The following is a 46,816-nucleotide window of genomic DNA, read 5'->3' as shown; positions in this document are numbered from 1 at the left end:
GCGGCACCCCCACTCGTGTGAGGCGAAAGGGAAGCGCACCACCCACATCCCGCGTCAGGCGAAGGCGGCACCCCCACTCGTGTGAGGCGAAACGGAAGCGCACCACCCCACTCAGTGTGAGGCGAAGCGAAAACGCGTTACCCCCACCCGGCGTGAGGCGCGGAGAAGCACCGCCCCACCCGGTGTGAGGCGAAGCCAAAACGCATACCCCCACCCGGCCCCAAGCGCAGACGCGACCTACGCCGCCAGCCAGTCGTCCACCCCCGCCAGCAGCTTCGTCTTCACATCCTCCGGCGCCGCCGACCCCCGCACCGACTGCCGGGCCACCTCCGCCAGCTCCGCATCCGTGAACCCGTTATACCGCCGCGCGATCTCGTACTGCGCGGCGAGACGTGACCCGAACAGCAGGGGATCGTCCGCGCCCAGCGCCAACGGCACGCCCGCCTCGAACAGGGTCCGCAGCGGCACGTCCTCCGGCTTCTCGTACACCCCCAGCGCCACGTTCGACGCCGGACACACCTCGCACGTCACCTGCCGGTCCGCCAACCGCTTCAGCAGCCGCGGATCCTCCGCCGCCCGCACCCCGTGCCCCACCCGGTTCGCCCCCAGGTCGTCCAGACAGTCCCGCACCGAGGACGGACCCGCCAGCTCGCCCCCGTGCGGCGCCGACAGCAGTCCGGCCTCCCGCGCGATCGCGAACGCCCGGTCGAAGTCCCGTGCCATCCCCCGCCGCTCGTCGTTCGACAGCCCGAAGCCGACCACACCCCGGTCGGCGTACCGCGTCGCCAGCCGCGCCAGCGTCCGCGCGTCCAGCGGGTGCCTCATCCGGTTCGCCGCGACCAGCACCCGCATCCCGAGCCCGGTCTCCCGCGACGTCGTCTCCACCGCGTCCAGGATGATCTCCAGCGCCGGGATCAGCCCGCCCAGCCGCGGCGCGTACGACGTCGGGTCGACCTGGATCTCCAGCCAGCCCGACCCGTCCCGCACGTCCTCCTCCGCGGCCTCCCGCACCAGCCGCTGGATGTCCTCCGGCGCCCGCAGACACGAGCGGGCCGCGTCGTACAGCCGCTGAAAGCGGAACCAGCCCCGTTCGTCCGTCGCGCGCAGGCTCGGGGGTTCCCCGCTGGTCAGCGCCTCACTCAGCGCGTCGGGCAGCCGGACGCCGTGCTTGTCGGCCAGTTCCAGCACCGTCGAGGGCCGCATCGACCCGGTGAAGTGCAGGTGCAGATGGGCTTTCGGCAGCTCAGAGACATCACGTACACGCTCCATCCCAGGATCCTGCCGTACGTCCCGGCCGTCCCGGTAGCCGTTTCCCCTTTCGTGGTCTTGCTCGCACAAACAAATGGGGCACATACCGAAAACGGCATGTGCCCCGAGCCGGAGGACCGGCGAAGCGGACGTCAGTCCCGCGCCTCCGCCAGCAGCTTCTGGATCCGCGAGACACCCTCGACCAGATCCTCGTCACCCAGCGCGTACGACAGCCGCAGGTAGCCCGGCGTGCCGAAGGCCTCACCCGGTACGACCGCGACCTCGGACTCCTCCAGGATCAGCGCGGCCAGCTCGACGGTGTCCTTGGGCCGCCTGCCCCGGATCTCCTTGCCGACCAGCTCCTTCACCGACGGGTACGCGTAGAAGGCGCCCTCCGGCTCCGGGCACACCACGCCGTCGATCTCGTTCAGCATCCGCACGATGGTCTTGCGGCGCCGGTCGAACGCCTCGCGCATCGTCGCGACCGCGTCCAGGTCACCGGAGACGGCGGCCAGCGCGGCGGCCTGGGCGACGTTGGACACGTTCGACGTGGCGTGCGACTGCAGGTTCGTCGCGGCCTTGACGACGTCCTTCGGGCCGATGATCCACCCCACGCGCCAGCCGGTCATCGCGTACGTCTTCGCGACACCGTTGACCACGACGCACTTGTCGCGCAGCTCGGGCAGCACCGCCGGCAGCGACACGGCGGAGGCGTCGCCGTAGACGAGGTGCTCGTAGATCTCGTCGGTCAGCACCCACAGGCCGTGCTCGACGGCCCAGTGGCCGATGGCCTCGGTCTCGTGCTCGCTGTAGACCGCGCCGGTCGGGTTCGACGGCGAGACGAAGAGGACGACCTTCGTCTTCTCGGTGCGGGCCGCCTCCAGCTGCTCGACGGTCACCCGGTACCCGGTCGTCTCGTCGGCGACGACCTCCACCGGGACACCCCCGGCCAGCCGGATCGACTCCGGGTAGGTCGTCCAGTACGGCGCGGGCACGATGACCTCGTCGCCCGGGTCGAGGATCGCGGCGAAGGCCTCGTAGATGGCCTGCTTGCCGCCGTTGGTGACCAGGATCTGGGAGACGTCCGGCTCGTAGCCGGAGTCGCGCAGCGTCTTCGCGGCGATCGCGGCCCTCAGCTCGGGCAGGCCGCCGGCCGGCGTGTAGCGGTGGAACTTCGGGTTCTTGCAGGCCTCGATCGCGGCCGCGACGATGTAGTCCGGAGTCGGGAAGTCGGGTTCACCGGCGCCGAAGCCGATCACCGGCCGCCCTGCGGCCTTGAGGGCCTTGGCCTTGGCGTCCACGGCGAGGGTGGCGGACTCGGAGATCGCGCCGACTCGGGCGGAGACCCGGCGCTCGGTGGGAGGGGTTGCAGCGCTCATGGGTCCCATCGTTTCAGACCGGAAACGTGCGCGGCACGGGGGTTTCACAGACTGAACAACGTCGGGCAAACCCCTGAACAACAGTGCGGATCGCCCGCACTGCCTGGGCGATCTTCGCAGGATTCCCGTCAGTCCGGCCCTCGCTCCCCGGGCGATCTTCCGCCAACGTGCCCTGCGCCGCGCCCATTCTGTTCGACGACCGGCCGCCGAGCACGTACACTCTCACCTCGTTGGCCTTCAGCGGGCTGCGCCCGTCCGGTGCACACCAAGCATCCGGATGGATGCGGTACGTTGGGGGACACACAAAGGGTCGTAGCTCAATTGGTAGAGCACTGGTCTCCAAAACCAGCGGTTGGGGGTTCAAGTCCCTCCGGCCCTGCTACACACTCCATCGCCAGGATGTGTGCGCATGTACGTACAGCAATGCACCGCCGTGCGGCTCAGACCGGGCGCGGCACGGCCACGACCCGGAATCAGGTGAGGACGAGTGACGGACGCCGTGGGCTCCATCGACATGCCTGATGCCCAGGACGAGGCGCCGGAGTCCAGGAAGGGCCGCAAGGGCGGTAAGCGCGGAAAGAAGGGCCCGCTGAAGCGGCTCGCCCTCTTCTACCGCCAGATCGTCGCGGAGCTGCGCAAGGTCGTCTGGCCGACCCGCAACCAGCTGACGACCTACACGACCGTGGTGATCATCTTCGTCGTCATCATGATCGGCCTGATCACCGTGATTGACTATGGGCTCAGCAACGCCGCGAAGTACGTGTTCGGCTGAGCAGTCCGCGAAGAGCGCCGAGGTACCCGGCGCTCCTTTCGCATGTTCCACCCCTATGTATCCAGGAAGAAGCAGCCACCGTGTCTGACCCGAACGTGAACGACGCCATCGAGCCTGTCGAGTCCGTCGAGGACGAGCTCGACACCGTCGAGGGCGCGGACAGCGAGGACACCGAGGCCTCCGCCGAGGTCGAGGCTGCCGACGCCGTCGCGGACGACGCCGCCGAGGCGGAGACCGAGGACGACGAAGAGGCCGCGGAAGAACTCGAGGAAGAGCCCGAGGACGACCGCGACCCGATCGAGAAGCTCCGCGAGGAACTGCGGGTCCTGCCCGGCGAGTGGTACGTCATCCACACCTACGCCGGCTACGAGAACCGCGTGAAGACCAACCTGGAGCAGCGCGCCGTCTCGCTGAACGTCGAGGACTACATCTTCCAGGCCGAGGTGCCGCAGGAAGAGGTCGTCCAGATCAAGAACGGCGACCGCAAGACGATCAAGCAGAACAAGCTTCCGGGCTACGTCCTCGTCCGCATGGACCTGACGAACGAGTCCTGGGGCGTGGTCCGCAACACCCCCGGCGTCACCGGCTTCGTGGGCAACGCCTACGACCCGTACCCGCTGACCCTGGACGAGATCGTCAAGATGCTCGCCCCCGAGGCCGAGGAGAAGGCCGCCCGCGAGGCCGCCGAGGCCGAGGGCAAGCCGGCTCCGCAGCGCAAGGTCGAGGTCCAGGTGCTGGACTTCGAGGTGGGCGACTCGGTCACCGTCACCGACGGCCCGTTCGCCACGCTGCAGGCGACCATCAACGAGATCAACCCGGACTCGAAGAAGGTCAAGGGTCTCGTGGAGATCTTCGGCCGCGAGACGCCGGTCGAGCTCTCCTTCGACCAGATCCAGAAGAACTGACCGCTTCTGGACGCACCGCTTCCGAACAGGTCAGACGGGCCTCACAGCCTGTCTGACCTGCTCGGTTTTTGGCCGCACATGGATACCCGTTATCGTTGTGCGGTATGCCTCCATCCGGATGATCCGGTTCGGAGGCTGAAAAACTCTCACTAGGACCCGGAGAGAGCACATGCCTCCCAAGAAGAAGAAGGTCACGGGGCTCATCAAGCTCCAGATCCAGGCCGGTGCCGCCAACCCGGCTCCGCCGGTCGGCCCCGCGCTGGGTCAGCACGGCGTGAACATCATGGAGTTCTGCAAGGCCTACAACGCCGCGACCGAGTCGCAGCGTGGCTGGGTGATCCCGGTGGAGATCACGGTCTACGAAGACCGTTCCTTCACCTTCATCACCAAGACGCCGCCGGCCGCGAAGATGATCCTGAAGGCCGCCGGTATCGAGAAGGGCTCGGGCGAGCCGCACAAGACCAAGGTCGCGAAGATCACGCGTGACCAGGTCCGCGAGATCGCCACGACCAAGATGCCCGACCTGAACGCCAACGACCTGGACGCCGCCGAGAAGATCATCGCCGGCACCGCCCGTTCCATGGGCGTCACGGTCGAGGGCTGAGCCCCAACCCCATCAGCAGAAGTGGCAGGGCCTGCTCGGCCCGGACCACGACTCCTAAGAATCCACAGGAGCAGTAGTGAGCAAGCGCAGCAAGTCCCTTCGCGCTGCGGACGCCAAGGTCGACCGGGAGAAGCTCTACGCCCCGCTCGAGGCCGTCCGTCTCGCCAAGGAGACCTCCACGACCAAGTTCGACGGCACCGTCGAGGTCGCCTTCCGCCTGGGTGTCGACCCGCGCAAGGCCGACCAGATGGTCCGTGGCACCGTGAACCTCCCGCACGGCACCGGTAAGACCGCCCGGGTCCTGGTCTTCGCGACCGGTGACCGTGCCGAGGCCGCTCGTGCCGCGGGCGCCGACATCGTCGGCGCCGACGAGCTCATCGACGAGGTGTCGAAGGGCCGTCTGGACTTCGACGCCGTCGTCGCCACCCCGGACCTCATGGGCAAGGTCGGCCGCCTCGGCCGTGTGCTCGGTCCGCGTGGTCTGATGCCGAACCCGAAGACCGGCACCGTCACCCCCGACGTCACCAAGGCCGTGACCGAGATCAAGGGTGGCAAGATCGAGTTCCGCGTCGACAAGCACTCGAACCTGCACTTCATCATCGGCAAGACGTCGTTCGACGACACCAAGCTGGTGGAGAACTACGGCGCGGCGCTGGAGGAGATCCTCCGTCTGAAGCCGTCCGCAGCCAAGGGTCGCTACATCAAGAAGGCCGCCATCAGCACCACGATGGGCCCCGGCATTCCGGTCGACTCCAACCGCACCCGCAACCTCCTCGTCGAGGAGGACCCGGCCTCGGTCTGAGCCTGACGGCTCACCCAACCGGTCACGGGCCCCGCACCTCTCACAGGTGCGGGGCCCGTTCCCTTTTCCGGTACGTACGCCGGTGGCCTGGGTTAACGTGCGGGAACCGGATGCGAACGGGGGGACGTATGCAGGGCATGACCGTGCGCCGTGTGGGCCTGGTGCTCGCGGCGACCGCGCTGACGGGGGTGGCCGCCTGCACCTCACAGGACTCCTCCGACGGCCCCGGCCACGACGACCGTGCCGGGCGCGGCCGGTCCCCGGCGGCCCTGCGCGCGGCCGAACGCGCCACCGAGCAGGCCGAGTCCGCCCGGGTCGAGTCCACGACGACCATGGGCTCCCTGATGTCCATGACCGCCGCCGGCACCCTCGGCTGGAGCGACGGCATCACCGGCACCCTCACCATCACCTACACCGGCGGCACCATGGCCGACACCATGCGCCGGCTGGGCAGCACCTCGATGGAGGCCCGGTACCTGCCCGACGCGTACTACGCGCGGATGGGCGAGAACTTCGCCGAGAAGGCCGGCGGCAAGCACTGGATCCGGTACGCGTACGAGGACCTCGAAGCCCTCACCGGCGGCTCCGGCGCCCGGCTCGGCGACCAGATGCGCAGGACGACGCCCAATCAGTCCGTGAAGCTCCTGCTGTCCTCCGGCGACGTCAGGAAGGTCGGTGAGGAGACCGTCCGCGGCCGGACCGCCACGCACTGGTCCGGCACCGTGGCGGCGGCCGACGTCGCCGACGCCGGCCTGAGGAAGCAGCTCGCCGAGGCCGGTGTCACCACCGAGACCGTCGACATCTGGATCGACCAGCGGAACCTGCTGGTCAAGAAGGTGGAGAAAGCGCGGACGGCCACGGGCCCGATGACCCAGACCGCGCACTACACCGACTACGGCGTGACCGTCCGGGCCGAGCGGCCGCCGCAGTCCGACACCGGGGACTTCGAGGACCTCATGCGCACGCAGTCCGCTGCGCCTTGACCCGTTCTTATTCGGATAGATCACTTGTGCGCCTCTGGGATAGGCTCGCGGCCTTGCTGTGAAGCAAGCATGTATTCCTTGGGGGGAATCCGATGAAGAAGTCCATACCTGCCGCCGGCCTGGGCGCGCTGCTTCTGGCCGCCGGTGCCGTCGGCTGCGGTGCCGGGGAGTCGCCGGAGATGACGCCCGCGGCGGCCGTCGCCAAGGCGGCGAAGAACACGGAGGACATCACGTCCCTCCAGTACCGCATGAAGGGCTCGGTTCCCGAGTCCGGCCGCGTCGAGGGCGAGGCGTCCATGCGCCTGAAGCCCACGATCGCGATGAGCATGAAGATGAAGGCGCCCGACCAGGGCGCGGAGAGCGTGGAGATCCGTCTCGTCGACAAGGCCATGTACCTCGGTGGGGGAGCCGAGATGGCCAAGGAGATGGACGGCAAGCGCTGGCTGAAGTTCGACCTGTCCGGCTCCGACGCCGCCAAGGACCTCGACAGGATGGGGTCCACGAGCCAGGCCGAGCAGAACCCGGCGGCGCAGTCGACCTTCCTCACCGGCGCCAAGGACGTGAAGAAGGTCGGCAGCGAGGAGGTCGACGGCGTCGAGACCACCCGCTACTCGGGCACGGTCACCCTCGACGACCTGCGCGCCTCGCTGAAGGACGACAAGGCGGAGACGCGCGAGCAGCGCGAGAAGAGCATCGAGCAGTACGAAAAGCTCGGTGTCGACACGTTCACGATGGACATGTGGGTCGACGGCGAGGACCACACCAAGCAGTTCCGCATGAAGGGCCAGGCCGACAAGGGCCCGCTCGACATGACGATCACCTTCCTCGACTACAACAAGCCGGTCACCGTGACGGCCCCGCCGGCCAAGGACGTCGCGGACCTGGGTGAGATGTTCAAGGAGCTGGAGCAGGGCTGAACCGCCCCGCGCTGATCAGCCGTACGGGCGGATTTGCTTGACGGCGATCCGTTCCCGTACTCTCCTACAGAAGCCAAAGACCGCTGGTCGTTACCGCGCGCTCATCAGAGGGCGCGGTGGCCGAAGGATCCGCTGAACGGCGGACGACCCGCGCAGGTGACACTGGAGAAGCTCCCGGAATCCGCCGCCCCGTGCGTGCGTGAAGCCGGTCGAGCTACGCCCCGTGCGCTTGCGCCGGGGCGTTTCGTTTTCCCCAGTCCTCCTTCGGGTCCGCGCGGTCCGAATCACCCGGAAGGAGGCCGAGGCTCATGGCGAGGCCAGACAAGGTCGATGCCGTCGAGGAGATGCGGGAGAAGTTCCGCAACTCCAACGCCGCCGTCGTTACCGCGTACACCGGTCTCACCGTCGCGCAGCTCCAGCAGCTGCGTCGTTCACTCGGTGAGAACGCTCAGTACCGTGTGGCGAAGAACACGCTGACCAAGATTGCGGCCAACGAGGCCGGGATCACGACGCTGGACGACCTCTTTGCGGGTTCGTCGGCCGTCGCCTTCGTGACCGGTGACCCGGTCGAGGCGGCGAAGGGTCTCCGTGACTTCGCCAAGGACAACCCCAGTCTCGTCATCAAGGGCGGCGTCCTTGACGGCAAGGCGATGTCCGCCGATGAGATCAAGAAGCTTGCGGACCTCGAGTCCCGCGAGGTTCTGCTCTCCAAGCTGGCGGGTGCCTTCAAGGGCAAGCAGTCCCAGACTGCTCAGCTCTTCCAGGCGCTTCCCTCGAAGCTCGTCCGCACCGTGGACGCGCTCCGTGCCAAGCAGGACGAGCAGGGCGGTGCCGAGTAACTCGGCTCGCATCCCGGCCGCCGCTGCCTGAACGCGGCGACCGTCGCGGGCCACACGTACGCCCGCCTCACATGTACATCCGGCACCTGCCGAATTAGTGGAAGGACCGCCATCATGGCGAAGCTCAGCCAGGAAGACCTGCTCGCGCAGTTCGAGGAGATGACCCTCATCGAGCTCTCCGAGTTCGTGAAGGCGTTCGAGGAGAAGTTCGACGTCACCGCCGCCGCGGCCGTCGCCGTCGCCGGTCCGGCCGGTCCGGCCGCCCCGGCCGAGGCCGAGGCCGAGCAGGACGAGTTCGACGTCATCCTCACCGGTGCCGGCGACAAGAAGATCCAGGTGATCAAGGTCGTGCGTGAGCTGACCTCCCTGGGTCTGAAGGAGGCCAAGGACCTCGTGGACGGCGCCCCGAAGCCCGTTCTCGAGAAGGTCGCCAAGGACGCCGCCGAGAAGGCCGCCGAGTCCCTCAAGGGCGCCGGCGCCTCCGTCGAGGTCAAGTAAGACCCTCGGATCCGTCCGGATCCACAACACGTCCGGCCGGACGTGTAACGCGTAAGCGCGGAAGAGCGATCATCCATCCGGGTGGTCGCTCTTCGGCGTTCTCGGGGGCCGGCCGCGGTTGCCTTGAACCCTTTGTGACGGGGGGTATGGTGATCTTCGTCGTGTCTCCGGGCGGCTCCGGATCGGGCAGGGGGGCCTTGACGAACCGCACGCAGCGCGCAATTCTCAGGACGCGTCGTCACAGGATCCGAATCCGAGGCATGGATCGGCGACGAAGAGGGCAGTATCAACGTGCGTTGAGGGCAGCGCCGTGTCGCAGGAGTGGAACAACGAGGGTGAACACGGGTTTCACGACCCGCACTGGACATCAGTGGGCCAAGTGGCTACACTGACCCTTTGCGCTGCCTGTTAGCTGTCCCCTGCCCGTCACTAGGGGTCTGCCCTCGCTCGAGCATCGACGACAAGACTTGTTGACCTGGCCTTTCGGCCGGATCCACGCGGCTTGTCTCCGTGTACGGGAGAGGGGCCGGTACGCGCGTAGTGAGTCCGAGCCCTCGGAAGGACCCCCTCTTGGCCGCCTCGCGCAACGCCTCGACCGCGAATACGAACAACGCCGCCAGCACTGCCCCGCTGCGCATCTCTTTTGCAAAGATCAAGGAGCCTCTCGAGGTTCCGAACCTGCTCGCGCTGCAGACCGAGAGCTTCGACTGGCTCCTCGGCAACACCGCCTGGCAGAGTCGGGTCGAGGAGGCTCTCGAGAACGGTCAGGACGTCCCCACCAAGTCCGGGCTCGAGGAGATCTTCGAGGAGATCTCCCCGATCGAGGACTTCAGCGGGTCGATGTCGCTGACCTTCCGCGACCACCGCTTCGAGCCGCCGAAGAACTCCATCGACGAGTGCAAGGACCGTGACTTCACGTACGCGGCCCCGCTCTTCGTCACCGCCGAGTTCACGAACAACGAGACCGGCGAGATCAAGTCCCAGACGGTCTTCATGGGCGACTTCCCGCTCATGACGAACAAGGGCACCTTCGTCATCAACGGCACCGAGCGTGTCGTGGTGTCGCAGCTCGTCCGTTCGCCCGGTGTCTACTTCGACTCCTCCATCGACAAGACGTCCGACAAGGACATCTTCTCCGCCAAGATCATCCCGTCCCGGGGTGCCTGGCTGGAGATGGAGATCGACAAGCGCGACATGGTCGGTGTCCGCATCGACCGCAAGCGCAAGCAGTCCGTCACCGTCCTGCTCAAGGCGCTCGGCTGGACCACCGAGCAGATCCTCGAGGAGTTCGGCGAGTACGAGTCGATGCGCGCCACCCTGGAGAAGGACCACACCCAGGGCCAGGACGACGCGCTGCTCGACATCTACCGCAAGCTGCGTCCGGGCGAGCCCCCCACGCGTGAGGCCGCGCAGACGCTGCTGGAGAACCTGTACTTCAACCCCAAGCGCTACGACCTGGCCAAGGTCGGCCGCTACAAGGTCAACAAGAAGCTGGGTGCGGACGCTCCGCTGGACGCGGGCATCCTGACCGTCGAGGACATCATCTCGACGATCAAGTACCTGGTGAAGCTGCACGCGGGCGAGACCGAGACGGTCGGCGACAGTGGTACGAACATCGTCGTCGAGACCGACGACATCGACCACTTCGGCAACCGCCGCCTGCGCAGCGTCGGCGAGCTCATCCAGAACCAGGTCCGCACGGGTCTGGCGCGTATGGAGCGTGTCGTCCGCGAGCGGATGACGACCCAGGACGTCGAGGCGATCACGCCGCAGACCCTGATCAACATCCGGCCGGTCGTCGCCTCCATCAAGGAGTTCTTCGGCACCAGCCAGCTGTCGCAGTTCATGGACCAGAACAACCCGCTGTCGGGTCTCACCCACAAGCGCCGTCTGTCGGCTCTCGGCCCGGGTGGTCTGTCCCGTGAGCGGGCCGGTTTCGAGGTCCGTGACGTGCACCCCTCGCACTACGGCCGCATGTGCCCGATCGAGACGCCCGAAGGCCCGAACATCGGTCTGATCGGCTCGCTCGCCTCCTACGGCCGGGTCAACGCGTTCGGTTTCGTGGAGACCCCGTACCGCAAGGTGTTCGAGGGCCAGGTCACCGACGAGGTCGACTACCTGACCGCCGACGAGGAGGACCGCTTCGTCATCGCGCAGGCCAACGCGCAGCTGACGGACGACCTCCGCTTCGCCGAGGCCCGGGTGCTGGTCCGCCGCAAGGGCGGCGAGGTCGACTACGTCACCGGCGAGGACGTGGACTACATGGACGTCTCGCCGCGCCAGATGGTGTCGGTCGCGACCGCCATGATCCCGTTCCTCGAGCACGACGACGCCAACCGTGCCCTCATGGGCGCGAACATGATGCGTCAGGCCGTGCCGCTGATCAAGTCCGAGGCCCCGCTCGTCGGCACCGGCATGGAGTACCGCTCCGCCGTCGACGCCGGCGACGTGGTCAAGGCCGAGAAGCCCGGTGTGGTCCAGGAGGTCTCCGCGGACTACATCACCACCGCCAACGACGACGGCACGTACATCACGTACCGCCTGGCCAAGTTCGCCCGCTCCAACCAGGGCACCTCGGTCAACCAGAAGGTCATCGTCAACGAGGGCGACCGGATCATCGAGGGCCAGGTCCTGGCCGACGGTCCGGCCACCCAGAACGGCGAGATGGCGCTGGGCAAGAACCTGCTCGTGGCGTTCATGCCGTGGGAGGGTCACAACTACGAGGACGCGATCATCCTGTCGCAGCGCCTCGTGCAGGACGACGTCCTCTCCTCGATCCACATCGAGGAGCACGAGGTCGACGCCCGTGACACCAAGCTCGGCCCCGAGGAGATCACCCGGGACATCCCGAACGTCTCCGAGGAGGTCCTCGCCGACCTCGACGAGCGCGGCATCATCCGCATCGGTGCCGAGGTCGTCGCCGGCGACATCCTCGTCGGCAAGGTCACGCCCAAGGGTGAGACCGAGCTGACGCCGGAGGAGCGCCTGCTGCGCGCCATCTTCGGTGAGAAGGCCCGTGAGGTCCGTGACACCTCGCTGAAGGTGCCGCACGGCGAGATCGGCAAGGTCATCGGCGTCCGCGTCTTCGACCGCGAGGAGGGCGACGAGCTTCCCCCCGGTGTGAACCAGCTGGTGCGCGTGTACGTCGCGCAGAAGCGCAAGATCACCGACGGTGACAAGCTCGCCGGCCGTCACGGCAACAAGGGCGTCATCTCGAAGATCCTGCCGATCGAGGACATGCCGTTCCTGGAGGACGGCACCCCGGTCGACATCATCCTCAACCCGCTCGGTGTCCCGTCCCGAATGAACCCGGGACAGGTCCTGGAGATCCACCTCGGCTGGCTCGCCAGCCGCGGCTGGGACGTCTCCGGGCTCGCGGACGACTGGGCCCAGCGCCTGCAGGCCATCGAGGCCGACCAGGTCGCGCCGGGCACGAACGTCGCCACCCCCGTCTTCGACGGTGCGCGTGAGGACGAGCTGGCCGGTCTGCTGAACCACACCATCCCGAACCGCGACGGCGAGCGCATGGTGCTCCCGACCGGTAAGGCGCCGCTGTTCGACGGCCGCTCCGGCGAGCCGTTCCCCGAGCCGATCTCGGTCGGCTACATGTACATCCTCAAGCTGCACCACCTGGTCGACGACAAGCTGCACGCCCGGTCGACCGGTCCGTACTCGATGATCACCCAGCAGCCGCTGGGTGGTAAGGCCCAGTTCGGTGGCCAGCGCTTCGGTGAGATGGAGGTGTGGGCGCTGGAGGCTTACGGCGCCGCGTACGCCCTCCAGGAGCTGCTGACCATCAAGTCCGACGACGTCACCGGCCGCGTGAAGGTCTACGAGGCCATCGTCAAGGGCGAGAACATTCCCGAGCCCGGCATCCCCGAGTCCTTCAAGGTGCTCATCAAGGAGATGCAGTCCCTGTGCCTCAACGTGGAGGTGCTGTCCTCGGACGGCATGTCCATCGAGATGCGCGACACCGACGAGGACGTCTTCCGCGCTGCGGAGGAGCTTGGCATCGACCTGTCCCGGCGTGAGCCGAGCAGCGTCGAAGAGGTCTGACGGGAGTCCGGAGGCCTTCGTCATGAAGGCCTCCGGCCCCAGGACCCCCGTATCAGACCCCATGACTTACAACCCTGAGAGGGATTGACGCATAGTGCTCGACGTCAACTTCTTCGACGAGCTCCGGATCGGTCTGGCCACCGCTGACGACATCCGTCAGTGGAGCCACGGCGAGGTCAAGAAGCCCGAGACGATCAACTACCGCACGCTCAAGCCCGAAAAGGACGGACTCTTCTGCGAGAAGATCTTCGGTCCGACCCGGGACTGGGAGTGCTACTGCGGCAAGTACAAGCGTGTCCGCTTCAAGGGCATCATCTGTGAGCGGTGTGGCGTCGAGGTCACCCGTGCCAAGGTGCGCCGTGAGCGGATGGGCCACATCGAGCTCGCCGCCCCGGTCACCCACATCTGGTACTTCAAGGGCGTCCCGTCACGCCTGGGCTACCTGCTCGACCTGGCCCCCAAGGACCTCGAGAAGGTCATCTACTTCGCGGCGTACATGATCACGTACGTCGACGAGGAGCGCCGTACGCGCGACCTGCCCTCGCTGGAGGCCCACGTCTCCGTCGAGCGCCAGCAGATCGAGCAGCGCCGTGACGCCGACCTGGAGGCCCGCGCCAAGAAGCTCGAGACCGACCTGGCCGAGCTGGAGGCCGAGGGTGCCAAGGCCGACGTGCGCCGCAAGGTGCGCGAGGGTGCCGAGCGCGAGATGAAGCAGCTGCGCGACCGTGCGCAGCGCGAGATCGACCGCCTCGACGAGGTGTGGAACCGCTTCAAGAACCTCAAGGTCCAGGACCTGGAGGGCGACGAGCTGCTCTACCGCGAGCTGCGTGACCGCTTCGGCACGTACTTCGACGGCTCGATGGGTGCCGCGGCGCTGCAGAAGCGCCTGGAGTCCTTCGACCTCGACGAGGAGGCCGAGCGCCTCCGCGAGATCATCCGTACCGGCAAGGGCCAGAAGAAGACCCGTGCGCTCAAGCGCCTGAAGGTCGTCTCCGCGTTCCTGCAGACCAGCAACAGCCCCAAGGGCATGGTGCTCGACTGCGTGCCGGTCATCCCGCCGGACCTCCGCCCGATGGTGCAGCTGGACGGTGGCCGCTTCGCGACCTCCGACCTGAACGACCTGTACCGCCGTGTGATCAACCGGAACAACCGCCTGAAGCGCCTTCTCGACCTCGGTGCGCCCGAGATCATCGTGAACAACGAGAAGCGCATGCTCCAGGAGGCCGTCGACGCGCTGTTCGACAACGGCCGCCGCGGTCGCCCCGTCACCGGTCCCGGTAACCGCCCGCTGAAGTCCCTCAGCGACATGCTGAAGGGCAAGCAGGGTCGCTTCCGTCAGAACCTGCTCGGTAAGCGTGTGGACTACTCCGCGCGTTCCGTGATCGTCGTCGGTCCGCAGCTGAAGCTGCACCAGTGCGGTCTGCCGAAGGCGATGGCGCTGGAGCTCTTCAAGCCGTTCGTGATGAAGCGCCTGGTCGACCTGAACCACGCGCAGAACATCAAGAGCGCCAAGCGCATGGTCGAGCGCGGCCGCACGGTCGTGTACGACGTGCTGGAAGAGGTCATCGCGGAGCACCCGGTTCTGCTGAACCGTGCGCCCACGCTGCACCGCCTCGGCATCCAGGCCTTCGAGCCGCAGCTGGTCGAGGGCAAGGCCATCCAGATCCACCCGCTCGTCTGCACCGCGTTCAACGCGGACTTCGACGGTGACCAGATGGCCGTGCACCTGCCGCTGTCCGCGGAGGCGCAGGCCGAGGCCCGCATCCTGATGCTGTCCTCGAACAACATCCTCAAGCCGGCCGACGGCCGCCCGGTGACGATGCCGACCCAGGACATGGTCCTCGGTCTGTTCTTCCTCACCACCGACGGCGAGATGCGCGACCTCAAGGGCGAGGGCCGTTCCTTCGCCTCGGTCGCCGAGGCGATCATGGCCTTCGACGCGGGCGAGCTCTCGCTCCAGTCGAGGATCGACGTCCGCTTCCCGGTCGGCACCATCCCGCCGCGTGGCTGGACCCCGCCGGCGCCCGAGCAGGGCGCCGAGTCCGACACCGCCGCGGGCGAGTGGCAGCAGGGTGACCCCTTCCGGCTGAACACCACCCTGGGCCGCGCGCTCTTCAACGAGCTGCTGCCCGAGGACTACCCGTTCGTCGACTACGAGGTCGGCAAGAAGCAGCTCTCCGAGATCGTCAACGACCTCGCCGAGCGCTACCCCAAGGTCATCGTGGCGGCGACGCTCGACAACCTGAAGGCGGCCGGCTTCTTCTGGGCGACCCGCTCCGGCGTCACCGTGGCCATCTCCGACGTCGTCGTTCCCGAGGCGAAGAAGGAGATCGTCAAGGGCTACGAGGCGCAGGACGAGAAGGTCCAGAAGCAGTACGAGCGCGGTCTGATCACCAAGGACGAGCGCACGCAGGAGCTCATCGCGATCTGGACCAAGGCGACCAACGAGGTCGCCGAGGCGATGAACGACAACTTCCCGAAGACCAACCCGATCTTCATGATGGTGAACTCGGGTGCACGAGGCAACATGATGCAGATGCGTCAGATCGCCGGTATGCGTGGTCTGGTGTCGAACGCGAAGAACGAGACGATCCCGCGTCCCATCAAGGCCTCCTTCCGTGAGGGCCTGTCCGTGCTGGAGTACTTCATCTCCACGCACGGTGCCCGTAAGGGTCTGGCGGACACCGCTCTGCGTACCGCCGACTCGGGTTACCTCACGCGTCGTCTGGTCGACGTCTCCCAGGACGTCATCATTCGCGAGGAGGACTGCGGCACCGAGCGCGGTCTGCGTCTGAAGATCGCCGACCGGAACGCCGAGGGCACGCTGGTCAAGACGGAGGACGTCGAGACCTCCGTGTACGCGCGCTGCCTCGCCGAGGACATCGTGGTCGACGGGCAGGTGCTGGCCCCGGCCGGCACCGACCTGGGCGACGTCCTCATCGAGGAGCTCGTGCGGCGCGGTGTCGAGGAGGTCAAGACCCGCTCGGTCCTGACCTGCGAGTCCGCCGTCGGCACCTGCGCGATGTGCTACGGCCGTTCGCTCGCCACCGGCAAGCTGGTCGACATCGGTGAGGCGGTCGGCATCATCGCCGCCCAGTCCATCGGTGAGCCCGGTACCCAGCTGACGATGCGTACCTTCCACACCGGTGGTGTGGCCGGTGACGACATCACCCAGGGTCTGCCGCGTGTCGTCGAGCTCTTCGAGGCCCGTACCCCGAAGGGTGTCGCCCCGATCTCCGAGGCCCAGGGCCGCGTGCGGATCGAGGAGACCGAGAAGACCAAGAAGCTCGTCGTCACCCCGGACGACGGCAGCGACGAGACGGCGTTCCCGATCTCGAAGCGTGCCCGTCTCCTGGTCAGCGAGGGCGAGCACGTCGAGGTGGGCCAGAAGCTCACCGTGGGTGCCACCAACCCGCACGACGTGCTGCGCATCCTGGGCCAGCGTGCCGTCCAGGTCCACCTGGTCGGCGAGGTCCAGAAGGTCTACAACTCGCAGGGTGTGTCGATCCACGACAAGCACATCGAGATCATCATCCGGCAGATGCTCCGCCGTGTGACGATCATCGAGTCCGGCGACGCCGAGCTGCTGCCCGGCGAGCTGGTCGAGCGCTCGAAGTTCGAGACCGAGAACCGTCGTGTGGTCCAGGAGGGTGGTCACCCGGCCTCGGGTCGTCCGCAGCTCATGGGTATCACCAAGGCCTCGCTGGCGACGGAATCCTGGCTGTCGGCCGCCTCCTTCCAGGAGACGACCCGAGTCCTGACGGACGCGGCGATCAACGCCAAGTCCGACAGCCTCATCGGCCTCAAGGAGAACGTCATCATCGGTAAGCTCATCCCGGCCGGTACGGGTCTGTCCCGCTACCGCAACATCCGGGTCGAGCCGACCGAGGAGGCCAAGGCCGCGATGTACTCGGCCGTCGGCTACGACGACATCGACTACTCGCCGTTCGGCACGGGCTCCGGCCAGGCCGTCCCGCTGGAGGACTACGACTACGGTCCGTACAACCAGTAAGCGAGTCGCTTGAGTCGAAGGGCGGTCACCCTGCGGGGTGGCCGCCCTTCGGCGTTTTTGCGGGCCGGCGTCCCGGGCGGGGCGGGCCCGTACGCGGTCCCGGGGGGCCTGTGGCGCGTCCCGGGGAGTGCGGCGAGACCGTGGCGCGTTCCGTGCGGGGAGCGCGTCTGCCGGCTGTGTGGCCGACCTGTCGTGCTTCCCTCGTCACGCGCCGGTGCCGGATGCCGCGCCTGGGCGCATCATGGAAGGAGTCCGGACCCCGGGGAGGTGCTCCGTGCCGCAGCCGCACTATCCGTCCTGGCAGCCCTGGCAGCCCTGGCAGGGTGCCGGTGCTTCGTCGATGCTCGCGTCGCACGCCGATCGGGAGCGGGCCGTGGACGTGCTCAGAGCCGGGTACGGCGAAGGCCGGATGGAGCGGGACGAGTTCGAGAAGCGGGTGGGGCGGGCCTACGCGGCGCGGACCGTGGGGGAGCTGGCGCTGCTCGTCGCGGATCTGCCGCAGGGGCCGCTGCCGCAGCCGTCCTCCGCCGGGTCCGTGCCGCCGGCGTTCCTGCCCGTGCCGCGCCCGCGGACCAACGGGAAGGCCGTCGCGGCGGGCGTCTGCGGGCTGCTGTGCGTGCCGACCATGGGGCTGACCGGCATCCCGGCCGTCGTGCTGGGGCATGCGGCCCGGGCGGAGATCCGCAGCCGGGGAGAGCTGGGGGACGGGCTGGCGCTGACCGGGCTGGTGCTCGGGTGGTTGTCCACGGCGGGTTGGGCACTCGTTCTGGTGTTGCTGACGGTCGTGTCCGTCGTAGCATCGTGAAGGTGTGTGCATAACGGACACACGCCACCGAATTGAAGATCGTCAAGGGCCGGGGGGCTTGACATGTCCGGCGTGGCGATGCGGGCGGTGCCCATTTGTTTTGACCGCAGCGAATGCGGTAGGTACGCTCAGACCTTGTGCCTGGGGTGTGCCCTGGCTCGCGTGTGTGCCATGAACCGCACGGCGAGCTGACACCGGCCACCGCAATCTGCGCTTATTTCTGCCTGGCGGCGGGAGTCCGCGGGATTCGACACACCCGACCGCGTGGGTCGGAGATGTTCCAGGTTAGCTTCACCATTCGGCACACAGAAACCGGAGAAGTAGTGCCTACGATCCAGCAGCTGGTCCGGAAGGGCCGGCAGGACAAGGTCGAGAAGAACAAGACGCCCGCACTCGAGGGTTCCCCTCAGCGTCGGGGCGTCTGCACGCGTGTGTTCACGACCACCCCGAAGAAGCCGAACTCGGCCCTGCGTAAGGTCGCGCGTGTGCGTCTGACCAGCGGGATCGAGGTCACCGCTTACATTCCGGGTGAGGGACACAACCTGCAGGAGCACTCGATCGTGCTCGTGCGCGGCGGCCGTGTGAAGGACCTGCCGGGTGTTCGCTACAAGATCATCCGTGGCTCCCTCGACACCCAGGGTGTCAAGAACCGCAAGCAGGCCCGTTCCCGCTACGGCGCCAAGAAGGAGAAGTAAGAATGCCTCGTAAGGGCCCCGCCCCGAAGCGCCCGGTCATCATCGACCCGGTCTACGGTTCTCCTCTGGTGACCTCCCTCATCAACAAGGTGCTGCTGAACGGCAAGCGCTCCACCGCCGAGCGCATCGTCTACGGCGCCATGGAGGGTCTGCGTGAGAAGACGGGCAACGACCCGATCATCACGCTGAAGCGCGCGCTGGAGAACATCAAGCCGACCCTCGAGGTCAAGTCCCGCCGTGTCGGCGGTGCGACGTACCAGGTTCCGATCGAGGTCAAGCCCGGTCGCGCCAACACGCTCGCGCTGCGCTGGCTGGTCGGTTACTCCCGCGCCCGTCGCGAGAAGACCATGACCGAGCGTCTGCTCAACGAGCTTCTCGACGCCTCCAACGGCCTCGGTGCCGCTGTGAAGAAGCGCGAGGACACCCACAAGATGGCCGAGTCCAACAAGGCCTTCGCGCACTACCGCTGGTAGTCGCTACCCACATCGAGACCGAGAGAAGACTGAAGCCTTATGGCTACCACTTCACTTGACCTGGCCAAGGTCCGCAACATCGGGATCATGGCCCACATCGACGCGGGCAAGACGACCACCACCGAGCGGATCCTGTTCTACACGGGCGTGTCGTACAAGATCGGTGAGGTCCACGACGGCGCTGCCACCATGGACTGGATGGAGCAGGAGCAGGAGCGTGGCATCACGATCACGTCTGCTGCGACCACCTGTCACTGGCCGCTCGAGGACAACGACTACACCATCAACATCATCGACACCCCTGGTCACGTCGACTTCACCGTCGAGGTGGAGCGCTCCCTGCGCGTGCTCGACGGTGCCGTGACGGTGTTCGACGGTGTCGCCGGTGTCGAGCCGCAGTCCGAGACGGTGTGGCGTCAGGCCGACCGTTACGGTGTGCCGCGTATCTGCTTCGTCAACAAGCTGGACCGTACCGGCGCCGAGTTCCACCGCTGCGTGGACATGATCTCGGACCGCCTGGGCGCGCAGCCGCTGGTCATGCAGCTGCCGATCGGTGCGGAGGCGGACTTCAAGGGCGTCATCGACCTCGTGACGATGAAGGCCCTGGTCTGGTCGGCCGAGGCGACCAAGGGCGAGATGTACGACACCGTCGACATCCCGGACACCCACGCCGAGGCTGCCGAGGAGTACCGCGGCAAGCTGCTCGAGGCCGTCGCCGAGAACGACGAAGAGCTGATGGAGCTGTACCTGGAGGGCACCGAGCCCACCGTGGAGCAGCTCTACGCCGCGATCCGCCGTATCACGATCGCGTCCGGCAAGGGCGGCGGCACCACCGTCACCCCCGTCTTCTGCGGCACCGCGTTCAAGAACAAGGGCGTTCAGCCCCTGCTCGACGCCGTCGTGCGCTACCTGCCCACTCCGCTCGACGTCGAGGCCATCGAGGGCCACGACGTCAAGGACCCGGAGCAGGTCGTCGTGCGCAAGCCGTCGGAGGACGAGCCCCTCGCCGCGCTCGCGTTCAAGATCATGAGCGACCCGCACCTCGGCAAGCTCACCTTCGTCCGGGTTTACTCGGGCCGCCTGGAGTCCGGCACCGCGGTGCTGAACTCCGTCAAGGGCAAGAAGGAGCGCATCGGCAAGATCTACCGCATGCACGCGAACAAGCGTGAGGAGATCGACTCGGTGGGCGCCGGCGACATCGTCGCCGTGATGGGCCTGAAGCAGACCACCACCGGTGAGACGCTGTCCGACGACAAGAACCCGGTCATCCTGGAGTCCATGGACTTCCCGGCGCCGGTCATCCAGGTCGCCATCGAGCCCAAGTCGAAGGGTGACCAGGAGAAGCTGGGCGTCGCGATCCAGCGCCTGGCCGAGGAGGACCCGTCCTTCCAGGTTCACTCGGACGAGGAGACCGGCCAGACCATCATCGGTGGTATGGGCGAACTGCACCTCGAGGTGCTGGTCGACCGTATGCGCCGTGAGTTCAAGGTCGAGGCCAACGTCGGCAAGCCGCAGGTCGCGTACCGCGAGACCATCCGCAAGGCGGTCGAGCGGGTCGACTACACGCACAAGAAGCAGACTGGTGGTACCGGCCAGTTCGCCAAGGTGCAGATCGCGATCGAGCCGATCGAGGGCGGCGACGCCTCGTACGAGTTCGTGAACAAGGTGACCGGTGGGCGTATCCCGAAGGAGTACATTCCTTCGGTGGACGCCGGTGCGCAGGAGGCCATGCAGTTCGGCATCCTCGCCGGCTACGAGATGACCGGCGTGCGTGTCACCCTGATCGACGGTGGCTACCACGAGGTCGACTCCTCCGAGCTCGCGTTCAAGATCGCCGGTTCGCAGGCCTTCAAGGAGGCCGCGCGCAAGGCCAGCCCCGTGCTGCTCGAGCCGATGATGGCCGTCGAGGTCACCACGCCCGAGGACTACATGGGCGAGGTCATCGGTGACATCAACTCCCGCCGTGGCCAGATCCAGGCCATGGAGGAGCGGGCGGGTGCCCGCGTCGTGAAGGGCCTCGTGCCCCTCTCGGAGATGTTCGGCTACGTCGGCGACCTGCGCAGCAAGACGTCCGGCCGTGCGAGCTACTCCATGCAGTTCGACTCCTACGCCGAGGTTCCGCGGAACGTCGCCGAGGAGATCATCGCGAAGGCCAAGGGCGAGTAACGCACCGCGTCTACACGCCGTAGGCTTGACTCCGGAGCCTTGAGGGGCATTCCGCCGCAATCGCGGTGAGAGTGCCCCGGGGCCCGGGCTTTCCAGCAAAGATCACCTGGCGCCGATGAGTAAGGCGTACCAGAACCACTCCCCAGGAGGACCCCCGTGGCGAAGGCGAAGTTCGAGCGGACTAAGCCGCACGTCAACATCGGCACCATCGGTCACATCGACCACGGTAAGACGACCCTCACGGCCGCCATTACCAAGGTGCTGCACGACGCGTACCCGGACCTGAACGAGGCCTCGGCCTTCGACCAGATCGACAAGGCTCCTGAAGAGCGCCAGCGCGGTATCACCATCTCCATCGCGCACGTCGAGTACCAGACCGAGACGCGTCACTACGCCCACGTCGACTGCCCCGGTCACGCGGACTACATCAAGAACATGATCACGGGTGCGGCGCAGATGGACGGCGCCATCCTCGTGGTCGCCGCCACCGACGGCCCGATGCCGCAGACCAAGGAGCACGTGCTCCTGGCCCGCCAGGTCGGCGTTCCGTACATCGTCGTCGCGCTGAACAAGGCCGACATGGTGGACGACGAGGAGATCCTGGAGCTCGTCGAGCTCGAGGTCCGTGAGCTCCTCTCCGAGTACGAGTTCCCGGGCGACGACCTGCCGGTCGTCAAGGTCTCGGCGCTCAAGGCTCTCGAGGGCGACAAGGAGTGGGGCAACTCCGTCCTCGAGCTGATGAAGGCCGTCGACGAGAACATCCCGCAGCCCGAGCGTGACGTCGACAAGCCGTTCCTGATGCCGATCGAGGACGTCTTCACGATCACCGGTCGTGGCACCGTCGTCACCGGTCGTATCGAGCGTGGTGTCCTCAAGGTCAACGAGACCGTTGACATCGTGGGCATCAAGCAGGAGAAGACCACCACCACGGTCACCGGCATCGAGATGTTCCGCAAGCTGCTCGACGAGGGCCAGGCCGGTGAGAACGTCGGTCTGCTCCTCCGTGGCATCAAGCGCGAGGACGTCGAGCGCGGCCAGGTCATCATCAAGCCGGGCTCGGTCACGCCGCACACCGAGTTCGAGGCGCAGGCCTACATCCTGTCCAAGGACGAGGGTGGCCGCCACACGCCGTTCTTCAACAACTACCGTCCGCAGTTCTACTTCCGCACGACGGACGTGACCGGCGTGGTGACCCTCCCCGAGGGCACCGAGATGGTCATGCCGGGTGACAACACCGAGATGAAGGTGGAGCTCATCCAGCCCGTCGCCATGGAAGAGGGCCTGAAGTTCGCCATCCGTGAGGGTGGCCGGACCGTGGGCGCCGGCCAGGTCACCAAGATCAACAAGTGAGTCTTCGGACTGGCTTGAGGGTCTGCTGACCTGAGTGGCTCGAAGGGGCCCGTACGACTTCGGTCGTGCGGGTCCCTTTGCCGTGCCCGGGGTGGTCACGGCAACAGGTCGGCGCGTGGGCGCGCCCACGCCTGGGGGTGTTTGCTGTGGTCAGTCAGAAGCCCAGGTACGTGATCTGGACGACGTAGATCCGCTCGCTGCGGACGACGACCTGATACGTGAACATGCCGCCGGGGACGATGACGTCGCCGCCCTTCGGGTCGGCGCTGTCATGCGTCTGTCCGTGGATGTGCAGGGCTTCGGCGGCCCTGACCAGCTCATCCGACGTGCGTTCCACCTCCGCGAGGAAGCCGGTGGGAGCGGTTCGGGCCGCTTCCTGCGCGCCGAAGGCGTACTCCCACTTCCAGCTCACTCGCGGACCGCGTTCATGGCTTCGTCCAGGACAGCGCTCAGTTCACGCAGGGCCTCTCGCGCGATGGCGGGGTCCTCGTGCTCCAGGTTGTCCTTCGCGCGTGCGTAACGGGTGGACAGGTCGGGACGCCGGGCGATCTCGATGTCGCGGGCCCAGGTCAGCACCCAGCTCTGCACAGGGCTGAGGGACTGCCACTCGACCGCCTTGGCGAAGGCGTCGTCCTTCGTGGCCTGCATCTCTTCCAGACGGGCCGGATCCACAGCGGCGAGGGCCGCACGCAGGGCGTCAGGAGTGTGCTGAGGACGGGGGGCCAGCTCATGTCCGTGGTCAGCCTGAGTGCTCATCGCGTCCACCTCCAGGGAGTGCCCCGGCCAGGCTAACCCGCTCGGTCGGCGGGGGAGCGAGGCGACATGTGCGGCCGCTGCTCGTCTCATGCGGCTTCCAGGAGTTCGGTTCGGTTGGATCGGCAGTCGCGGCAGTGGCCGGGCGCCGGCGCGCGGAACGCGCGGTCGCGGCCGTCGCAGGTCTGGAGGGGATGCCGGGTGGGCGCGGGTGGCGGTTGCGATGCCCCGAGGGGCGGTGGGGGTGGCAGTTGCGATGCCCCGAGGGGCGGTGGGGCCGGCAGCTGGGCTGTGAGGCGGTGGGCGAGGAGGGCGGCCGGGCGGTGGAGGGGCTCCGGTGGGAGGTCCGTCGTCAGGGCGTGGCGTACGGCGGCCGGGGTGACGTCCCGTTCGAGCCAGGCGGCGACCCCCGGGGCGAGGTGGGCCGTGTCGCACCCGGACAGGAGAAGGCGGGGGTCGTCCCGGCGCAGGCCGGCGAGGAGGTCGGTGGCCCGTTGGAGGAGGGCGGGGGCGGGGCAGGCCGGGCGCGGTACCGCGGGGAGGGGTTTGCCGCCGGGCTGCCTCGTCCGCCTCCTCGGGGCCGGGCGCGGGGTGTTCGCACCGCTGTGACCCGGCTGGTTGCAGGAGGTCGTGCGGGTGATGATCCGGCCGTCCGGGACGCGTTCGCGCGTGCGGCGCAGGTAGCCGTGGGCTTCCAGCTCCCGCAGGCCGGCGGCGATACGGGTCGTGCCCTCCGGGAAACGGGCGGCCAGGGACTTGATGTCGATGCGGGAGCCCGCCGGGAGCGACTGGATGTGCACCGCGAGCCCGATCGCGAGCAGTGACAGCTCCGGGTGCTGGGCCAGATGGTTGCCGATCACCGTGAAGCGGGTGGTGTGGCGGGTGTTGTCGTGCACCAGGCCGACGTGGGGATGCCGCCGGTTCGGGTGCTTCTTTCCGGCAACCCGGGTGTGGGCGTGCGCGGGCACGTTAGGGTTCTGCGTATCCATCGGGAAGGCCTTTTCTTCCTCGGTGGTCAGGCCCTCGCACTGGGATTGCCGTCCCGGCGGGGGCCGTCGCATGTCTGCGGTTGTGTTGCGCTGAGCGTAGGGCAGGCAAGGGCCCCGGAATCCAGCTGAGTTGGCGATGTTCACTCGTGAGGGTGAGGCGGCCCTGAGGCTGGGAGGAGGGGTGGGGTTTGGTCAGGTCCTTTCACCCTTGTGGTTTTTTGAGGAGGGCGCCTGTGCCGCCGGAGTGCGGGTTTTCAGGCTCCGGCGCGAGGTCGATCTCGGCCCAGACGGTCTTGCGGGGCGGCAGCCCCCGGGTGACGCCCCAGCGATCGGCGAGCGCGTCGACCAGGAGGAGACCCAGGCCGGGTCGTGCCGGCGGCAGCCGGTCGGCGCGGGTGTCCGTCACCTCGACGCGGAGGGTGCCGGCGACGACGTAGAGGAGCAGGCGGAAGTCACGGCCGGGGGCGCGGCCGTGCGTCGCGGCGTTGTTCGACAACTCGGCGATGACCTGCCGCGCCGGGTCCAGCGGCAGTCCCCAGGAGCGCAGTTGTTCCGTGGCGAGGAGACGCGCCAGGCGGGCCCCGCGCGGGGTGGGGGACAGCTGGAGGCTGAAGTTGCGGACAGGAGTGCGGAGTTCGGGGGAGTTCTGCTTCACGTCACTCAGCGTGACCGTCCGCGCTTACCGTGAACAGTTACTCGGCGAGTGCGTACGGTGACTGTCCGGAGCTTGTCCGGTGCTGTCCGGGCTGTCGGGGGCGGGTGTACGAGTAGGGCGCCGGGCACGGTCGTACGACGGAGGAAGGGTGCGGGATGACGGTCGAGGCGGACGCGGGGCGGCTCAAGGGCGAGGCGGACGAGCCGGGTTGGGAGGTGGACCCGGACGACGAGTGGGGCGTCGCGGTCATCGCCACGGTCGGGCGGCAGCTGAAGTTGCGGCGTGAGGCGGTGGGGATGCGGGCCGCCGAGTTCGGGACGGCCGTGGGGTACGGCGAGGACATGGTCTACAAGATCGAGGGCGGGAAGCGGATTCCCCGGCAGGACTATCTCGTCAGGGCTGATGAGGTGCTGGGGGCGGGTGGGCTGGTTGCGGCGGCCTGGGAGGACGTGAAGAAGGTCCGGTATCCCAAGAAGGTGCGGGAGCTTGCCAAGCTGGAGGGGCAAGCGGTGGAGATCGGGGTGTATGAGTGCAACAGCGTCCATGGCTTGTTGCAGACCCCGGAGCATGCGCGGGCCTTGTTCGAGGCAGCGCAGCCGCCGTACGCGCCGGACGACGTGGAACGGATGGTTGCTGCCCGCATGGCCCGGCAGTCGGTCTTCCAACGAGACCCTGCCCCGTCGGTGCACTACGTCCTGGAGGAGGCGGTGCTGCGTCGACGGGTCGGGGGCACAATGGTGTGGCGACAACAGCTCGAACGGCTGTTGGAGGTGGGCCGCTTGCGCAACGTGATCTTTCAGATCATGCCGACCGAGACGGATGCTCACCCCGGGGTGGACGGCAAGATCGAGCTGCTGAAGTTCCCGGACGGTACGGCGGTGGGTCGCTCCGACGGAGCGTTCAGTGGACGGCCGACCAGTGATCCCAAGCAACTCCGCATCCTTGAGCTGCGGTATGGCACCATCCGTGCGCAGGCTCTCTCCCCTCGGGAGTCGCTGGCCTTCATCGAGCAAGTGCTGGGAGAAACATGATCCGCAACGCTTCTGCCGGGGATACCTCCGAACTGGCCTGGTTCAAGAGCAGCTACAGCAGTGGCACGGACGGCAACTCCTGCGTCGAGATCGCCATAGCCCCCCACACCATCCACGTCCGCGACTCAAAGCACGCCACCCAGGGCCCCCGGCTCGCGCTCACACCGGAGGCCTGGTCGGACTTCGTGGCCTTCGTCTAGTCCTCGTTCCTCAGGACCCTCACCGCGCGGTCGAACGCCGAGTCTCGCTTCTTGGCGAACTCCTCCTTCGTGAAGACCGGTTCGGTCAGGTGGGGCGGGATGCCCGTGCCGTCGTAGGTCCGGCCCGACCGGTTCAGGAACTCCTCGTTCGGGAGGATCGCCGTCATGCCGTTGGGCAGGGTGCGCTGCATGACGTCGGAGAAGACACCCTGGGTCGGCTGCCCGACGCGAACGGTGCCGCCCGGACGGTCGATCAGGGCCTGCGTGAAGGTCTCACCCGCGCTGACGGTCGTGCCCGAGGTCAGTACGGCGATGGGCCCGGTGTAGCGGGGCCCGTCGGCCGGCAGGCCCCGGATGGGCTCGGGGCGGGTGTGCCGGTCCGGGTCGGTGGGGTGGTTGCGGGCGCGCTTGGCGTAGGCGACGTAGGGCTTGTCCGTGAGGCGTTCGGCGAGGTGGATGCCGAGGGCGTCGGAGCCGCCGCCGTTGATGCGCAGGTCGATGATCAGGCCCTTGAGCAGCTGAGTGCGCTCGGGGGTGAGGATCGTGTCCAGGGCCTTGTCGAATTCGGCGAGGTGGACGGGACAGGGGGCGCCGTCCTGGGCGTACCCGCCGAAGCCGGAGATGCGGAGGTAGCCCTGGCCGGCGGCGCGGCCGGGCAGGTCGGCGTAGGTGATGCGGCCGTTGGCGAAGTCCTGGCGATAGGAGGCGTTCTTGAGGTCGCGTTCGGTGATGAACTTCTTGACCTTGGTGTCCAGTTCCTCGCTGGGCGGTTGGGTGCCCGGGCGAACCTGGGCGAAGACCTGGTCCCCGTCCCGGACGGCGACATGGGCGTCGTACAGAGGCCGCACCATGTCGCTGAAGATGCCGAAGAGCTCCTTGCGGGTGGTGTCCGCGTGCACCTCGGGCCGGTAACGGCCCCTCAGGGCCTGCCAGTCGACGCCCTTCGCGGCGAAGAAGGGGTAGTTCTCGGCGAACGAGTGCCAGAAGACGTCGAAGGCAGCGCGGGGGTCCTCGGGGGTGGGGCGGGTGCAGTCGGCCGGCAGTTCCTGGATCCGCCGCAGCGAGCGGTGTCCGACCGAGGTGTCGAAGCCCAGGGTGGCGTGGTTCCCGCCGGGGCCGGGCCGGATGGTCAAGGTGGTGCCGTCGGCGGTCGCGTACGTGCCGGGGCCGGTCCGCCGAGCACCGTCACCCTTGAGGCAGCTGACGGATGTCGTCTGGAACTCCTGGAGGGTGTCGCCGTCGAGGGAGAGGACGGTGCCGTAGCCGTCCATGCGCCAGAGGCCGTCGGTGCCCAGCCTGCCGGGGGTGGAGGCGGCCGTGGCGGGCACTGCGGCTGCTGCGGCGAGGGCCAGGGTGAGGGCGGTGGCGGTGGTGGTGCGCACGATGGGTCCCCCTGCTGTGTGGTCGGTGCCCTTACGGTGCCTGGGGGAGCGGGGGCGAGCCATCCGGTGGGCTGGAGGGCGGGGGTGGGGACAGCCCCCGCCCGGTTCGCCACTGCCAGGCAACTGATCGCGGTCACCCTCGTCCAGCAACCTCGCCACATCGACCGCGCCGACGGACTCTGGGACCAGAACGCCGCGTTCATCACCATGGCCAGACGGCCTGATGGGCCACGAGCTCCCGGAGTTGACAGCACCGCTGACGGCGGCGCCACCACACTGCTGCGCTACGCGTACTCACCCGACAGGAACCTCACCGAGATCTACAACTCCTCCGGGCTGCCGTTCCGGCTCGAGTACGACGACCGCGCGCATCGTCTCCTGGACCGACCGCAACGGCAGTTGGTACCGCTTCACATACGACAGCGAGGACCGCTGCGTGGCGGGACAGGGCGCCGACGGGTTCCTGAACTGCCTCATCGCCTACGACACCGGGCAGCGCCGCACGACGTACACCAACTCGCTGGGCAACACTCTTCGGTACGAGTACAACGAATACCTGCAGCTCGTCCGCGTGACCGACCCCCTCGGGCGGCAGGAGACGCTCGAATGGGACCGTCACGGACGGCTCCTCAAGCAGGTCGACCCGGTGGGTCGCGAGACGGCGTACACCTACGACGAAGCCGGCAACGTCACCTCAATCACGGGTCCCGACGGCCGCCGGGCCAGTGCCGAGTACAACCAGTGGCACCTCCCCGTCCTGACCATCGGTGGCGACGGAGCGGTGCGCACCTACACCTACGACGAGCGGGGGAACCGTACGTCCGTGGTAGAGCCGCAGGGCGCGGAGACCCGTTTCAGTTACGGTCCCGGCGGAGCCCTCACGGCCATCACCGACCCTTTGGGTTCGACCGTGTCCTTGGTCACCGACGCCGCCGGTCTTCCGCTGAGGGTCACGAGGGCCACCGGTGCGGTCGTCGCATACTCCCGGGACGCGTTCGGCCGCATCGAGACCGTGACGGAGCCGCTGGCGGGCGTCACCCGCATCTCCTGGACCCCGGAGGGCAGGAGGCGGCAGAGAATCGCGGCCGACGGGAGCGTGGAGTCCTGGACTTGGGATGCGGAGGGGAACCTCCTCGCGCACACCGACGGCGCGGGCGCGACCACCCGTTCGACGTACACGCACTTCGACCTCCTGGTGAGCAGAACCGATCCCGCGGGTGCGACTCTCCGCTTCGACCACGACACCGAACTTCGGCTCACCGCAGTCACCAACCCCCTTGGCCTGACCTGGAGCTATGCATATGACGCGGCGGGACAGCTCGTCGCCGAGCGGGACTTCGACGGGCGTTCGCTCACTTATGTCCACGACGAGGTGGGCCGTCTGGTCCGGCAGGTCAACGGTGCCGGGGAAACGGTCGACTACGCCCGTGACGCGGTCGGCAACATCGTCGAGAAGCGAGTCGGGGACTCGACCACCGTGTTCCGCTACGACGATGCCGGGCTGCTGAAGGAAGCGCTGTCGTCCGGAGCCCGCCTCGCCTACAAGCATGACGAGTACGGCCGTGTCACGGAGGAAACCGTCAACGGGCGGACCACCACGTTCCGCTATGACCTTGCCGGTCGGCGTACCACGCGTCTCACTCCGTCCGGAGCATTGAGCAGCTGGTCCTACGCCCCGGATGGGCTGCCACAGGAGCTGGCAGCCTTCGACCATTCCCTGCGCTTCGCACACGATGCCGCGGGCAGGGAGACCGGAATCCGGTTGGACAAGGCGCTGTCGGTGCGACAGGAGTGGGACGAGATGCACCGGATGCGCAAGCAGATGGTCCTCTCGGCCGGCACTGCGCACCAAGCCGCTCCGGGGACGACATCCGTGGACCACGACTACGTCCACTCCGCGGCCGGTCCTGTCGAGACGATCGACGCCCAGGAGGGCAGGAAACGCTACGGGCTGGACGCGAAGGGCCGGGCCACCAGTGTCCGCGCGCAGTCGTGGAGCGAGACCTATGCGTACGACTCTTGCGGACGGCTGGTCTCCTCCCATCGCGAGCAGGGAGAAGGCCCCGGAGGACATGAGTCCGCACGGCGATACGAGTACTCCGGAAACCGGCTGACGAGGGCCGGCCGCACCAGCTACGCATACGACGCCCAGGGCCGGGTGGTCCGACGGACGCGGAGGACCCTCTCAGGCCTCCGGAAGAGCTGGACCTACGCCTGGAACTCCGAAGACCGGCTGACCGGCCTCGTCACCCCGGACGGTACGACCTGGCGCTACACCTACGACCCTCTGGGGCGCCGCATATCCAAAGAGCGCCTGGGCCCGTCTGGAGAGGTCACCGAGGCCGTGTTCTTCGTCTGGGACGGCACCCGGCTGGCAGAGGAGATCCGCGACTCCGGTTCCGGTAACCGCACCACCATATCCTGGGAATACTCGCCTGACAGTCACCGGGCAATAGCCCAGAGTCGCAACGAGGGGCTTGGCGATGCCCCGCAGGACGAAATCGACCGGAGATTCCGGCTCATTGTGAGCGATCTCGCGGGAAGTCCGCTGGAAATGCTCTCGCCGGACGGTGCGACGACCTGGAAGAACAGATCGCAACTGTGGGGCGTGCAAGAAAGTACGTATACGCCGGAGGAGGACTGCCGTCTTCGGTTCCCCGGCCAGTACTTCGATGTCGAGAGCGAACTCCACTACAACTGTTTCCGCTATTACGACCCGCATACGGCCCGCTACATATCGCCTGACCCGCTGGGACTCGCGGCCGGCCCCGACCACTACGCGTACGTGGTCAACCCGCTGGTCTGGTCCGACCCTCTGGGGCTCCAGTCCTGCCCCACCTTCAAGGGGCTCGCCTGGCTGACCGACAAGATGCTGAAGCGTCCTTCGTTCAGGTATCAGCGTGTCGTGTCCGGCGTGGACTACGAACAGATCTGGAAGCTCTCCGACGGCCGGGCGGTGCACATGGACGGCGGTCCTACGAACGGCTGGATCATGGAAGCCAAGTTCACCGGAGGGCGGGAGAGCGAGTGGGCCAAGTCCGCCTACAATCCTGAAAGCTCTTTCTACAACGAAAAAAAGATCACTGATCAGGCCGCCAAGCTCCTGCAGATGAATGAGGAACTGGCCGGAAAGGGTGTGTGTTACGCCATTTCAAATGAGGCGGGCGCTGCTCATTTCCGGGAAGTGCTCGGCACGCATTTCCCGGAAGCGATGGCAAATGGTACGCTGTCGGTCTTTCATGTGCCCGGCAATGGTATGAGCGGAATGAGTAAATGGTTGACGTAAGCGCGGAACTGGGTCAGCTGTCCGAACTCGACGAACTCACCGGCCCGGCGGCGGCCGCCGTTCTCGAAGCCTCGGGGTGGGAAGGCGAGCGCAGGAATGAGGCGAAGCAGTGGGCGACGACTTGGCGGCGCGGCGACGCGCACGCCTGGATTCAGGGCGACGGTCCGGTGGAGGTGGAGTTCACGCTCTGGTACCGGGAGGTCGAAGACGAACGGCCTGATCCGGACACCTACATCGACGACCTGTACGACGCCGCGTCCGCCGAGCTTCCTCGTGTGGTCGCCCAGCTGGAATCGGGTTCGCTCGGAGCGCGACTCGAGACCGTGGACGAGGACCTCACGGACGGCGCGGACTACATCGACCACACCGCTTGGCGGATCTCGGACAAGGTCCTCCTGGCCGGCGTCAAGCATGACGACACCGAAGCGCCCGTTCAGCTGGTGGTCGTGATGCGCGGGTACGGCACGGGCGAGCAGGACGACGAGGGGGAGTGGCTCTGACGCCAACGTGGGCATCAGATCCGCAACATCCGGTGTGCGAGCGACTCGCCGAGAGGGCCTGGTCCGCGGCGCAGCCGCGACGCTGAACGACACGGCCCGTCCGGCCGGGCGTTTGACCTACGTCACCCCCGGGGTATTCTCCTCGGCTCGATTGGCGTCGGCCCTGCCCCATATGGCAGACTGTCCGAGTTGCTCGGTCGAGTGTTGATGCTGCGCGCCTCCCGCCGGGGGGACCGGAAGCGAGTCCCACAGTACTCGTCGCCCTAACTGCCACCACGGCAGCGCTGGGGCGGACGTACGGGAATCTTCCGGGAAGTGTCAGTGCGGCACCGACCAGGCACCCGGTGGCCTTCTAGGTCCCGGTCTGCGGTTCCGGAAGGGCCGTGCGCAATCCCTGGAGGGATGTTCGAACAAGGGACATCTGTGTCAGCGGAAGAGCGACACGCCCGACCGCGTGGGTCGGAGAGAACGAAGTGAACACCGGGTTCCAGAGCGTTACGAGAGACAGGACTACTAGTAGCCATGGCGGGACAGAAGATCCGCATCCGGCTCAAGGCCTACGACCACGAGGTCATCGACTCTTCGGCGAAGAAGATCGTCGAGACGGTGACTCGCACTGGTGCGTCGGTCGCGGGCCCGGTGCCGCTGCCCACTGAGAAGAACGTGTACTGCGTCATCAAGTCGCCGCACAAGTACAAGGACTCGCGCGAGCACTTCGAGATGCGCACGCACAAGCGCCTGATCGACATCCTCGACCCGACCCCCAAGACCGTTGACTCTCTGATGCGACTCGACCTCCCGGCCGGTGTCGACATCGAGATCAAGCTCTGAGGCCGGTGATCTGAACGATGGCTAAGCAGATCAAGGGCATCCTGGGCGAGAAGCTCGGCATGACGCAGGTGTGGGACGCGAACAACCGTGTCGTCCCGGTCACCGTCGTCAAGGCCGGCCCCAACGTCGTCACCCAGGTCCGCACGAACGACAGCGACGGCTACGAGTCCGTCCAGATCGCGTTCGGCGAGATCGACCCGCGCAAGGTGAACAAGCCCCTCAAGGGCCACTTCGCCAAGGCCGACGTCACTCCCCGCCGCCACCTCGTCGAGATCCGTACCGCTGACGCCAGCGAGTACACCCTCGGCCAGGAGATCACCGCTGAGGTGTTCGAGGCCGGCATCAAGGTCGACGTGACCGGCAAGAGCAAGGGCAAGGGCTTCGCCGGTGTCATGAAGCGTCACAACTTCAAGGGCCTCGGCGCCGGACACGGCACCCAGCGCAAGCACCGCTCCCCCGGTTCCATCGGTGGCTGCGCCACCCCGGGCCGTGTGTTCAAGGGGCTCCGCATGGCGGGTCGCATGGGCAACGAGCGGGTCACCACCCAGAACCTGACCGTCCACGCCGTTGACGCGGAGAAGGGTCTGCTGCTCATCAAGGGCGCGGTTCCCGGTCCGAACGGCGGCCTCGTCCTGGTCCGCACCGCGGCCAAGGGGGCCTGAGGTAATGAGCACTGTTGACATCCTTTCGCCGGCGGGCGACAAGGCCGGTTCCGTCGAGCTCCCCGCGGAGATCTTCGACGTCGAGAAGGTCAGCATCCCGCTGATCCACCAGGTCGTCGTCGCGCAGCTGGCCGCGGCCCGTCAGGGCACGCACAAGACCAAGACCCGTGGCGAGGTCCGCGGCGGTGGCAGGAAGCCGTACCGCCAGAAGGGCACCGGTCGCGCCCGTCAGGGTTCGACCCGCGCGCCGCAGTTCGCCGGTGGTGGCGTCGTGCACGGTCCCGTGCCGCGTGACTACTCGCAGCGGACGCCCAAGAAGATGAAGGCTGCCGCGCTGCGTCACGCCCTCACCGACCGGGCCCGCCACAACCGCATCCACGTCGTCTCCGGCGTCGTCGAGGGTGAGAACCCGTCGACGAAGGCCGCTCGGACGCTGTTCGGCAAGATCTCGGAGCGCAAGAACCTGCTCCTGGTCATCGACCGCGCCGACGAGGCCGCGTGGCTGTCCGCCCGCAACCTGCCCCAGGTCCACATCCTGGAGCCGGGCCAGCTGAACACGTACGACGTTCTCGTCTCGGACGACGTGGTCTTCACCAAGGCCGCCTTCGAGTCCTTCGTGTCCGGCCCGAAGGCCAATGACACCGAAGGGAGCGAGGTCTGATGGCTATCCGTCACCCCGCTATCGCCTCCAAGGCGGCGAAGAAGGCCAAGGCCGCGCGCGTCGCCAAGGCGCGCCGCCACGCCGCCGAGGGCAAGAACACCGTCGAGACCCCGCTGAGCAAGTCCTTCACGGACCCCCGTGACGTGCTGCTCAAGCCGGTCGTCTCAGAGAAGAGCTACGCGCTCCTCGACGAGGGCAAGTACACGTTCATCGTCGCCCCGAACGCCAACAAGACCCAGATCAAGCAGGCCGTGCAGTCGGTCTTCTCGGTCAAGGTCACCGGGGTCAACACGATCAACCGCCAGGGCAAGCGCAAGCGGACCCGCACGGGCTTCGGCCAGCGCGCGTCCACCAAGCGCGCGATCGTGACCCTCGCAGAGGGCGACCGTATCGACATCTTCGGCGGTCCGACCGCCTGAGGGCGGTCCGGATCGTCCGATATCGGACGAGGACTGAGAAATGGGAATCCGCAAGTACAAGCCGACTACGCCGGGCCGTCGTGGCTCGAGCGTCGCCGACTTCGTCGAGGTCACGCGGTCCACGCCGGAGAAGTCGTTGGTCCGCCCCCTGCACAGCAAGGGTGGCCGTAACAACTCCGGTCGTGTGACCGTCCGCCACCAGGGTGGTGGCCACAAGCGCGCCTACCGCGTGATCGACTTCCGTCGTCACGACAAGGACGGCGTGCCGGCGAAGGTCGCGCACATCGAGTACGACCCCAACCGCACCGCGCGCATCGCGCTGCTGCACTACGCCGACGGCGAGAAGCGCTACATCCTCGCCCCGCGCAACCTGCAGCAGGGTGACCGTGTCGAGAACGGTCCCGGGGCCGACATCAAGCCGGGCAACAACCTTGCCCTGCGCAACATCCCGGTCGGTACCACGCTGCACGCCATCGAGCTGCGTCCGGGCGGCGGCGCGAAGTTCGCCCGCTCCGCCGGCGCCTCCGTGCAGCTGCTCGCGAAGGAGGGCTCCATGGCCCACCTGCGCATGCCGTCCGGTGAGATCCGCCTGGTCGACGTGCGCTGCCGCGCCACCGTCGGTGAGGTGGGCAACGCCGAACAGAGCAACATCAACTGGGGTAAGGCGGGCCGTAAGCGTTGGCTGGGCGTTCGCCCGACCGTGCGTGGTGTGGTCATGAACCCGGTGGACCACCCGCACGGTGGTGGCGAGGGCCGTACCTCGGGTGGTCGTCACCCGGTGTCCCCCTGGGGCAAGAAGGAAGGCCGTACTCGTTCGCCCAAGAAGGCGTCGAACAAGTACATCGTCCGCCGCCGCAAGACGAACAAGAAGCGCTAAGGACGGGTTGAGATGCCTCGTAGCTTGAAGAAGGGGCCCTTCGTCGACGACCACCTGATCAAGAAGGTGGACGCCCAGAACGAAGCCGGCACCAAGAACGTCATCAAGACCTGGTCCCGTCGCTCGATGATCGTGCCGGCCATGCTCGGCCACACGCTCGCGGTGCACAACGGCAAGACCCACATTCCGGTGTTCGTCACCGAGTCGATGGTCGGCCACAAGCTCGGCGAGTTCTCGCCGACCCGCACCTTCCGGGGTCACGTCAAGGACGACCGGAAGTCGAAGCGCCGCTAAGCGCGGGGTGGAATGACCATGACAGACACTGGAAGGACAACCATGGAAGCCAGGGCCCAGGCGCGGTACATCCGCGTCACGCCCATGAAGGCCCGCCGTGTGGTGGACCTCATCCGTGGCCTCAACGCCACGGAGGCTCAGGCGGTCCTGCGTTTCGCCCCGCAGGCCGCGAGCGTGCCGGTCGGCAAGGTGCTGGACAGCGCCATCGCCAACGCCGCGCACAACTACGACCACACCGATGTCGACAGCCTCTACATCTCCGAGGCGTACGTCGACGAGGGCCCGACCCTGAAGCGGTTCCGTCCGCGCGCCCAGGGCCGTGCCTACCGGATCCGCAAGCGGACCAGCCACATCACCGTGGTCGTCAGCAGCAAGGAAGGAACCCGGTAATGGGCCAGAAGGTAAACCCGCACGGGTTCCGGCTCGGTGTCACGACCGACTTCAAGTCGCGTTGGTACGCCGACAAGCTGTACAAGGACTACGTCAAGGAAGACGTCGCCATCCGCCGGATGATGACGTCCGGCATGGAGCGCGCCGGCATCTCCAAGGTCGAGATCGAGCGCACCCGTGACCGCGTGCGGGTGGACATCCACACCGCGCGTCCGGGCATCGTCATCGGCCGCCGCGGCGCCGAGGCCGACCGCATCCGCGGTGACCTCGAGAAGCTCACGGGCAAGCAGGTCCAGCTGAACATCCTCGAGGTCAAGAGCCCCGAGACCGACGCTCAGCTGGTTGCCCAGGCCGTCGCCGAGCAGCTCTCCTCCCGCGTCTCCTTCCGTCGCGCCATGCGTAAGAGCATGCAGGGCACGATGAAGGCCGGCGCCAAGGGCATCAAGATCCAGTGCGGTGGCCGCCTCGGTGGCGCCGAGATGTCCCGCTCGGAGTTCTACCGCGAGGGCCGTGTGCCCCTGCACACGCTCCGCGCGAACGTGGACTACGGCTTCTTCGAGGCCAAGACGACCTTCGGCCGCATCGGTGTGAAGGTCTGGATCTACAAGGGCGACGTCAAGAACATCGCCGAGGTCCGCGCCGAGAACGCCGCCGCCCGTGCGGGTAACCGCCCGGCCCGTGGTGGCGCTGACCGCCCGGCCCGTGGTGGCCGTGGTGGCGAGCGTGGCGGGCGCGGTCGTAAGCCGCAGCAGGCTCCGGCTGCCGAGGCCCCCAAGGCCGACGCTCCCGCTGCCGCTCCGGCTGAGAGCACCGGAACGGAGGCCTGACCGACATGCTGATCCCCCGTAGGGTCAAGCACCGCAAGCAGCACCACCCCAAGCGCAGTGGTATGGCCAAGGGTGGTACTGAGGTCGCGTTCGGCGAGTACGGCATCCAGGCGCTGACCCCGGCGTATGTGACGAACCGTCAGATCGAGGCCGCTCGTATCGCCATGACCCGCCACATCAAGCGTGGCGGCAAGGTCTGGATCAATATCTATCCGGACCGCCCCCTCACCAAGAAGCCCGCCGAGACCCGCATGGGTTCCGGTAAGGGTTCTCCTGAGTGGTGGATCGCCAACGTCAAGCCCGGACGCGTGATGTTCGAGCTGTCGTACCCCAACGAGAAGATCGCGCGCGAGGCCCTGACCCGTGCGGCTCACAAGCTGCCGATGAAGTGCAAGATCGTCAAGCGCGAGGCAGGTGAAGCGTGATGTCGGCCGGTACCAAGGCGTCCGAGCTGCGCGAGCTGGGCAACGAGGAGCTCCTTGCCAAGCTCCGCGAGGCCAAGGAAGAGCTGTTCAACCTCCGCTTCCAGGCGGCGACGGGTCAGCTCGAGAACCACGGTCGGCTCAAGGCCGTCCGCAAGGACATCGCGCGGATCTACACCCTGATGCGTGAGCGCGAGCTGGGCATCGAGACGGTGGAGAGCGCCTGATGAGCGAGAGCAACGTGACTGAAGAGACCAAGACGGACCGCGGTTTCCGCAAGACCCGCGAGGGTCTGGTCGTCAGCGACAAGATGGACAAGACCGTCGTCGTCGCCGTCGAGGACCGCGTCAAGCACGCGCTGTACGGCAAGGTCATCCGCCGTACGAGCAAGCTCAAGGCCCACGACGAGCAGAACGCCGCGGGTGTCGGCGACCGTGTCCTCCTCATGGAGACCCGGCCGCTGTCCGCGACCAAGCGCTGGCGCGTCGTCGAGATCCTCGAGAAGGCCAAGTAATTCCCGCCAGGGAATTCCAACGGCAAGCACATCCCTCCTAGGGGGACCCCCTAGGCATCGTTCCGCCAGGCTCGGGGCGAAGCGTGAGTCCTTCGCGCTCCGCCCCGGGAACCGGCAGACAATCAGGAGATAGACGTGATCCAGCAGGAGTCGCGACTGCGTGTCGCCGACAACACTGGTGCGAAGGAGATCCTTTGCATCCGTGTGCTCGGTGGCTCCGGTCGCCGCTACGCGGGTATCGGTGACGTCATCGTCGCCACCGTCAAGGACGCGATCCCCGGTGGCAACGTGAAGAAGGGTGACGTCATCAAGGCGGTCATCGTTCGCACCGTCAAGGAGCGCCGCCGTCCGGACGGCTCGTACATCCGCTTCGACGAGAACGCCGCCGTCATCCTCAAGAACGACGGCGACCCTCGTGGCACCCGTATCTTCGGCCCGGTCGGCCGGGAGCTGCGCGAGAAGAAGTTCATGAAGATCATCTCGCTCGCGCCGGAGGTGCTGTAAGCATGAAGATCAAGAAGGGCGACCTGGTCCAGGTCATCACCGGTAAGGACAAGGGCAAGCAGGGCAAGGTCATCGCGGCCTTCCCCCGTGAGGACCGCGTCCTGGTCGAGGGTGTCAACCGGGTCAAGAAGCACACCAAGGCCGGTCCGACGGCTCGCGGTTCGCAGGCCGGCGGCATCGTCACCACCGAGGCGCCGATCCACGTCTCCAACGTCCAGCTGGTCGTGGAGAAGGACGGCAACAAGGTCGTGACCCGCGTCGGTTACCGCTTCGACGACGAAGGCAACAAGATCCGCGTTGCCAAGCGGACGGGTGAGGACATCTGATGGCTACCACCACCACTCCGCGTCTGAAGCAGAAGTACCGCGACGAGATCACGGGCAAGCTGCGCGACGAGTTCAAGTACGAGAACGTCATGCAGATCCCCGGTCTCGTCAAGATCGTGGTCAACATGGGTGTGGGCGACGCCGCCCGCGACTCCAAGCTGATCGAGGGCGCCATCCGCGACCTCACCACGATCACCGGTCAGAAGCCGGCCGTCACCAAGGCTCGCAAGTCCATCGCGCAGTTCAAGCTGCGTGAGGGCCAGCCGATCGGTGCCCACGTCACGCTCCGTGGCGACCGCATGTGGGAGTTCCTGGACCGCACCCTGTCGCTCGCGCTGCCGCGCATCCGCGACTTCCGCGGCCTGTCCCCCAAGCAGTTCGACGGCCGTGGCAACTACACCTTCGGTCTCACGGAGCAGGTCATGTTCCACGAGATCGACCAGGACAAGATCGACCGCACCCGGGGTATGGACATCACCGTGGTGACCACGGCGACCAACGACGCTGAGGGCCGCGCGCTCCTTCGTCACCTCGGCTTCCCCTTCAAGGAGGCGTGAGCGAGATGGCGAAGAAGGCTCTGATCGCTAAGGCTGCTCGCAAGCCCAAGTTCGGTGTGCGTGGCTACACCCGCTGCCAGCGCTGCGGCCGCCCGCACTCCGTGTACCGCAAGTTCGGCCTGTGCCGTGTGTGCCTTCGTGAGATGGCTCACCGCGGCGAGCTGCCGGGCGTGACCAAGAGCTCCTGGTAATCCCCCTTTTAAGGGATTTGCAGGACTCTCGGTAAGCATCCGGGGCGGCAGGACGTCCAGCCCACATGCCTTAGGCTTGTGGGGTTGGGCGTCTGCCGCCGCCCTTACGACTTACTACGCCGTAGGTCCACCGCGCCGCACCCGTCCCGTCTCGGATCGGGGAGAGGGATGGCGCACCAGGAAACCCCGGCGAGAGAGGCCACAGGCCAATTCATGACCATGACTGATCCGATCGCAGACATGCTGACGCGTCTGCGGAACGCGAACTCGGCGTACCACGACTCCGTGACGATGCCGGCGTCCAAGATCAAGTCGCACATCGCGGAGATCCTCCAGCAGGAGGGCTTCATCACGGGCTGGAAGGTCGAGGACGCCGAGGTCGGCAAGAACCTCGTCCTGGAGCTGAAGTTCGGCCCCAACCGTGAGCGCTCCATCGCGGGCATCAAGCGGATCTCGAAGCCCGGTCTCCGGGTGTACGCGAAGTCCACCAATCTGCCGAAGGTTCTGGGCGGCCTGGGCGTGGCGATCATCTCCACGTCCCACGGGCTCCTGACCGACAAGCAGGCGCAGAAGAAGGGCGTGGGTGGGGAAGTCCTCGCCTACGTCTGGTAATTCGGGAACGGAGGAGAGACAGCAATGTCGCGTATCGGCAAGCTCCCCATCCCGGTTCCCGCCGGCGTGGACGTCACCATCGACGGCCGTACGGTCGCGGTCAAGGGCCCCAAGGGCGAACTGACCCACACCGTCATCGCGCCGATCGACATCGCGAAGGCCGAGGACGGCACCCTTCAGGTGCTGCGGCCCAACGACGAGCGGCAGAGCAAGGCCCTGCACGGCCTGTCCCGCACGCTGGTGGCGAACATGATCACCGGTGTGACCCAGGGATACGTCAAGAAGCTCGAAATCAGCGGTGTCGGTTACCGTGTCGTGGCCAAGGGCTCCAACCTGGAGTTCTCCCTCGGCTACAGCCACCCGATCCTGGTCGAGGCCCCCGAGGGCATCACCTTCAAGGTGGAGTCCCCGACCCGTTTCTCGGTCGAGGGCATCGACAAGCAGAAGGTCGGTGAGGTCGCGGCCAACATCCGCAAGCTGCGCAAGCCCGACCCGTACAAGGCCAAGGGCGTCAAGTACGAGGGCGAAGTCATCCGCCGCAAGGTCGGAAAGGCGGGTAAGTAAGCCATGGCATACGGACAGAAGATCCTCAAGGGCGACGCCTACAAGCGCGCCGCGATCAAGCGCCGCCACATCCGGATCCGTAAGCACATCAACGGTACGGCGGAGCGTCCGCGTCTGGTCGTTACCCGCTCGAACCGCCACATCGTGGCCCAGGTGATCGACGACATCAAGGGTCACACCCTGGCGTCGGCGTCCACCCTGGACACCTCGATCCGCGGTGGCGAGGGCGACAAGTCCGCGCAGGCCAAGCAGGTCGGCGCCCTGGTCGCCGAGCGCGCCAAGGCCGCCGGTGTCGAGGCCGTCGTGTTCGACCGTGGTGGTAACCAGTACGCGGGGCGCATCGCCGCCCTGGCGGACGCCGCCCGCGAGGCCGGACTCAAGTTCTGAGTCGCCCGTCGCGTCAGCGACAAAACGTTGGCGCGTAGCTAGCGGAAACAGAGAGAGGTAATTCCAATGGCTGGACCCCAGCGCCGCGGTGGCGGTGCCGGTGGCGGCGAGCGGCGGGACCGGAAGGGCCGTGACGGCGGCGCAGCTGCCGCCGAGAAGACCGCTTACGTTGAGCGCGTCGTCGCGATCAACCGCGTCGCCAAGGTTGTGAAGGGTGGTCGTCGCTTCAGCTTCACCGCGCTGGTCGTGGTGGGCGACGGTGACGGCACCGTGGGTGTCGGATACGGCAAGGCCAAGGAGGTGCCGGCCGCCATCGCCAAGGGTGTTGAGGAGGCCAAGAAGCACTTCTTCAAGGTCCCCCGCATCCAGGGCACCATCCCGCACCCGATCACGGGCGAGAAGGCCGCGGGCGTCGTCCTGCTCAAGCCTGCTTCCCCCGGTACCGGCGTTATCGCCGGTGGTCCGGTGCGTGCCGTGCTCGAGTGCGCCGGTGTGCACGACATCCTGTCGAAGTCGCTCGGCTCGTCGAACGCGATCAACATCGTGCACGCGACCGTGGAGGCCCTGAAGGGTCTGCAGCGTCCCGAGGAGATCGCGGCCCGCCGTGGTCTGCCGCTCGAGGACGTCGCTCCCGCGGCTCTGCTGCGTGCGCGTGCCGGGGCTGGTGCTGCGTAATGGCTCAGCTCAAGATCACGCAGACGAAGTCGTACATCGGCAGCAAGCAGAACCACCGTGACACCCTGCGTTCCCTTGGTCTCAAGGGCATCAACACGCAGGTCGTCAAGGAGGACCGCCCCGAGTTCCGCGGCATGGTGCACACCGTCCGCCACCTCGTGACGGTCGAGGAGGTCGACTGATCATGGCGGAGAACAACCCGCTCAAGATCCACAACCTCCGTCCCGCCCCGGGCGCCAAGACCGCCAAGACCCGTGTGGGTCGTGGTGAGGCGTCGAAGGGTAAGACGGCCGGTCGTGGTACCAAGGGCACGAAGGCCCGTTACCAGGTTCCGGAGCGCTTCGAGGGTGGCCAGATGCCCCTCCACATGCGTCTCCCGAAGCTGAAGGGCTTCAAGAACCCGTTCAAGACCGAGTTCCAGGTCGTGAACCTCGACAAGCTGGCCGCGCTCTACCCCGAGGGTGGCGAGGTCACCGTCGAGGGTCTGGTGGCCAAGGGTGCCGTTCGCAAGAACAGCCTCGTCAAGGTCCTCGGCCAGGGCGAGATCTCCGTGGCGCTGCAGGTGACGGTCGACGCCGTCTCCGGCTCCGCCAAGGAGAAGATCACCGCCGCCGGCGGTTCCGTCACCGAGCTCGTCTGAACACCACAGGCATCTCGATGACCTGAGCGATCCCGGCCGGGGATACTCCACATATGGGGTATCCCCGGTTGGTCGTTCCTAGGGCGGCAGTCTCGCCGGTAAGGTGGCCTGCACTGCCCTCTTTTCACAGGGTGCTTCACTTCGGGCACTCTGAGCGGCAGTTGACCGTTACCTATTCGTCGAACCTCAAGACCGTCACCCTTGACGCAGTTGCGCGGGGGTCGCAGGAGGCACCGTGCTCACCGCGTTCGCCCGGGCGTTCAAGACGCCCGACCTGCGCAAGAAGCTGCTCTTCACGCTCGGCATCATCGTGGTCTACCGGGTCGGTACACACGTCCCGATCCCAGGCGTCGACTACCGGAACGTCCAGACCTGTATCGACCAGGCCGAGGCCAACCAGGGTCTCTTCGGCCTGGTCAACATGTTCAGCGGCGGCGCGCTGCTGCAGATCACGATCTTCGCCCTGGGCATCATGCCGTACATCACGGCGAGCATCATCCTGCAGTTGCTGACCGTGGTGATCCCGCGTCTGGAAGCCCTCAAGAAAGAGGGCCAGGCCGGTACGGCGAAGATCACGCAGTACACGCGTTACCTGACGATCGCCCTCGCCATCCTCCAGGGCACCGGCCTCGTCGCCACCGCCCGCAGCGGCGCCCTGTTTCAGAACTGCTCGGTTGCCAGCCAGGTCGTCCCCGACCAGTCGGTCTTCGTCACCATCACCATGGTCATCACGATGACCGCGGGCACGGCGACGGTGATGTGGCTCGGTGAGCTCATCACCGACCGCGGCATCGGCAACGGCATGTCGATCCTGATGTTCATCTCGATCGCCGCCACCTTCCCGTCCGCCCTGTGGGCGATCAAGGAGCAGGGCTCGCTGGCCGGCGGCTGGATCGAGTTCGGCACGGTGGTCCTGGTCGGCCTCGTCGTGATCGGCCTGGTGGTCTTCGTCGAGCAGGCTCAGCGCCGGATTCCCGTCCAGTACGCGAAGCGCATGATCGGCCGTCGGTCCTACGGGGGTACCTCGACGTACATCCCGCTCAAGGTCAACCAGGCCGGCATCATCCCGGTGATCTTCGCGTCGTCGCTGCTCTACATCCCGGCGCTGATCGCACAGTTCGCCGGAGGCAACTCCGGCTGGAAGATCTGGATCGAGAAGAACCTCGCGCTGCCGGACGCCCCGCTGCACATGGTCCTCTACTTCCTCCTGATCATCTTCTTCGCCTTCTTCTACGTGGCCATCTCGTTCAACCCCGAGGAAGTCGCGGACAACATGAAGAAGTATGGTGGCTTCATCCCGGGCATCCGGGCTGGCCGACCGACCGCTGAGTACCTGTCGTACGTGCTCAACCGGATCACCTGGCCGGGTTCGCTGTACTTGGGGCTGATCGCTCTTGTGCCAACGATGGCGTTGGCCGGTTTCGGGGCAAACCAGAACTTCCCCTTCGGCGGGACGAGCATCCTGATCATCGTGGGTGTCGGTCTCGAGACGGTGAAGCAGATCGAGAGCCAGCTCCAGCAGCGCAATTACGAAGGGTTCCTCCGCTGATGCGTATCGTCCTCGTCGGGCCGCCGGGCGCCGGTAAGGGAACGCAGGCCGCGTTCCTGGCTCAGAACCTGTCGATCCCGCACATCTCCACGGGCGACCTGTTCCGGGCCAACATCAGTCGGCAGACGGAACTCGGCAAACTGGCGAAGTCCTACATGGACGCGGGCAACCTGGTGCCCGACGAGGTCACCATCGCCATGGCGAAGGACCGCATGGAGCAGCCGGACGCCGAGAACGGTTTCCTGCTGGACGGCTTCCCCCGCAACGTGTCGCAGGCCGAGGCGCTCGACGAGCTGCTCGAGACCGAGAGCATGCAGCTCGACGCGGTGCTGGACCTGGAGGTCCCCGAGGACGAGGTCGTCAAGCGGATCGCCGGCCGCCGCATCTGCCGCAACGACTCCTCGCACGTCTTCCACGTGACGTACAAGCAGCCGGCCAAGGACGGCGTCTGCGACGTCTGCGGCGGCGAGCTGTACCAGCGGGACGACGACTCCGAGGAGACCGTGCGGACGCGGCTGGAGGTCTACCACACCCAGACCGAGCCGATCATCGACTACTACAAGGCCCAGGGCCTGGTGGTCACGATCTCGGCGCTCGGCAAGGTGGAGGACGTCACGACGCGTGCCATGGAGGCGCTCAAGCGTGGCGAGGGCGACAAGTAGTCGTCCGTACGCAGCTACGGCCGCGGTTCCCCTCGGGGGCCGCGGCTGCTGTGTGGGCGGGGTCGGGTGCACGGCCCCGTATCGTTGAAGGCGTCCGCAGTCGCCGAAGGTCCAGAAAGGCCGTAGCTCCCATGGTGCAGATCAAGACCCCCGAGCAGATCGCCAGGATGCGTGAGGCGGGGCTGGTGGTCGCAGCCATTCACGCGGCGACCCGTGAGGCCGCCGTGCCCGGGGCCACGACGAAGGATCTGGACCAGGTCGCGCGCAAGGTGCTCGCCGAGCACAACGCCAAGCCGAACTTCCTCGGCTACGGCGGGTTCCCCGCGACCATCTGCACCTCGGTCAACGAGGTCGTCGTCCACGGCATCCCCTCCGACGACGTCGTCCTCAAGGACGGGGACGTCATCTCCATCGACTGCGGCGCGATCATCGACGGCTGGCACGGCGACGCGGCCTACACGGCCTTCGTGGGCTCCGGTCACGCTCCGGAGCTCGTCGAGCTCTCCCGGGTGACCGAGGAGTCGATGTGGGCCGGCATCGCCGCCATGAAGCAGGGCAACCGCCTGGTCGACGTCTCCCGGGCCATCGAGACCTACATCCGCCGCCAGCCCAAGCCCGGCGGCGGCAAGTACGGGATCATCGAGGACTACGGCGGCCACGGCATCGGCACCGAGATGCACATGGACCCGCACCTGCTGAACTACGTCGACCGGCGGCGCGGCAAGGGCCCGAAGCTGGTGCCCGGCTTCTGCCTCGCGATCGAGCCGATGGTGTCCCTGGGGACGCCGAAGACGGAGGTCCTCCAGGACGACTGGACCGTCGTCACGACGGACGGCACCTGGTCCTCCCACTGGGAGCACTCCGTCGCGCTGACGGAGGAGGGCCCGCTGGTGCTGACGTGTCCCGACGGGGGCAAGGCGAAGCTCGCCGAGCTGGGAATCGTGGCCGCGCCCGATCCGCTGGGCTGAGCGCCGTCTGCTGCTGCGGGCGCGTAGGGGGTTGTCCGCGCCCACGCGGCGGAGCCGCGTGTCGAACAGCCTCGCGCCCCTTCGGGGTGCGCTTAAGGATCTGTCCCGCGGGGCAGGATCTCTCGATTCGTGTTTCCGAGGGCCCTGTCGTAGACTGACTCGTCGGCTCTTGTGTACCCGCATGCCTGCATGCGCCAGCACAGAGTCGATCAAGGTAGTCGATTCGAAGGGCGAAGCGTGGCCAAGAAGCAAGGTGCCATCGAGATCGAGGGCACTGTCGTCGAGTCTCTTCCGAACGCCATGTTCAAGGTCGAGCTCCAGAACGGCCACCAGGTCCTGGCACACATCAGCGGCAAGATGCGCATGCACTACATCCGCATCCTCCCTGACGACCGGGTCGTGGTGGAGCTGTCTCCGTACGACCTGACGCGTGGCCGGATCGTCTACCGCTACAAGTAGATCTTGCCTGTGCCCCACCGCCGCGTGCGGTGGGACCGCCGGCACTGACCCGGAGAACCTCACCATGAAGGTCAAGCCGAGCGTCAAGAAGATCTGCGACAAGTGCAGGGTGATCCGCCGTCACGGCCGGGTCATGGTCATCTGCGACAACCCGCGCCACAAGCAGCGCCAGGGCTGACGCACGACCGATCCCTCTGCATTCATCGCAGGGTTTCGCGCGACGCAAGCTGAATTTGTTCATACGCAGGACCCAGGGGAACGAGCGTTCGCCTGACACCCCCGGTTCGGAGGCTGGGGACCCAGTTCGTACCTGGTACGGCGGCTGGGAGTCGGTTCTGCGGAAGACCTCCGACAAGTAACTGGAGCCATTGAATGGCACGCGTTTCCGGTGTTGACATCCCGCGCGAAAAGCGCGTGGAGATCGCCCTCACCTACGTGTTCGGCATCGGCCGGACCCTCTCCCAGCAGACGCTGGCCGCCACCGGCGTGGACCCGAACACCCGTGTTCGTGACCTCTCCGAGGAGCAGCTGGTCGCGATCCGCGAGTACGTCGACAACAACATCAAGACCGAGGGTGACCTCCGTCGCGAGATCCAGGCCGACATCCGCCGCAAGGTCGAGATCGGCACCTACCAGGGTCTGCGTCACCGTCGTGGCCTGCCCGTCCGCGGTCAGCGCACCAGCACCAACGCTCGTACCCGCAAGGGACCGCGTCGCGCCATCGCCGGCAAGAAGAAGCCGGGCAAGAAGTAGTCCACAGCGGACGCCTGTCCACGGTCTTCGCTGTAGGACCGACCACCTCCCGTAGGAGTTATAGATGCCCCCCAAGGGTCGTCAGGGCGCTGCCAAGAAGGTGCGCCGCAAGGAAAAGAAGAACGTCGCTCACGGCCACGCGCACATCAAGAGCACGTTCAACAACACGATCGTCTCGATCACGGACCCGTCCGGCAACGTGATCTCCTGGGCCTCCGCCGGCCACGTCGGCTTCAAGGGCTCCCGGAAGTCCACGCCGTTCGCCGCGCAGATGGCCGCCGAGTCGGCTGCCCGCCGCGCCCAGGAGCACGGCATGCGCAAGGTCGACGTGTTCGTGAAGGGCCCGGGTTCCGGTCGTGAGACCGCGATCCGCTCCCTGCAGGCCACGGGCCTCGAGGTCGGTTCCATCCAGGACGTCACGCCGACCCCGCACAACGGCTGCCGTCCGCCGAAGCGCCGCCGCGTCTGACGCCGGCGCTTCCAGGGCTTGCTGTGCCTCCGGTCTTTCCGGCCGGGGGTGTGGGGGTTGTCCCCCACATGTAACAGCCGGGCGGTACGGCTCCGTAAAGGGGCCGTATCGCCCGTACCCTTGCAGTACCCGTCCCTTTTGTGCCGGGGACGGCTCACGTCGGGTGTCAAATAGCGGGCGCCCACGACTGAAGGATCTGATCCACACATGCTGATTGCTCAGCGTCCCTCGTTGACCGAAGAGGTCGTCGACGAGTTCCGCTCCCGGTTCGTGATCGAGCCGCTGGAGCCGGGCTTCGGTTAC

At 67.0% G+C, this 46,816-nt stretch carries 54 protein-coding genes and 1 tRNA gene; 48 read left to right on the top strand and 7 right to left on the bottom strand.

Translation table 11 applies throughout. From position 1 onward, the window contains the following. Positions 1-237 precede the first annotated feature (237 nt). Positions 238-1,269, bottom strand: coding sequence for an adenosine deaminase (locus ABTX62_RS28215; RefSeq protein WP_352118826.1), 1,032 nt, complete (start codon positions 1,267-1,269; stop codon positions 238-240). A 131-nt stretch (positions 1,270-1,400) separates the two neighbouring features. Next, entirely contained in the window at positions 1,401-2,627 is a 1,227-nt protein-coding gene (locus tag ABTX62_RS28210) for a pyridoxal phosphate-dependent aminotransferase (protein ID WP_352118825.1), read from the bottom strand. Between the two features lie 306 nt (positions 2,628-2,933). On the opposite strand from ABTX62_RS28210, the gene ABTX62_RS28205 reads away from it, so the two are divergent. The 16 genes from ABTX62_RS28205 (at position 2,934) to tuf (ending at position 22,504) form a co-directional block, all read left to right on the top strand. Continuing rightward, positions 2,934-3,006: transfer RNA gene (locus tag ABTX62_RS28205), tRNA-Trp, on the top strand. Between the two features lie 108 nt (positions 3,007-3,114). Beyond that, positions 3,115-3,399: a preprotein translocase subunit SecE gene (gene secE, locus ABTX62_RS28200; protein WP_352118824.1), complete on the top strand. Its 285-nt coding sequence runs from the start codon at positions 3,115-3,117 to the stop codon at positions 3,397-3,399. 80 nt (positions 3,400-3,479) lie between these two features. Beyond that, complete coding sequence (gene nusG, locus ABTX62_RS28195; RefSeq protein WP_283973861.1) at positions 3,480-4,304, top strand: transcription termination/antitermination protein NusG; 825 nt, start codon at positions 3,480-3,482, stop codon at positions 4,302-4,304. Positions 4,305-4,473: 169 nt separating this feature from the next. After that, on the top strand, positions 4,474-4,908 hold the full coding sequence (gene rplK / locus ABTX62_RS28190; protein ID WP_003992325.1) for a 50S ribosomal protein L11: 435 nt from the start codon (positions 4,474-4,476) through the stop codon (positions 4,906-4,908). A gap of 76 nt (positions 4,909-4,984) precedes the next feature. After that, on the top strand, positions 4,985-5,710 hold the full coding sequence (gene rplA / locus ABTX62_RS28185) for a 50S ribosomal protein L1 (RefSeq protein WP_352118823.1): 726 nt from the start codon (positions 4,985-4,987) through the stop codon (positions 5,708-5,710). A 128-nt stretch (positions 5,711-5,838) separates the two neighbouring features. Continuing rightward, positions 5,839-6,693, top strand: a complete 855-nt coding sequence (locus ABTX62_RS28180) for an SCO4651 family lipoprotein (RefSeq protein ID WP_352118822.1) — start codon at positions 5,839-5,841, stop codon at positions 6,691-6,693. Positions 6,694-6,785: 92 nt separating this feature from the next. Further along, on the top strand, positions 6,786-7,610 hold the full coding sequence (locus ABTX62_RS28175) for an SCO4651 family lipoprotein (RefSeq protein WP_352118821.1): 825 nt from the start codon (positions 6,786-6,788) through the stop codon (positions 7,608-7,610). A 308-nt stretch (positions 7,611-7,918) separates the two neighbouring features. Then, positions 7,919-8,449, top strand: a complete 531-nt coding sequence (gene rplJ, locus ABTX62_RS28170) for a 50S ribosomal protein L10 (protein WP_283973857.1) — start codon at positions 7,919-7,921, stop codon at positions 8,447-8,449. A 114-nt stretch (positions 8,450-8,563) separates the two neighbouring features. Then, entirely contained in the window at positions 8,564-8,947 is a 384-nt protein-coding gene (gene rplL, locus ABTX62_RS28165) for a 50S ribosomal protein L7/L12 (protein ID WP_030839722.1), read from the top strand. A gap of 570 nt (positions 8,948-9,517) precedes the next feature. Further along, positions 9,518-13,003, top strand: a complete 3,486-nt coding sequence (gene rpoB / locus ABTX62_RS28160; RefSeq protein ID WP_283973856.1) for a DNA-directed RNA polymerase subunit beta — start codon at positions 9,518-9,520, stop codon at positions 13,001-13,003. Between the two features lie 94 nt (positions 13,004-13,097). Beyond that, positions 13,098-17,015 (top strand): DNA-directed RNA polymerase subunit beta', encoded by a 3,918-nt coding sequence (locus ABTX62_RS28155; RefSeq protein ID WP_352118820.1) that lies wholly within the window; start codon positions 13,098-13,100, stop codon positions 17,013-17,015. Between the two features lie 241 nt (positions 17,016-17,256). After that, a complete protein-coding gene (locus tag ABTX62_RS28150) occupies positions 17,257-17,820 on the top strand; it encodes a DUF1707 and DUF4190 domain-containing protein (RefSeq protein WP_502998024.1) in 564 nt (187 codons plus the stop codon). A 323-nt stretch (positions 17,821-18,143) separates the two neighbouring features. Further along, positions 18,144-18,515, top strand: a complete 372-nt coding sequence (gene rpsL, locus ABTX62_RS28145; protein ID WP_003948652.1) for a 30S ribosomal protein S12 — start codon at positions 18,144-18,146, stop codon at positions 18,513-18,515. A 2-nt stretch (positions 18,516-18,517) separates the two neighbouring features. Next, positions 18,518-18,988 (top strand): 30S ribosomal protein S7, encoded by a 471-nt coding sequence (gene rpsG / locus ABTX62_RS28140; protein ID WP_003992340.1) that lies wholly within the window; start codon positions 18,518-18,520, stop codon positions 18,986-18,988. A 39-nt stretch (positions 18,989-19,027) separates the two neighbouring features. Continuing rightward, complete coding sequence (gene fusA, locus ABTX62_RS28135; RefSeq protein WP_283973853.1) at positions 19,028-21,154, top strand: elongation factor G; 2,127 nt, start codon at positions 19,028-19,030, stop codon at positions 21,152-21,154. Positions 21,155-21,310: 156 nt separating this feature from the next. Continuing rightward, positions 21,311-22,504, top strand: a complete 1,194-nt coding sequence (gene tuf / locus ABTX62_RS28130) for an elongation factor Tu (RefSeq protein WP_030839706.1) — start codon at positions 21,311-21,313, stop codon at positions 22,502-22,504. A 154-nt stretch (positions 22,505-22,658) separates the two neighbouring features. Here the strand turns inward: tuf and ABTX62_RS28125 are convergent, their stop codons facing one another. The 4 genes from ABTX62_RS28125 to ABTX62_RS28110 form a co-directional block, all read right to left on the bottom strand. Then, the gene (locus ABTX62_RS28125) at positions 22,659-22,916 is read right to left on the bottom strand and encodes a hypothetical protein (protein ID WP_352118818.1); all 258 of its coding nucleotides are present in this window, start codon (positions 22,914-22,916) and stop codon (positions 22,659-22,661) included. Then, complete coding sequence (locus ABTX62_RS28120; protein WP_352118817.1) at positions 22,913-23,260, bottom strand: hypothetical protein; 348 nt, start codon at positions 23,258-23,260, stop codon at positions 22,913-22,915. Before ABTX62_RS28120 ends, ABTX62_RS28125 begins: the two co-directional genes overlap by 4 nt. A gap of 86 nt (positions 23,261-23,346) precedes the next feature. Further along, positions 23,347-24,246, bottom strand: a complete 900-nt coding sequence (locus ABTX62_RS28115; protein ID WP_352118816.1) for a helix-turn-helix domain-containing protein — start codon at positions 24,244-24,246, stop codon at positions 23,347-23,349. Positions 24,247-24,448: 202 nt separating this feature from the next. After that, entirely contained in the window at positions 24,449-24,901 is a 453-nt protein-coding gene (locus tag ABTX62_RS28110) for an ATP-binding protein (RefSeq protein WP_352118815.1), read from the bottom strand. Between the two features lie 155 nt (positions 24,902-25,056). Here ABTX62_RS28110 and ABTX62_RS28105 point away from each other — a divergent pair, with 155 nt between their 5' ends. Both ABTX62_RS28105 and ABTX62_RS28100 read left to right on the top strand, forming a co-directional pair. Then, complete coding sequence (locus tag ABTX62_RS28105) at positions 25,057-25,932, top strand: helix-turn-helix domain-containing protein (protein WP_352118814.1); 876 nt, start codon at positions 25,057-25,059, stop codon at positions 25,930-25,932. Continuing rightward, positions 25,929-26,132, top strand: a complete 204-nt coding sequence (locus ABTX62_RS28100; RefSeq protein ID WP_352118813.1) for a DUF397 domain-containing protein — start codon at positions 25,929-25,931, stop codon at positions 26,130-26,132. Before ABTX62_RS28105 ends, ABTX62_RS28100 begins: the two co-directional genes overlap by 4 nt. Here ABTX62_RS28100 and ABTX62_RS28095 read toward each other — a convergent pair. Then, positions 26,129-27,514 carry a S41 family peptidase gene (locus ABTX62_RS28095; protein ID WP_352118812.1) on the bottom strand — a complete coding sequence of 462 codons (1,386 nt, stop codon included), beginning with the start codon at positions 27,512-27,514 and terminating at the stop codon, positions 26,129-26,131. The genes ABTX62_RS28100 and ABTX62_RS28095 overlap by 4 nt on opposite strands. 223 nt (positions 27,515-27,737) lie before the next feature. On the opposite strand from ABTX62_RS28095, the gene ABTX62_RS28090 reads away from it, so the two are divergent. From ABTX62_RS28090 to rpsK, 30 genes are all read left to right on the top strand, one after another. After that, positions 27,738-30,800 carry an RHS repeat-associated core domain-containing protein gene (locus tag ABTX62_RS28090; RefSeq protein ID WP_502998023.1) on the top strand — a complete coding sequence of 1,021 codons (3,063 nt, stop codon included), beginning with the start codon at positions 27,738-27,740 and terminating at the stop codon, positions 30,798-30,800. Continuing rightward, on the top strand, positions 30,788-31,300 hold the full coding sequence (locus ABTX62_RS28085; RefSeq protein ID WP_352118810.1) for a hypothetical protein: 513 nt from the start codon (positions 30,788-30,790) through the stop codon (positions 31,298-31,300). The genes ABTX62_RS28090 and ABTX62_RS28085 overlap by 13 nt, the downstream gene beginning before the upstream one ends. Positions 31,301-31,822: 522 nt before the next feature. Further along, a complete protein-coding gene (rpsJ, locus tag ABTX62_RS28080) occupies positions 31,823-32,131 on the top strand; it encodes a 30S ribosomal protein S10 (protein WP_003948644.1) in 309 nt (102 codons plus the stop codon). A 17-nt stretch (positions 32,132-32,148) separates the two neighbouring features. Next, positions 32,149-32,793: a 50S ribosomal protein L3 gene (gene rplC / locus ABTX62_RS28075; RefSeq protein WP_352118809.1), complete on the top strand. Its 645-nt coding sequence runs from the start codon at positions 32,149-32,151 to the stop codon at positions 32,791-32,793. A 4-nt stretch (positions 32,794-32,797) separates the two neighbouring features. Beyond that, positions 32,798-33,454 (top strand): 50S ribosomal protein L4, encoded by a 657-nt coding sequence (rplD, locus tag ABTX62_RS28070; protein ID WP_352118808.1) that lies wholly within the window; start codon positions 32,798-32,800, stop codon positions 33,452-33,454. Beyond that, positions 33,454-33,873 carry a 50S ribosomal protein L23 gene (rplW, locus tag ABTX62_RS28065; protein WP_283973837.1) on the top strand — a complete coding sequence of 140 codons (420 nt, stop codon included), beginning with the start codon at positions 33,454-33,456 and terminating at the stop codon, positions 33,871-33,873. The genes rplD and rplW overlap by 1 nt, the downstream gene beginning before the upstream one ends. 40 nt (positions 33,874-33,913) lie before the next feature. Next, positions 33,914-34,750 carry a 50S ribosomal protein L2 gene (gene rplB, locus ABTX62_RS28060; protein WP_145867745.1) on the top strand — a complete coding sequence of 279 codons (837 nt, stop codon included), beginning with the start codon at positions 33,914-33,916 and terminating at the stop codon, positions 34,748-34,750. A 12-nt stretch (positions 34,751-34,762) separates the two neighbouring features. Continuing rightward, a complete protein-coding gene (rpsS, locus tag ABTX62_RS28055) occupies positions 34,763-35,044 on the top strand; it encodes a 30S ribosomal protein S19 (protein WP_003992359.1) in 282 nt (93 codons plus the stop codon). A gap of 42 nt (positions 35,045-35,086) precedes the next feature. Beyond that, on the top strand, positions 35,087-35,434 hold the full coding sequence (gene rplV, locus ABTX62_RS28050; protein ID WP_010036727.1) for a 50S ribosomal protein L22: 348 nt from the start codon (positions 35,087-35,089) through the stop codon (positions 35,432-35,434). After that, entirely contained in the window at positions 35,434-36,261 is an 828-nt protein-coding gene (gene rpsC / locus ABTX62_RS28045) for a 30S ribosomal protein S3 (protein WP_030860973.1), read from the top strand. The genes rplV and rpsC overlap by 1 nt, the downstream gene beginning before the upstream one ends. Before the next feature lie 5 nt (positions 36,262-36,266). After that, positions 36,267-36,686, top strand: coding sequence for a 50S ribosomal protein L16 (rplP, locus tag ABTX62_RS28040; protein WP_030839663.1), 420 nt, complete (start codon positions 36,267-36,269; stop codon positions 36,684-36,686). Further along, positions 36,686-36,910, top strand: coding sequence for a 50S ribosomal protein L29 (gene rpmC, locus ABTX62_RS28035; RefSeq protein WP_003974259.1), 225 nt, complete (start codon positions 36,686-36,688; stop codon positions 36,908-36,910). Before rplP ends, rpmC begins: the two co-directional genes overlap by 1 nt. Then, positions 36,910-37,197, top strand: coding sequence for a 30S ribosomal protein S17 (gene rpsQ, locus ABTX62_RS28030; RefSeq protein WP_030839660.1), 288 nt, complete (start codon positions 36,910-36,912; stop codon positions 37,195-37,197). Before rpmC ends, rpsQ begins: the two co-directional genes overlap by 1 nt. Before the next feature lie 135 nt (positions 37,198-37,332). Further along, the gene (gene rplN, locus ABTX62_RS28025) at positions 37,333-37,701 is read left to right on the top strand and encodes a 50S ribosomal protein L14 (RefSeq protein ID WP_003992364.1); all 369 of its coding nucleotides are present in this window, start codon (positions 37,333-37,335) and stop codon (positions 37,699-37,701) included. A gap of 2 nt (positions 37,702-37,703) precedes the next feature. After that, positions 37,704-38,027, top strand: a complete 324-nt coding sequence (gene rplX / locus ABTX62_RS28020) for a 50S ribosomal protein L24 (protein WP_003992365.1) — start codon at positions 37,704-37,706, stop codon at positions 38,025-38,027. Continuing rightward, entirely contained in the window at positions 38,027-38,584 is a 558-nt protein-coding gene (gene rplE, locus ABTX62_RS28015) for a 50S ribosomal protein L5 (RefSeq protein ID WP_283973836.1), read from the top strand. The genes rplX and rplE overlap by 1 nt, the downstream gene beginning before the upstream one ends. A gap of 5 nt (positions 38,585-38,589) precedes the next feature. After that, positions 38,590-38,775 (top strand): type Z 30S ribosomal protein S14, encoded by a 186-nt coding sequence (locus ABTX62_RS28010; protein WP_003948630.1) that lies wholly within the window; start codon positions 38,590-38,592, stop codon positions 38,773-38,775. Positions 38,776-38,988: 213 nt separating this feature from the next. Beyond that, positions 38,989-39,387, top strand: a complete 399-nt coding sequence (gene rpsH / locus ABTX62_RS28005; RefSeq protein WP_030839654.1) for a 30S ribosomal protein S8 — start codon at positions 38,989-38,991, stop codon at positions 39,385-39,387. 24 nt (positions 39,388-39,411) lie between these two features. Continuing rightward, a complete protein-coding gene (gene rplF, locus ABTX62_RS28000; protein WP_003992368.1) occupies positions 39,412-39,951 on the top strand; it encodes a 50S ribosomal protein L6 in 540 nt (179 codons plus the stop codon). Positions 39,952-39,954: 3 nt separating this feature from the next. After that, positions 39,955-40,338: a 50S ribosomal protein L18 gene (rplR, locus tag ABTX62_RS27995; RefSeq protein WP_007494754.1), complete on the top strand. Its 384-nt coding sequence runs from the start codon at positions 39,955-39,957 to the stop codon at positions 40,336-40,338. A 66-nt stretch (positions 40,339-40,404) separates the two neighbouring features. Then, positions 40,405-41,013 (top strand): 30S ribosomal protein S5, encoded by a 609-nt coding sequence (gene rpsE, locus ABTX62_RS27990; RefSeq protein ID WP_013001409.1) that lies wholly within the window; start codon positions 40,405-40,407, stop codon positions 41,011-41,013. After that, positions 41,013-41,195, top strand: a complete 183-nt coding sequence (gene rpmD, locus ABTX62_RS27985; protein ID WP_005481207.1) for a 50S ribosomal protein L30 — start codon at positions 41,013-41,015, stop codon at positions 41,193-41,195. The genes rpsE and rpmD overlap by 1 nt, the downstream gene beginning before the upstream one ends. A 2-nt stretch (positions 41,196-41,197) precedes the next feature. After that, a complete protein-coding gene (gene rplO, locus ABTX62_RS27980) occupies positions 41,198-41,653 on the top strand; it encodes a 50S ribosomal protein L15 (protein WP_031141307.1) in 456 nt (151 codons plus the stop codon). Positions 41,654-41,888: 235 nt separating this feature from the next. After that, positions 41,889-43,202 (top strand): preprotein translocase subunit SecY, encoded by a 1,314-nt coding sequence (secY, locus tag ABTX62_RS27975; RefSeq protein ID WP_352118807.1) that lies wholly within the window; start codon positions 41,889-41,891, stop codon positions 43,200-43,202. Next, the gene (locus ABTX62_RS27970; RefSeq protein WP_352118806.1) at positions 43,202-43,864 is read left to right on the top strand and encodes an adenylate kinase; all 663 of its coding nucleotides are present in this window, start codon (positions 43,202-43,204) and stop codon (positions 43,862-43,864) included. Before secY ends, ABTX62_RS27970 begins: the two co-directional genes overlap by 1 nt. Before the next feature lie 131 nt (positions 43,865-43,995). Further along, positions 43,996-44,832, top strand: coding sequence for a type I methionyl aminopeptidase (gene map, locus ABTX62_RS27965; RefSeq protein WP_352118805.1), 837 nt, complete (start codon positions 43,996-43,998; stop codon positions 44,830-44,832). Positions 44,833-45,069: 237 nt separating this feature from the next. Further along, positions 45,070-45,291: a translation initiation factor IF-1 gene (gene infA / locus ABTX62_RS27960; RefSeq protein WP_003948620.1), complete on the top strand. Its 222-nt coding sequence runs from the start codon at positions 45,070-45,072 to the stop codon at positions 45,289-45,291. A gap of 64 nt (positions 45,292-45,355) precedes the next feature. After that, complete coding sequence (gene rpmJ / locus ABTX62_RS27955) at positions 45,356-45,469, top strand: 50S ribosomal protein L36 (protein ID WP_003974245.1); 114 nt, start codon at positions 45,356-45,358, stop codon at positions 45,467-45,469. Between the two features lie 194 nt (positions 45,470-45,663). Next, positions 45,664-46,044, top strand: coding sequence for a 30S ribosomal protein S13 (gene rpsM, locus ABTX62_RS27950; RefSeq protein WP_004984507.1), 381 nt, complete (start codon positions 45,664-45,666; stop codon positions 46,042-46,044). Between the two features lie 64 nt (positions 46,045-46,108). Continuing rightward, positions 46,109-46,513, top strand: a complete 405-nt coding sequence (rpsK, locus tag ABTX62_RS27945; protein ID WP_003956432.1) for a 30S ribosomal protein S11 — start codon at positions 46,109-46,111, stop codon at positions 46,511-46,513. Positions 46,514-46,816: the final 303 nt, after the last annotated feature.

Origin of the sequence: Streptomyces sp. NPDC096046 (assembly GCF_040303285.1) — a bacterium.
GTDB lineage: Bacteria > Actinomycetota > Actinomycetes > Streptomycetales > Streptomycetaceae > Streptomyces.
This window is presented reverse-complemented; position numbering and strand designations above follow the sequence as displayed.

What these genes read in the sequence shown, in the direction of transcription:
- ABTX62_RS28215 (WP_352118826.1), bottom strand. Translation starts at nt 1,269, where the DNA reads ATGGAGCGTGTACGTGATGTCTCTGAGCTGCCGAAAGCCCATCTGCAC.
- ABTX62_RS28210 (WP_352118825.1), bottom strand. Translation starts at nt 2,627, where the DNA reads ATGAGCGCTGCAACCCCTCCCACCGAGCGCCGGGTCTCCGCCCGAGTC.
- rplK (WP_003992325.1), top strand. Translation starts at nt 4,474, where the DNA reads ATGCCTCCCAAGAAGAAGAAGGTCACGGGGCTCATCAAGCTCCAGATC.
- ABTX62_RS28180 (WP_352118822.1), top strand. Translation starts at nt 5,839, where the DNA reads ATGCAGGGCATGACCGTGCGCCGTGTGGGCCTGGTGCTCGCGGCGACC.
- ABTX62_RS28175 (WP_352118821.1), top strand. Translation starts at nt 6,786, where the DNA reads ATGAAGAAGTCCATACCTGCCGCCGGCCTGGGCGCGCTGCTTCTGGCC.
- rplJ (WP_283973857.1), top strand. Translation starts at nt 7,919, where the DNA reads ATGGCGAGGCCAGACAAGGTCGATGCCGTCGAGGAGATGCGGGAGAAG.
- rplL (WP_030839722.1), top strand. Translation starts at nt 8,564, where the DNA reads ATGGCGAAGCTCAGCCAGGAAGACCTGCTCGCGCAGTTCGAGGAGATG.
- ABTX62_RS28150 (WP_502998024.1), top strand. Translation starts at nt 17,257, where the DNA reads ATGGAAGGAGTCCGGACCCCGGGGAGGTGCTCCGTGCCGCAGCCGCAC.
- rpsG (WP_003992340.1), top strand. Translation starts at nt 18,518, where the DNA reads ATGCCTCGTAAGGGCCCCGCCCCGAAGCGCCCGGTCATCATCGACCCG.
- fusA (WP_283973853.1), top strand. Translation starts at nt 19,028, where the DNA reads ATGGCTACCACTTCACTTGACCTGGCCAAGGTCCGCAACATCGGGATC.
- ABTX62_RS28120 (WP_352118817.1), bottom strand. Translation starts at nt 23,260, where the DNA reads ATGAGCACTCAGGCTGACCACGGACATGAGCTGGCCCCCCGTCCTCAG.
- ABTX62_RS28115 (WP_352118816.1), bottom strand. Translation starts at nt 24,246, where the DNA reads ATGGATACGCAGAACCCTAACGTGCCCGCGCACGCCCACACCCGGGTT.
- ABTX62_RS28105 (WP_352118814.1), top strand. Translation starts at nt 25,057, where the DNA reads ATGACGGTCGAGGCGGACGCGGGGCGGCTCAAGGGCGAGGCGGACGAG.
- ABTX62_RS28100 (WP_352118813.1), top strand. Translation starts at nt 25,929, where the DNA reads ATGATCCGCAACGCTTCTGCCGGGGATACCTCCGAACTGGCCTGGTTC.
- ABTX62_RS28090 (WP_502998023.1), top strand. Translation starts at nt 27,738, where the DNA reads ATGGGCCACGAGCTCCCGGAGTTGACAGCACCGCTGACGGCGGCGCCA.
- ABTX62_RS28085 (WP_352118810.1), top strand. Translation starts at nt 30,788, where the DNA reads ATGGTTGACGTAAGCGCGGAACTGGGTCAGCTGTCCGAACTCGACGAA.
- rpsJ (WP_003948644.1), top strand. Translation starts at nt 31,823, where the DNA reads ATGGCGGGACAGAAGATCCGCATCCGGCTCAAGGCCTACGACCACGAG.
- rplC (WP_352118809.1), top strand. Translation starts at nt 32,149, where the DNA reads ATGGCTAAGCAGATCAAGGGCATCCTGGGCGAGAAGCTCGGCATGACG.
- rplD (WP_352118808.1), top strand. Translation starts at nt 32,798, where the DNA reads ATGAGCACTGTTGACATCCTTTCGCCGGCGGGCGACAAGGCCGGTTCC.
- rplW (WP_283973837.1), top strand. Translation starts at nt 33,454, where the DNA reads ATGGCTATCCGTCACCCCGCTATCGCCTCCAAGGCGGCGAAGAAGGCC.
- rplB (WP_145867745.1), top strand. Translation starts at nt 33,914, where the DNA reads ATGGGAATCCGCAAGTACAAGCCGACTACGCCGGGCCGTCGTGGCTCG.
- rpsS (WP_003992359.1), top strand. Translation starts at nt 34,763, where the DNA reads ATGCCTCGTAGCTTGAAGAAGGGGCCCTTCGTCGACGACCACCTGATC.
- rplV (WP_010036727.1), top strand. Translation starts at nt 35,087, where the DNA reads ATGGAAGCCAGGGCCCAGGCGCGGTACATCCGCGTCACGCCCATGAAG.
- rpsC (WP_030860973.1), top strand. Translation starts at nt 35,434, where the DNA reads ATGGGCCAGAAGGTAAACCCGCACGGGTTCCGGCTCGGTGTCACGACC.
- rplP (WP_030839663.1), top strand. Translation starts at nt 36,267, where the DNA reads ATGCTGATCCCCCGTAGGGTCAAGCACCGCAAGCAGCACCACCCCAAG.
- rpmC (WP_003974259.1), top strand. Translation starts at nt 36,686, where the DNA reads ATGTCGGCCGGTACCAAGGCGTCCGAGCTGCGCGAGCTGGGCAACGAG.
- rpsQ (WP_030839660.1), top strand. Translation starts at nt 36,910, where the DNA reads ATGAGCGAGAGCAACGTGACTGAAGAGACCAAGACGGACCGCGGTTTC.
- rplX (WP_003992365.1), top strand. Translation starts at nt 37,704, where the DNA reads ATGAAGATCAAGAAGGGCGACCTGGTCCAGGTCATCACCGGTAAGGAC.
- rplE (WP_283973836.1), top strand. Translation starts at nt 38,027, where the DNA reads ATGGCTACCACCACCACTCCGCGTCTGAAGCAGAAGTACCGCGACGAG.
- ABTX62_RS28010 (WP_003948630.1), top strand. Translation starts at nt 38,590, where the DNA reads ATGGCGAAGAAGGCTCTGATCGCTAAGGCTGCTCGCAAGCCCAAGTTC.
- rpsH (WP_030839654.1), top strand. Translation starts at nt 38,989, where the DNA reads ATGACCATGACTGATCCGATCGCAGACATGCTGACGCGTCTGCGGAAC.
- rplF (WP_003992368.1), top strand. Translation starts at nt 39,412, where the DNA reads ATGTCGCGTATCGGCAAGCTCCCCATCCCGGTTCCCGCCGGCGTGGAC.
- rplR (WP_007494754.1), top strand. Translation starts at nt 39,955, where the DNA reads ATGGCATACGGACAGAAGATCCTCAAGGGCGACGCCTACAAGCGCGCC.
- rpsE (WP_013001409.1), top strand. Translation starts at nt 40,405, where the DNA reads ATGGCTGGACCCCAGCGCCGCGGTGGCGGTGCCGGTGGCGGCGAGCGG.
- rpmD (WP_005481207.1), top strand. Translation starts at nt 41,013, where the DNA reads ATGGCTCAGCTCAAGATCACGCAGACGAAGTCGTACATCGGCAGCAAG.
- rplO (WP_031141307.1), top strand. Translation starts at nt 41,198, where the DNA reads ATGGCGGAGAACAACCCGCTCAAGATCCACAACCTCCGTCCCGCCCCG.
- ABTX62_RS27970 (WP_352118806.1), top strand. Translation starts at nt 43,202, where the DNA reads ATGCGTATCGTCCTCGTCGGGCCGCCGGGCGCCGGTAAGGGAACGCAG.
- map (WP_352118805.1), top strand. Translation starts at nt 43,996, where the DNA reads ATGGTGCAGATCAAGACCCCCGAGCAGATCGCCAGGATGCGTGAGGCG.
- rpmJ (WP_003974245.1), top strand. Translation starts at nt 45,356, where the DNA reads ATGAAGGTCAAGCCGAGCGTCAAGAAGATCTGCGACAAGTGCAGGGTG.
- rpsM (WP_004984507.1), top strand. Translation starts at nt 45,664, where the DNA reads ATGGCACGCGTTTCCGGTGTTGACATCCCGCGCGAAAAGCGCGTGGAG.
- rpsK (WP_003956432.1), top strand. Translation starts at nt 46,109, where the DNA reads ATGCCCCCCAAGGGTCGTCAGGGCGCTGCCAAGAAGGTGCGCCGCAAG.